Source organism: Pseudomonas sp. DWRC2-2, assembly GCF_049897885.1.
In the GTDB taxonomy this organism is placed as follows: Bacteria; Pseudomonadota; Gammaproteobacteria; order Pseudomonadales; family Pseudomonadaceae; genus Aquipseudomonas; species Aquipseudomonas azotoformans_A.
In genome coordinates this window covers 1-56250 of record NZ_JAFCXD010000005.1, presented here as the reverse complement: position 1 = coordinate 56250, position 56250 = coordinate 1, and the positions used below count along the sequence as shown (strand labels likewise).

Genomic DNA, 56250 nt, shown 5'->3' with positions numbered 1-56250 from the left:
CAAGGTCACCGACCTGCCGGCGCAGATCAATCACCACTGGACCAAGTCCCTGGCGGTGAGTGCCGACGGCAGCCAGCTTTACGTGGGTATCGGCTCCAACAGCAACGTTACCGAACGGGGCATGGAAGTGGAGATCGACCGCGCGATGGTCTGGCAGATCGACGCCGCCACCGGCGCGCACAAGCCGTATGCCACAGGCCTGCGTAACCCGACGGCGCTGACGATCCAGCCGGACACCGGCCAACTCTGGACCGTGGTCAACGAACGCGACGAACTGGGCCCCGACCTGGTGCCGGACTACCTGACCTCGGTGCGTGAAGGCGCTTTCTACGGCTGGCCCTACAGCTACTGGGGCCAGAATGTCGACCCGCGCGCCCAACCGCAGAACCCGGCCAAGGTCGCCGCCGCGATCAAGCCGGATTACAGCCTGGGCTCCCATGTGGCAGCGCTCGGCGTGGACTTCTCCATCCCGGAAATGGGCGAGCAATTCGCTGATGGCGTATTCGTCGGTGAGCACGGCAGTTGGAACCGCGACAACCCGGTGGGCTACAAGGTGATCTTCGTGCCGTTCAGCAATGGCAAGCCGTCCGGTGAGCCGATCGACTTTGCCACCGGCTTTCGGGGTGACGACGGCAAGACCCGTGGGCGCCCGGTCGGCGTGACGGTGGACCCCAAAGGTGCGCTGATCATTGCCGATGACTTGGCCAATACCCTTTGGCGGGTGACGCGTAACCGCTAAGCAAAATGTTTGACATGGTTGCCTGAAGCAACAATATAATTGCTTCAGGCAATCATTCGAGCATTCCCGCGTGTCCACTCCCCTGCTTGTCGAACGCGCCGGCATCGTGCGCGGCTTCAATCGCTTCTACACCCACCAGATCGGCGTGCTGCAGGAACACCTGCTGCAAAGCGACTATTCGCTCACCGAAATCCGCGTGATGTACGAATTGTCTACCCGTGGTGATCTCACCAGCGCCGACCTGTGCCAGATGCTCAGCCTCGACGCGGGCTACCTGAGCCGATTGACCAGTGGTTTCGAAAAGAAGGGCCTGATCCAGAAAGTCCGCTCCGCCACCGACGCCCGCGCGGTGCAACTGCACCTCACCGACCATGGCCGTGCAGTGCTGGCGCCCCTGGAACAGCAGACCCAAAGCGAAGTCATCGCCCTGCTCGACAGCCTGCCGGAACCCCAACAGCGGCAACTCACCGACGCCATGAAACGCATCCAGGCGTTGCTGCAAGGCACGGCGCCCAGCTATCTGCTGCGCGACCCACAGCCGGGCGACATGGGTGTGGTGGTGCAACAACAAACCGCGTTGTATGCCCGTGAGTATGGCTGGAACTGGGAGTTCGAAGCGCTGGTGGCGGAGACGGTCGCCAAGTACTTGAGAGCGTTTGATCCAACCTGCGAGCGTTGCTGGATCGCAGAAAAGGACGGCGACGTGGTGGGCTCGGTGTTCGTGATCCGCCACGGCGACACCACGGCCCAGCTGCGCATGCTCTACGTGGACGCCAGTGCGCGCGGCATGGGCATCGGCCAACGGCTGGTGGATGAGTGCGTACGTTTTGCCCGGCAGGTCGGCTACCAACGCATGCAGCTGTGGACAGTGGACATCCTCAGCGATGCGCGCAGGCTTTATCAGAAAGCCGGGTTCGAGTTGATCGAGGAAGAAACGATAGACAGCTTCGGCAAATCCCTGGTCAGCCAGACCTGGGCGCTCACGCTGTGAAGCGGTCCCGCGCCGTTGCGGCGCGGGACGTTGGACCTTACAGGTCAGTGATTTCCTTGTGACGCGGCACCAGCGTCTTCATCACGCTCCAGGCCACCAGGTAGGCCAGCGCGCAGATGGCGAACATGATCATGTAGCCGGTGTGGATGTCGCCGACGGACTTGTAGTAGTCGAACACCCAACCGCCGATCTTGGTCATGACCACGCCCCCCAGGCCGCCGGCCATGCCGCCGATACCGACCACCGAGGCCACGGTTTTCTGAGGGAACATGTCAGACACGGTGGTGAAGATGTTGCATGACCACGCCTGGTGCGCCGAGGCACCCACGCCGATCAGCAATACCGGCACCCAGAAGCTGATATAGCCCAATGGCTGCGCCAGCAACACCACCAGCGGGAACAGCGCGATCACCAGCATGGCTTTCATGCGGCCATCGTAGGGCGCATCGCCGCGTGCCATGAAGTAGCTGGGGAACCAGCCACCGCCGATACTGCCGACCATGGTCATGCTGTACAGCACGGCCAGCGGCATGACGATATCGGCGCCTTTCATGCCGTATTGCGCCGACAGGTAGGTGGGCAGCCAGAACAGGAAGAACCACCACACGCCATCGGTCATGAACTTGCCAAAGGCAAACGCCCAGGTCTGGCGATAAGTGAGCAGCTTGAACCACGAAACTTTCTTCTCCACGGCGCCGGCCGGTGCAGGGGTGAAAGGCTGCACGGTCTGGTCGCTGCGGATATACGCCAATTCTTCAGGCGACAGGCGTTTTTGCTCCTCCGGTTTCTTGTAGAGCGCGATCCACACCGCTACCCACACGAAACCCAACCCGCCAATCACGATAAAGGCCGCTTCCCACCCCCACAAACCGGCAATCAACGGCACGCAGATCGGCGCCAGGATCGCACCCACGTTGGCGCCGGAGTTGAAAATACCGGTGGCCAGCGAGCGCTCTTTCTTCGGGAAGTATTCGGCGGTCGCCTTGATCGCAATCGGGAAGTTGCCCGCCTCACCAATCGCCAGTACCGCACGGGACAGCATGAAGCCGGCAATCGACACCGGGATCACCGCCAGGCCAATCGCCCCGCTGATGGCCGCGATGCCCTCGCCCATCGGCACCGAGAACGCATGCATGATAGCGCCTGTGGACCAGATGCCAATCGCCACTATATAGGCCGCCTTGGTGCCGATCTTGTCGACAAAGCGCCCGGCAAACAGCATGGAGATCGCGTAGACAAACTGGAACACCGCCGCAATGTTCGCGTAGTCGGTGTTGCTCCAGCCAAATTGCGTAGACAGCTGCGGCGCCAGCAAGCTGAGCACCTGGCGATCAAGGTAGTTGACGGTGGTCGCGAAAAACAGCATCGCGCAGATGGTCCAGCGATAGTTGCCTACCGCTTGGCCAACGCGGTGTGCGTTGATGGGCTCGTTCAAGTTCATGGCATCACTTTTTATTTTTGTTAGGTAGGACATATGTAACGTCATATGTCGTCGTACAACTGTCACTTTTATATCGGGACGCCAGAACGCTGTCAATCTGAAAGATTGCCGTTTATCGAGGTGTTGCGCGGGTATGTGAAATATCAGGCAAAAGCAGTTGTAGGACGACGAACGCGTAGTACCAAGCTAGGTGCCTTACCCGGCACATCGTCGAGCGTACCGAAAGGCTGCATGCCGATTTTTTCCAGCACGCGGATGGATGCCGCGTGATCCGGCCGTACCAACCCGAACACTTCGGGCAGGCCGAGTGTTTCGAAGGCCAGCGTTAATGCATCCCGGCCCAACTCGGTGGCGTAGCCCTGCCCCCAAGCTTCCACCGCAAACCGATATCCAAGATTTATGCGCCTGTCGGTCAGGTAGTCCATCGGCGCAATGCCACCAAAGCCGATGATGTGATTCGGCGCTTCGACGCGTGCGATCGCCCACCAGCCGTAGCCTTGGGATGCCCACTGTGCAAGCCAGTGATCGAGCAGGCGTTGCGCAACCTCCAGGCTGGCCATGGGGCCGGCGGGGTTGAACAGATTGGTCTGCGGATCGCCGTAGATCGCGAACAATCGCCGCACGTCACTCGCGTGTGGTCGGCGGTAGGTCAAACGTGAGGCGACGGCGGACATGCGAATTACTCCCCTGTGAATCTGTAAAGTTCAAGCCATCTGCAAAAAAACACAAATAGTGGTGAATTATTTCATGTCCGCTTGTATCTGAACTGACAGAGCGGTGCCATCGCAACGATGGCACCTCCCCTGTTCTGCTTTAGAGTGTCCCGCATGAAATTACGTAAGAAAAGCGTCAAGCCCATCGGATTGAAAGACATCACCATCGTCGACGACACCAAGGTGCGCAAGGCAATCACCGCCGCCGCCCTGGGTAATGCCATGGAGTGGTTCGACTTTGGCGTCTACGGTTTTGTCGCCTATGTGCTCGGCAAGGTGTTCTTCCCCGACGCCTCGCCCAGCGTACAAATGATCGCTGCACTCGGTACGTTCTCGGTGCCATTCCTGATCCGTCCCCTGGGTGGCCTGTTCTTCGGCGCACTGGGCGATAAATACGGGCGGCAAAAGGTCCTCGCCGCCACCATCGTGATCATGTCCTTGAGCACCTTTGCCATCGGCCTGATCCCCTCCTACGCCTCGATTGGCATATGGGCACCGATTTTGTTGTTGCTGTGCAAAATGGCCCAGGGTTTCTCGGTGGGTGGCGAATACACCGGTGCCTCGATCTTCGTCGCCGAATACGCCCCGGACCGCAAGCGCGGCTTCCTCGGCAGTTGGCTGGACTTCGGTTCCATCGCCGGCTTCGTGCTGGGCGCGGGCGTGGTGGTGCTGATCTCAAGCATTTTGGGCGAAGCCGACTTTGAGTCATGGGGCTGGCGCCTGCCGTTCTTCCTTGCCCTGCCCCTGGGCATTATCGGCCTGTACCTGCGTCATGCGTTGGAAGAGACCCCAGCCTTCCAGCAGCACATGGACAAAATGGAGCAAGGCGACCGCGAAGGCCTGACCCACGGCCCGAAAGTCTCGTTCAAGGAAGTGGCGACCAAGCACTGGCGCAGCCTGCTGACCTGCATCGGCATCGTGGCGGCGACCAACGTGACCTACTACATGCTGCTCACCTACATGCCGAGCTACCTGTCGCACAACCTGCACTACAAAGAAAACAGCGGCGTGCTGATCATCATCGCGATCATGGTCGGCATGCTGTTCGTGCAGCCGTTCATTGGTTTTATCAGCGATAAGATCGGCCGCAAGCCCTTCATCATCGCCGGCAGTATCGGCCTGCTGTTCCTGTCCATCCCGGCGTTCATGTTGATCACCAGCGGCAAGATCGGCCTGATCTTCGCGGGCTTGCTGATCCTTGCTGTGATCCTCAACTTCTTCATCGGCGTGATGGCTTCGACGTTGCCCGCCATGTTCCCGACGCACCTGCGCTACAGCGCGTTGGCCAGTGCGTTCAACGTGTCGGTGCTGATCGCCGGCGTAACCCCGACCGCCGTGGCCTGGCTGGTAGAAAGCACCAACGACCTGTACATGCCCGCCTACTACCTGATGGTGTTTGCCGTGGTCGGCCTGATCACCGGCCTGACCATGAAGGAAACCGCCAACAAGCCCCTGCGCGGCGCAGCGCCGGCCGCGTCGGACATGGAAGAAGCCAAGGAACTGCTGCAGGAACACCACGACAATATCGAGCAGAAGATCGAAGACATCGATGCCGAGATTGCCGAACTGGAAGCCAAGCGCAAGAACCTGGTCGAGCAGCATCCCCGTATCAACTAAACCCTGACCCTGCGTGGCGGCCAAGGCCGCCACGCCATAGGAGTGTTCACGCATGGTTCCAAGCTTCACCGCCGCCTCGTTACTCAGCGCAGACGAACGCGCCGCCATCGCCGAAATCGAAGCCACCACCAGCATCCTGCAATTGGTCACGCGCCTGACCGGCATGCGCTTCGCCGGTATCGCCAAGTTCACCGACCTGGATTGGGTGGTGTGTTCGGTCTATGACCCACTGCAAATGGGCATCAACGTCCACGATGTACTCGACCTGGAAACCACGCTGTGCAGCGAGTTCTGCATCAATCCCCAGGCGCTCTTCATCCCCGAGATCAGCAAGAACGGCCGTTTTGCCACGCGCCCGGTGGTCAAGCAATACGAGATCGAAAGCTACGCCGGTGCGCCAATCTTCCTGCCCGACGGCCGTTTGTACGGTGCGTTGTGCGCGCTGGACTCGCGCGCCATGCTGTTTGACGACCCCAACCTGCCGGAAACCCTCAGCCTGTTTGCACGGCTGATCGGCTGTATTTTCTATGCAAACTTGACGACGACCGGTGATACATAAGCACTCATTTTCTGACCCGCGCGGCCGATAACACGAGATACCCCTGACTTGCAGTGACGCCCTGCGGGAAACAATGCCGAATACTCTCGCTCCCATCGTCCGCTCGCTCTCCGATCGCACCAGCCTCTCCCTGGCGCGCACCTCGCTTCTGCGCTTCATGGCCTTGCTGGCCGTAGTGTTTGCCGCCGCGGCCTATTCTCTGGTCTACCTGGCCCATGAACTGGACCGCTCCGAGCAGGTTGAAAGTGCGTTCTATACCCGTAAAGCCGTGCAGTCGCTGGAAAAATCCTTGCGCGTGACGGTCAAGGACTACGCCTTCTGGAGCGACGCCTACAAACATTTGCATATGACGGTCGACACCGATTGGGCCTTTGCCCGTGGCAATATCGGCGCCACCTTGTTCGATGACTTTGGCTTTCAAGGCCTGTTCGTGGTCGACGATGCCAACCGCACGGTTTATGCCGTGGTGGACGGCCGGTTGCAGAGCGTCGAACTCACCCAGTGGCTCGGCGGGCCCATCACCGAGATTCTCGAGCAGGCTCGCGCGGGCGCCGAGGATGAAACGCCCACCACGGCCTTTATCAACGTACGTGGCAGCCCTGCACTGGTGGCCGCCGCCGCCATCACCCCCGGTACCGACCCCACGGTGTTGCCCGACGGCCGACCGGCGTCGGTGCTGATCTTCGTCGACATCCTCGACAGCGCCAAACTGGCGGTGATCGGCGATGAGTTCGGCGTGGACAAACTGCACATCGCCACCCCCGATGAAATCGGCAAGACCTTGCTCTTCCCCCTCGGCGACAATGGCGCAGCGGGCAGCCTGCACTGGGAACCGGCCCGCCCAGGCTTGCGTTTGATGGGGGTCGGTCTGCCCCTGCTGGGCCTGGCGGCATTGCTGGTGTGCTTGATGACCTGGGTCATATCGCGCCGCGCTACCGCCGCGGCGTTGGCCCTGGATGCCAGCCATACGTCGCTGCAGAACAGCCAGACCGCCCTGGCCACCAGCGAAGCCCGCTTTCGCGATGTGGTCGAGGCCAGTTCCGATTGGGTCTGGGAAATCGACGCCGGCTGGCGCTTCACCTACCTGTCGGAACGCTTTGAAGGCGTCACCGGGCTGGTACGCAACGCCTGGATCGGCGCCGCGATAAACGACTTGCTGGAGACCGAAAGCGGCCAGCTGTCCCAGTGGCTGAGCACACCCGGACGTCGCCCGGACATCAGCGTGCAGTGTCGTTACGTCGATGCGCTGGGGTTGGAGCGCAGCACGCGGCTGTCCGCGCGGCAGATGCCCTGTGGCGGGTTTCGCGGCACCGCCACCGATGTGACGGAAGAGGTCGAAGCCCGTCGACGCATCGAGTTCTTGTCCCAACACGACGCCCTGACCGGGCTGCCCAACCGCACGCGCCTGCAAGCGTTCCTGGAAGGCAAGTTCAAGGCCATGCCTACCTCGGAGCAGCCGCTGGTGATGCTCAGCCTGGACCTCGATCGCTTCAAGCCGGTCAATGACCTGCTCGGGCACGCTGCCGGTGATCGGGTGCTCAACGAAGTGTCGTCCCGCCTGGCCGACTGCGTACGCCACGGCGACCTGGTCGCGCGTATCGGCGGTGATGAATTTGTGTTGATCCTGACCGATGCCGGCACGCAGGATGAAGTCGAAGCTTTGTGCAAGCGACTGATCGAATCCATCGAGCGCACCATCAGAATCGACGAACAAGAGGTGTTTGTCAGCGCCAGCATCGGTATCGCCATCGCCCCCAACGATGCCCGCGAGGCCACGGAGCTGCTGCGCTACGCTGACATTGCCCTGTACGAGGCCAAGGCTGCGGGCCGTAATACCTGGCGCTTCTACTCCGGCGACATGAACGCACGGATCATCGAACGTCGACGCCTGGAGAGCGACCTGCGCTATGGGATCAAGCACGGCGAACTGCGCTTGCATTTCCAGCCGCGCTATCGCATCGCCGACGGGCAGATGGTTGGCGCCGAAGCCCTGGTGCGCTGGCAGCATCCGGTGCGTGGGTTGATCGCGCCAGACACCTTTATCCCGATTGCCGAAGAGTCCGGGCTGATCCTGGCGTTGAGCGACTGGGTACTCGAAACCGCCTGCACGCGTGCCGCCCAATGGCCGGAGCACCTGTTTGTATCGGTGAACCTGTCACCCTCCGAGTTCAAACGCGGCAACCTGGTGGAGCGCACACGCCAGGCGTTGGCGAGCTCCGGTATCGACCCGGCCCGGGTGGAACTGGAAATCACCGAAAGCGTCATGCTCGATGATGCCAGCGGGGCACTTGAGGTCATGCACACGCTCAAGCACTTGGGCCTGCGCATCGCCATGGATGACTTCGGCACCGGCTACTCCTCGCTGAGCTACCTGCGGGCGTTCCCCTTCGATGGCTTGAAGATCGACCGCAGCTTCCTGACCCGCCTGGAAGAAAGCGATGACGACAAGGCGATCATCCAGGCGATTGTCGGCCTGGGCCGGGCATTGGCCCTGACGGTGACCGCCGAAGGCATCGAAACCGCCGAGCACCTTGCATTGCTCAAGAGCGTGGCGTGTGAAGAGGGCCAGGGCTATTTCCTCAGCCGACCGCTGGACGTCGATGGCTTCAACGACCTGCTGGGCCTGCACGCCCCTGCCACGCAGGGCGCTATCTGAAAAAATGACTCGGCGTCTTGCCGAACTGTTTCTTGAACATACTGGTAAAGGCGCTCGGGCTTTCATAGCCCAGCTCCAGGGCAATATCGATCACCTTCTCCCCCACCGCAATCCTCTCCAAGGCCAGCAGCAGCCGCGCCTGCTGGCGCCACTGGCCGAAGGTCATGCCGGTTTCCTTGCGGAACAGGCGCTGGATGGTTTTCTGGTCCAGGTTCAAGCGCTCGCTCCAGTGGGCGACCGTGGAGGCGTCGCCGGGCTCTTCCTGCAACGCGAGGCAGATGCGCTGCAAGCGCGGGTCGGAAGGTTGCGGCAAGGACAATGGCAGGGCCGGTAGGATGGCCAGTTCGTCGAGGATCAGGTGCATGATCCGCGCATCCCGCGAATCCTCGGCATAGGGTGGTTTCAGGCTGACTGAGGCCTTGATCAGTTCGCTCAACAGCGGCGAAATGCTCACGGTCTTCGGCTCGCCCGGCATGTTCGGGAAGCGATCCGGGCGCACAAACACGCTGCGCATCTTCAACGTACCCACGCACCGCAGGGAATGCACCTGCCCGGCAGGCATCCAGATCCCGCGATTGGGCGGCACCGTCCATTGGTTGAGCGCCGAGTACACCACCATCACGCCTTCGATGGCGTAGAGCAGTTGGTGCTTTTCGTGGCTGTGGTCGGGGATCACCCAGTTTTCCGGGTAATCCGTGGCGGAACTGATGACCGCCCAGGCGCCTTCGTTGATTTCCTGGAGGAATTCGTTCAGTGATTTGATCATTTCGCCCTTTTTGCAATAGTTGCCGCCCGAATTACGCGAGACAGGCATTCCCGACGAATCTAGCATGAACGCCGAATCATTTTGTAATGGATGGCGACCTTAAGAAGTTGCCGCCTCTGATTAGCTGCCTTGTATGGAATGCCTGCATGTCGACCCTCACCGCGTCACCCGCCGCTGCAACCACCACACCCCAAGCCAGCCCGTTGGTCATGCGCGTCCTCGGCGCCTGCGCCCTGGCGCATTTGATCAATGACCTGATCCAGGCCGTGCTGCCGTCGATCTACCCGATGCTCAAGGCCAACTACGGCCTGTCGTTTACCCAGGTTGGCCTGATTACCCTGACGTTCCAGCTGACCGCATCCCTGCTGCAGCCATGGATCGGCTATCACACCGATCGCCACCCCAAGCCATGGCTGCTGCCAGCGGGCATGGTGTGTACCTTGATCGGCATTCTGATGCTGGCGTTTGTCGGCACCTTCCCGGCGATTCTGCTGGCGGCAGGCCTGGTAGGCGTCGGCTCGTCGACCTTCCACCCGGAAACCTCCCGCGTCGCGCGCCTGGCTTCGGGCGGCCGCTACGGCCTGGCGCAATCGACCTTCCAGGTCGGCGGCAACACCGGCAGCGCTTTCGGCCCCTTGCTGGCGGCCGCGATCATCATTCCCTACGGTCAGAGCCATATCGCCTGGTTTGGTCTGTTTGCCGTGTTTGCCATCCTGGTGCTCTACGGTCTGAGCCGCTGGTATCGCCACCACCTCAACCTGTTCAAGCTCAAGCAAGGCGGCAAAGCCACCCACGGTTTGTCCAAAGGCCGCGTGACCTTTGCCTTGGTGGTGCTGGCCGTGCTGGTGTTCTCCAAATACTGGTACATGACCAGCCTGACCAGCTACTTCACCTTCTACCTGATCGAAAAATTCCAGCTGTCGGTTGCAAGCTCGCAGATGTACCTGTTCCTGTTCCTCGGCGCCGTGGCCGTCGGCACCTTCGCGGGTGGCCCGATCGGCGACAAGATCGGGCGCAAGAAAGTCATCTGGTTCTCCATCCTCGGTGCCGCGCCGTTCACCCTGGCCCTGCCCTACGTCGACCTGTTCTGGACGGCAGTGTTGAGCGTGGTGATCGGGTTCATCATCGCGTCGGCCTTCTCGGCCATCGTGGTGTATGCCCAGGAATTGGTGCCGGGTAACGTGGGCATGATCGCCGGGATCTTCTTCGGCCTGATGTTCGGGTTCAGCGGGATTGGCGCAGCGTTGCTCGGTTTGCTCGCGGATACCCACGGTATCGAGTACGTCTACAAGCTGTGTTCGTTCCTGCCGCTGGTGGGCATCCTGACGATCTTGCTGCCCTCGACCAAGGGCGCCTGACCTGCCGATCATCGCCTGGCCGTGTGCCATCACACGGAATGCTCTGAAAAACCTGCGTGTGCGCTTACAATCCCGGTTCTAAACGCACACCAGGCAGACCCGGCAAGAAATGACGCTCGACCCTCCTACGATTTTGGCACTTACCGTTGCCCTGGCAGCTGCTGCCGCCCTGTACCTGGCCGTTGAATGGCGCAGCGTGCGCGAACCCTCGCTGCTGTGCTGGAGCGCCGGTTTCGCCACCATCACCGTCGGTTCCACCCTGGCCCTGCTGCGCCTTAATGGTTACCTGACGATCGGCATCTGGTTCGCCAACGGCTTGCTGGTCACCGCGCACTTCCTGTTTTTGCTGGGCGTGGCGCGGTTCACCCAAACGCGGCTGTCGCTGCTGTGGTTGCTGATGCTGGTGGTCTGGCTGGGCATGCTGATGCTGCCGGCCGACCCTTCCTGGTCCAAAGCCATGCTGGCGGTGCAGTCGCTGCTGGTGGCGTTGCCAACCCTGCGCGCCAGCTTTTTGCTGCGGCCCCATGGCAAATCCCTGAGCATCGGCGCGGTGCAGTTGCGTTACGTGCTGCTGATCCATGGCGCGTTCTATGTGGCCAAGGCGCTGTCGGTGCTGATTCCCGGCACCTTGATCGACCTCGCCGCGTTCAAGGGCGAGATCATCCAGATTTCCCTGGTGGAAGGTGCCATGGCGATCATGCTGATCGCGCTGTCGATGACCGGCTCCGAACGCTACCGCCGCGAACAACAGATCGCCCGCCTCGCCGCCCGCGACCCACTGACCGCACTCTACAACCGCCGCGCCCTCGACCTGCGTGCACCGCGCCTGCTAGGCCAGGTCTCGCCGGCGCAACCCGGCGCTTTACTGCTGATCGACATCGACAACTTCAAGTCAGTCAACGACCTCTACGGCCACACCGCCGGCGACCGTCTGCTGATCGCCTTGAGCGAGATGATTCGTAGTGTGGTGCCCCAAGGCGCGCTGGCCGCACGCCTGGGCGGGGATGAATTCGTGATCCTGCTGAACCCGGCGTCCACCGAACAGATCGTCGAACTGGGCAGCAGCCTGCGCGACCAGTTCCATCAACTGGCCTCGCAGACCTTTACCACGCCGGCGCCGGTGACCCTGAGTATCGGCGCCACCCTGTTCGACCAGCCGCCACCCAGCCTCACAGCGTTGATCGAGCAAGGCGATACCACGCTGTATGAAACCAAGCGTGGCGGGCGCGACAGTATTCGCCTGGTCGACCGCACTGGCGCCAGTTCCTACGGCTAAAGGTCGTAACTGACCGCCACGCTGCGCCCGGTCTTTACCGACTCCAACGCACAGTCCGCCAAATGCAACGCATACAGCCCATCGCGCACGCTGGTGGGCAGTGCCTTGCCGCTGTTCAGTGCATCGATGAACTGCGTCAGCTCATTGCGATACGCATCCGCATAGCGTTCCAGGAAAAAGTGCTGCAACGGCTCCAGCGCCTCGGTGTGTTCGGCGCTCCAATGGCGCAAGGTGCTCGGGCGGTGGTTGTCGGTGAGCAATACGCCGTGGGCGCCAGACACCTCCACGCGCTGGTCGTAGCCATACACCGCCTGGCGGCAGCAGTTGATGTGGCATTGCTTGCCGGAGGCGGTGCGCAGCAGCACCATCACGCTGTCGTAGTCGTCGATCTCGGCCAGGCTCGGGTCCACCAGGCGGCTGGCGATGGCGCTGACTTCCACCGGTTCTTCGCCGAGCAGATGGCGGGCGGTGTCGAAGTCGTGGATGGTCATGTCGCGCAGGATGCCGCCGGAGTGGGCCAGGTAGTCACGCGGCGCCAGGCCGGGGTCGCGGCTGGTGATGATGACCTGGCGCACCGCACCGATCTGCCCGGCGTCGAGGGCTTGGCGCAGGCGCAGCATGTCGGGGTCGAAGCGGCGGTTGAAGCCGAGCATCACCTTGCCGCCTTGGCGCTCCACGGTTTGGGCGGCGTTGCGGGCCTTGGCGATATCCAGGTCGATGGGTTTTTCGCAGAGCACGGCCTTGCCTGCGGCCACCGCCGCCAGGAGCAAGTCGATATGCGTGTCGGTAGGCGTGCCGATCACCACCGCGTCGATGTCTTTGCGGGTCAGCACGGCGGCGCAATCGTAGGCGGCTTCGCAACCCAATTGTGTGCTCAGCGCATCGACGCCTTCGCGCCAGGGGTCAGCCACCAGCACCAGCGTGGCATGGGGGTGGGCGGCGACGTTGGCGGCGTGGATCTTGGCGATGCGCCCCGCACCCAGAACGGCGATTCTCAGCATGGTCGAACTCCTGATGTTGTTATTGAGGGAGTACTTAATCCGGCAGGTTGAACGGTGTGACGATCTGCACCTGGGAGGGCGCAATCGGCCCGGCCTTCCATAGCCGGTGGTACTGCAAGATGTGCAGGAACAGGTGGCGCGCATCAATCTGCAGGTTGTGATCGATGATCGCCGCGACTTTTTCTTCGCGCAGCAGTTGGCGGTTTTCTTCGTCGAGGTCGTGGCCGATAAAGACCTCCAGCGGCCGATCCTGGGCGGCAAAGGCATCGACAATCGCGCGGTTGCCGCCGCCGACGCTGTACACCGCCTTCAATTCGGGATGCTGTTGCAGCGCCTGGGTCACCCGCTCGAAGGTGCGGTCGTACACCCCGTAGCCGCCGCTGACATCCAGCACCCGCAAATGCACAGCACGCCCACGCAGCCAGGCGCGAAAGCCCATCTCGCGTTCTTCTTCGCCACGGAACAATTCGCTGCCGATCACCACCGCCACGTCCTGGGGCAGCGCCGGCAGCCAGCGCGCCATCAGGTAAGCGGCGGTCTGGCCGGCGGTGCGGTTGTCCATGCCGACGTAACCGATGCGCTCGCTTTGCGGCAGGTCCGTGACCAGGGTCACCACCGGAATGCCCGCCGCAATCAGCTGCTTGACCGCCAGGTTTACCGCCGGCTCATCTGCCGCCTTGAGCACCACGCCCTGGCTGCCGGTGTCCAGGCAGCGCAGCAACTGGTCGTGCATGGCCTGGGGCTCGATCTCTTCGAACAGGTGAAAACGCGGGGCGATCCGGAACGGCGCCAGGCTGCCCAGTTGCGCGGTAATCGCCGCCTGCACCGCCGCGCTGAAACGCTTGGGCGTGTGCATGATCACGTCAACGTGAAAAGTCCGCCCCACCGCCAGGCCGTTTTTCTCCTGGGACTCCAACTCATCCAGCGCCTGTTCAATACGCCGCCGGGTCTGGGCATGCACGCTGCCGCGCAAATGCAGCACACGGTCGACCGTGGCTTTGCTCACCCCCGCCTGGGTGGCGAGCTGCTTGATGGAGAAGTGTTTGGCGCGTTCGAGCATGAGTTTCGCCTGAGGTGTTTTTGAGGTGTTTTTTGGGCGTTACTGAGGTTTCGCAATGCTAGTCTCAGTTTTGCCCGGCGTCGAGCCAGGCGATGAACAACAACAAAAAATCCTGGAGAACTGCATGCCTAACACCGATCTCGCCACGTCGTTCAGCGGCCAATATTTTGTCGTCACCGGCAGCACCCAGGGCCTTGGCGCAGCGGTGGCGCGCACCCTGGCCGAGCGCGGCGCCGCCGGGTTGATCATCTGCGGACGCCGTCGCGCCCAAGGCGAAGAACAGGTACGGCTGCTGGCACAGCTGGATTGCCAGGCGTTTTTTGTCGAGGCGGACCTTGAGAAGGTCGAGGATTGCCGCGCGATCATCGACGCGGCACGCACCCACTTCGGCACCTTGCATGGGCTGGTGAACTGCGCTGGCATGTCGGACCGCGGCACCATTCTTGACACCTCGCCGGAGCTGTTTGATCGACTGATGGCGGTGAATGTGCGGGCACCGTTCTTCCTGATGCAGGAAGCGTTGAAGCTGATGATCAGTAACGGTGTGGAAGGCGCGGTGGTGAATATCCAGAGCGTCACCGGGCATGGCGGGCAATCCTTTCTCAGCGCGTATGCGGCGTCCAAGGGCGCGCTGGCGATCCTCACCAAGAACGTGGCGTTCAGCGCGCTGCGCAACCGTATCCGCGTGAATGGCCTGAATATCGGCTGGATGGACACGCCCCATGAAGATGACATCCAGCGCCAGTACCACGGCGCCCAGGATGGCTGGCTGGAGAAGGCCGAACGCGCACAACCGTTTGGGCGCCTGCTCAAGCCTGACGAAGTGGCGCGTAGCGTGGCATTCCTGCTGTCCCGCGAGTCGGGGATGATGACCGGCTCGGTGATCGACCTGGAGCAAGGCGTGGTCGGTTGCACCGACGGCGGCAGCCCGCAACCCAACCAGGCGCTGGGAGGTGTGTGATGTCGGTGTTCGTGACTGAACAGGCCGTGCGCCTGGCGGATTTCAGCGAGCTTTGCGCGCAACAGGTCAATCCCGAGGATTACCCGCTGTGCGCGCAAGTGCTGAACAATGTGCCGATCTATCAGGCCCAGACCCTGCGCAACGCTGAGCGTTTGACGGTGATGAACGAACTGCACCGCCTGTTCCGCGACGGGCCAGGGGTGATGGTGGTGCGCAGCGCTTATGAAGATCTGGAAGTGGTGGACCGCCACAGCCAGGTGTTCGAAGCGATTTTCGCCAACGAGGCCGTGCAAGGGGCGGCCGCCGACCACTTCGCCAAAGCCGGCAGCAATGGGCGCATCTGGAATTCGTTGCAGAAAGCCGCGCTGGAGTCGCCCGCCTCTTTTGTCGAGTACTACGCCAACCCGTTGCTGGGCTTGATCGCCGAGGCATGGCTGGGCCCGAGCTATCAGGTGACCGCCCAGGTCAACGTGGTGCACCCCGGCGGCCAGGCGCAGCAGCCCCACCGCGATTACCACTTGGGGTTCCAGACCAATGACGTGGTGGAGCGCTTTCCCCTGCCCCTGCACCTGTTGTCCCAATACCTGACGCTACAGGGCGCGGTGGCGCATTCGGATATGCCGCTGGAAACCGGCCCGACCCAACTGCTGCCGTTTTCCCAGCAATACGCCCTGGGCTATCTGGCGTGGCGGCGCCCGGAGTTTATCGACTACTTCCAGCAGCATGCCGTTCAGTTACCGCTGAACAAGGGCGACCTGTTGTTCTTCAACCCGGCGCTGTTCCATGCTGCCGGCACCAACCGCACGCCAGACCGCCAGCGCACGGCTAACCTGCTGCAGATCTCCTCGGCATTCGGCAAGCCCATGGAAGCCCTCGACCGCGATCGCATGATGCTCGCGGTGTACCCGGCCTTGCTCGATAACACCGCACTGGATGCCCAGGCCGTACACGCCGTGATTGCCTGCACCGCCGACGGCTATTCCTTCCCCACTAACCTGGACACCGACCCACCCTTGAAGGGCCTGGCCCCGCAAACCGGGCAGCAGCTGATGCAGCAAGCCCTCGACGAACGCTGGCCGCTTTCGGACTTTGCCGCTGCCGTGGCGCAGATGCGGGCCAAACGCCAAGCGTGAACCCTCTGTTTTAACAACAACAAGAAGAACGGAGCACCACCATGAAGAAGCAAGTTCTTGCGGCACTCTTTACCCTGGCAATCAGCCCCTGGGCGCTGGCCGATATCCGTATCGGCGTGAGCATCGCCCAGGTCGACGATGTCTTCCTCGCGCAAATGCGTGACTACATGGCCGCCCACGCCAAGGCACTCCCCGGCGTGACCCTGCAATTTGAAGACGCCCAGGGCGATGTGGTCCGCCAGTTGAACCAAGTGCAGAACTTCACGGCCCAGGGCATGGACGCGATTATCGTCAACCCGGTGGACACGGCGGCCACACAAAAAATGACCGCCAATGCCCAGCAGGCCAAGACCCCGCTGGTCTACGTCAACCGCCGTCCGGATGCCCAGCAGTTGCCACCGGGTGTGGGCTACGTGGGCTCGGATGAGGTCAAGGCCGGTGAAATCCAGATGCGCTACCTGGCCGAGAAAATGGGCGGCAAGGGCAACCTGGCGATCATGCTCGGGCTGCTGTCCAACAACGCCACGCACAACCGCACGCTGGGGGTGAAGACCGTGCTCAAGGAGTATCCCGACATCAAGATCGTCGAGGAGCAGACCGCCGAGTGGCAACGCAACAAGGCGATCGACTTGATGAACAACTGGATCGTCTCCGGGCGCAAAATCGATGCGGTGGCGGCGAATGCCGATGAAATGGCGATCGGCGCGGCCATGGCAATCAGCCAGGCGGGCATGCAGCCGGGCAAGGACATCCTGGTGGCCGGCAGCGATGGCGGCCCAGCGGGGTTGGACGCGGTCAAGAAGGGCCAGTTACTGGTGACGGTGTACCAGGACAATAAAGGCCAGGCGGTGGGCTCGATTGACCTGGCGGTGAAGATGGTGAAGAAGGAACCGTACACGGCTGAGCTGACGATTCCTTATCAGCAGATCACAAAGGAGAATTACCAGGCGTTTCTCAACCCTTGAGACCTCACTCAATTTCTCCTGCGACTCGACCTAATGTGGCGAGGGAGCTTGCTCCCTCGCCACAGGTACTGTGTTCGCCCTTGTTTGAATGGCATGTAAGTCAAGACGGTCGCGATCTATTCACCACCAGATAAAGCAACGGCCCCACCGACACAAACACCGCCGTCAGCACAAAGTACGGCAGCAACGAAACCACCGAGCGCCCGCGCCGCTGCGCATCCCGGTACATCCACACACACGCCAGCAGCGCCATCAGGTACAGGTCGATCACCACCTGCGCGGTGTCCGGCCGCGACATCAATTCGCGACCAAAGGCCAACAGCGACTGTTCGGCCGTCAGCATCGTCGCCAGGGTGTACAGCGAGAATCCCAGCAAACCGGCCAGGGCGATAAAGCGACTGTTCATGGGTTCTTCCTTGACGTGATAGAGGCCCCACGTTAGTGATAAGGTTCGGCCCCTCGCAATGACCTCGGAGGTCATGATTCCGCCATGGACAACCCTGCTACTGCCGGCGAACACCTGCGCCAATTGCGCCGGCACGCCAAGCTGAGCCAGCTCGACCTGGCCCTGATCACCGGCATTTCCCAGCGCCACCTCAGTTGCATCGAGACCGGTCGCGCCAAGCCGAGTCCCGCCACGTTACACAACCTGTTGACCACGCTGGAGGCACCGCTGGAGCAGTGCAACCGCGTTTTCCTCGCCGCCGGCTATGCGCCGCGTTATGCCGCCACCCCGCTCGCCTCGCCCGCCATGGCGGCAATCCGCGAAGCCGTCAGCCATGTGCTGCACACCAACAATCCGGCCCCTGCCATCCTGCTGGGCAGCCAGTGGGAAGTGCTGGCGGCGAATGCCAGTACCGGCCTGCTGTTTGAATTAGCGGGCATCCGCCCGGATGCCGCTGAGGGCGTGAACTTGCTGACGACGCTGCTGCAGCCAGGCGGCCTGGGCGATCACCTGAGCAATGCCGAGGAGATCCGTACCCTGGCCTGGCAGCGCGCCACCCGTGAGGCGTTGGGCAATCCCGAACTGGCCGCGCTGCTGGCAAGCCTGCCAACTCCGGCCAACACCGAACTGCCCGCACACATGCCGCCGCTGGTACTGACCCGTGTGCGCTCATGCCAGGGTGAACTGAGCTTTTTGTCCACCTTCACCACGTTTGGCATGCCCCAGGACATCACCCTTACTTCCCTGCGGATCGAACATCTGATTCCTGCGGACGAGGCGACCTGGCAGGTGATGCGCGGCGCTTATGCGGAGTATGCCGCGCTGGTTTTGTGAAATATCTGTCCGTAGACTGCCGCCATACCCCCACTTGAAGGCGGCGAAAAAAACGTGATGCAAGTTACCGAAGTCTCCATTGCCCAATTGCGCGCTGCGCTTGAATCCGGTCAGACCACGGCCGTTGAACTGGTCAACGCCTACCTGGCGCGGATCGACGCCTATGACGGCCCGCAGACCGCCACCGCCTTGAACGCCGTGGTAGTGCGCAACCCCGAGGCCCTCAAAGAAGCCGAGGCGTCCGATGCACGCCGGGCCAAAGGCGAAACCTTGGGGCCATTGGATGGCATTCCTTACACCGCCAAAGACAGTTACCTGGTCAAGGGCCTGACCGCAGCCTCCGGCAGCCCGGCGTTTGCCCACCTGGTCGCCCAGCGTGACGCGTTCACCATCGAGCGTCTGCGCGGCGGCGGCGCCATCTGCCTGGGCAAGACCAACATGCCGCCGATGGCCAATGGCGGTATGCAGCGTGGCGTGTATGGCCGCGCGGAGAGCCCGTACAACGCCGACTACCTGACGGCGCCGTTTGCCTCCGGCTCGTCCAACGGCGCTGGCACTGCGACCGCGGCCAGTTTCGCCGCATTTGGCGTGGCCGAAGAAACCTGGTCCAGCGGACGCGGTCCAGCGTCCAACAATGGCCTGTGTGCCTACACGCCGTCCCGTGGCGTGATATCGGTGCGCGGCAACTGGCCGCTCACACCGACCATGGACGTGGTGGTGCCTTACGCCCGCACCATGGCCGACCTGCTGGAAGTGCTCGATGTGGTGGTAGCCGAAGACCCGGACACCCGTGGCGACCTCTGGCGTTTGCAGCCGTGGGTGCCGATCCCGAGCGTCGCCTCGGTGCGCCCGGCGTCCTACGCTGAACTGGCCGTGACTGCCGAATCCCTCGTCGGCAAACGCTTTGGCGTGCCACGCATGTATATCAATGCTGACCCCGACGCCGGCACCAGTGAAAAGCCCGGCATCGGCGGCCCCACCGGGCAGAAGATCAACACCCGCGCCAGCGTGATCGACCTGTGGAACGACGCACGCCAGGCGCTGGTTGCGGCCGGTGCCGAAGTGATCGATGTGGACTTCCCACTGGTGTCCAACTGCGAAGGCGACCGCCCTGGCGCACCCACCGTGTTCACCCGTGGCCTGGTCTCCAAAGAGTTCCTCCACGATGAACTGTGGGAGCTGTCGGCCTGGGCCTTCGATGACTTCCTGCGCGCCAACAACGACCCTGCCCTCAACCGCCTGGCGGATGTGGACGGGCCGAAGATCTTCCCCCACGACCCCGGCACCCTGCCCAACCGTGAGGACGATCTGGCCGCCGGCATGGACGAATACGTGCGCATGGCCGAACGCGGTATCACGCCGTGGAACGAGATCAGCACGGTCCCCGACGGCCTGCGCGGCCTGGAGCAAACCCGCCGCATCGACCTGGAAGACTGGATGGACACGCTCGGTCTCGACGCAGTGTTGTTCCCGACCGTGGCTGATGTAGGCCCAGCGGATGCCGATGTGAACGAAGCCTCTGCCGATATCGCCTGGAGCAACGGCGTGTGGGTGGCCAACGGGAACCTCGCGATCCGCCATCTCGGCGTGCCGACTGTCACCGTGCCAATGGGCGTGATGGCGGATATCGGCATGCCGGTGGGCCTGACCTTTGCCGGGCGGGCGTATGACGATTCGGCGTTGCTGCGGTTTGCGTCGGCGTATGAGGCAACCGGCAGCAAGCGCCTGGTTCCGCCACGTACACCGCCGCTGGCAGCAGGCTAAACGCAGTCAAACACGTGGGAGCAGGCTTGCTCGCGAATACGGTCCTTCAGCCACAAATAGGCTGACTGATCCACCGCTTTCGCGAGCAAGCCCGCTCCCACACTTTCGCCTGTATTTCAAATCAGGCGATGTGGAGCACGGCAATCAACAGGATTACCGCATCGATGGCTCAGCCGTGCGCCACTGCAATCATGTCGATCTCCACCGCCGCCGATTTCGGCAACTGCATCACGCCAATCGACGTGCGCGTGTGCACCCCGGCAGCACCCAGAATCTCGTGCAACAAATCCGACGCGCCGTTGGCCACTTCACTCTGCTGATCAAAATCCTCGGCACTGCGCACGTAAACGGTGATGCGCGGGATTGCCTTGACCCGATCCAGCGAACCCAAGGCCTGCTTGAGCAAACCCAGGCAGCGCAAGGCGCTGATGCCGGCGGCGATTTGCGCCTGGGCCAAGGTCAAGGTGTCTCCGACCTTGCCCGGCAGCACGATGGCATCGCCGACCCGGGGAATCTGGCCGCTGATGTACAGGTGGTTGGCGTCCCGGACCAGTGGTGTGTAGTTGCCACCGACTTTGAATTCATCCAGCTGATAGCCGAGGCGTAGCTGGGCGGCCTGGTATTTTTCGTCGGGTGTCATGGGCGTGAATCCTCGTTTCGGCGTTGCCACTCCTCCACCACGTCGCCCAGGGTCTTGGGCACCTCGTTGCGGATCCAGGCCATGAACGGCCGGTCGAACCTGAACCCTGGGCCGCAGTGCTCACGCATGAAGCGGCGTACGTTTTGAGTGTTTTTGTAGTGCGGGGTTACCGGAGTGGCGCGGGTAAGGGTGTCGCTGTGCCAGTCAAAATCCATTTTGTCTCTCGGGCAGTATCAGGTTTCGGCAGTAGCATAGCGATGTGCTACTGGCACAGGAAGCGAGGCATGATTCAATCAATGTGTTGGGACATCGTATAAGTCGACCTGTGGTTTATAACGCCTTCAAGTCTAATCTTTTCAAGATATTTCGAAATTTCACTTTCCTTCCTCACCCGAAATATTGCATGGTTGTACGACGACTTAAGCTGTCGTGCCAGCCCCCCACAACAATAAGGAAACACCCATGCAAAACGTCAAAGTGCTGATCGGTTTTCTGTGCCTGTTCACCGGTTACGTCGCAGCCGCGCCTGCCCCTGCCGAAAAGGATGTGGCCCAAGCGGTCGACCAACTGACCCAAGCCATGCTGCACCTGGACCTCAAACAGCTTCACGCGCTGACGGCCGACAAGCTCACCTACGGCCACTCCAGCGGCAAGGTGCAGAACAAAGACCAATTCATCGCTGACCTGGAAACCCATACCAGCGCCTTCAAGACCCTGGAAATGCAAAACCAGACCATCATCCTGCAAGGCGACACCGCGCTGGTACGCAACCACTTCCACGCCCTGGCCGTGAACAGCGGTGTTGAAGTGCCTACCGACATCGACAACTTCCAGGTCTGGCAGAAGCAAAAAGGCAAATGGCTGCTGATCGGACGTCAGGCCTACAAGTACTGATACCTTGCGGTGAGCCGCTGAAACCGGCTCACCACGCCACCACCTTGCGCACCTTGAGCAACGCTTCGCGCAGTGCCGAGATCGGCACCGAACCCAAGGCCAACCGCAACGCATGCGGGACATGCGCCGAGACGGCAAACGGCTCGGCGGTCGACACGGCAATGTTGTCACGCTGCAAGGCCATGGCGATCTGATCGGCCCGGGCGTCTTCCGCCAGGGGTAGCCACAAGAAGTAGGACGAGGGATGGCTGATCGTGGTCAGCCCTTTGAACACCTGAGCGGCCAAGGCCTGTCGCGCCTGGGCATCCTCGCGCTTTTGCGCCTCAAGCTGCGCCACCGTGCCATCCTCCAGCCAGGCCACCGCTATGGCGCTCATCACACCGGGCACATTCCAGGTAGTGGCCATGATGGTGCGCTCCAGCGTCTTTACCCATTCCATCGGCGCCGCGATAAACCCCACGCGCAGGCCGGTCGCGACACTTTTCGACAGCCCGCCCACGTACACCGTGCGTTCTGGCGCTAGCGTCGCCACCGGTGGCGGTGCGTCTTCAGCGAGGAACGCGTAGGCCGCGTCTTCAATGATCATCAGATTGTGCTGACGGGCGATGGACACCAGCCGTTCGCGCTGGGACAGAGCCATTACCCAACCGAGGGGATTGTGCAGAGTCGGCATGCTGTACACGGCGCGCACCGGCCGTTTGCGACACAGGTTGTGCAAGGCCTCCAGATCAGGGCCGGTCGGCGTCACAGGGATCGCGACAATTTCCAGGTGCAGGGTCTCGGCCAGCACCTTGAACCCCGAATAGGTCAACGCATCCACCGCAATCACATCGCCGGGTTTGAGCAGCGCCATCATCGTCACCGCCAGGCCATGCTGGGCGCCGCTGACCAGCAGCACCTGCTCGGCGTCGACACTGAGCCCGCGACTGAGCAAATGCCGCGCAAAGGCTGCGCGCTCATGCAGGCGCCCGGCGTGGGGCTGGTAACGCAACAGTGCTTCGAGGTCGCCAGACAGCGCCAGTTGGCGCAACGCCGTGCGCAACAGCTCCGCCTGGCCCGGCAACGAGGGGTAATTGAAATTGAGGTCGAGCATGCCCGCCGTCACCGTCATCTGCCCACTGCCCTGCCCTGGCGGCAACGCGATCTCGCGCACGAAGGTGCCACGCCCGGTTTCGCCGCTGACCAGGCCCATGGCTTCAAGCTCGGTGTATACGCGGCTGGCGGTGACCAGCGCCAGGCCGTGCTCGGCGGCCAGTTGCCGGTGCGTCGGCAGACGCGTGCCGGGCAGCATGTTGCCGCTGCGGATGGCTTCGGCAAAGGAATCGACCAGGGACTTGTAGCGGGCGCGTGGCATTGGGATGTATCCATGACAATTTTTTGATTGTCCTAATGCTCGCCCCTAGGATGGCCAGAACGCAACCCCTCCGGCTACGGGCACTCCCTCATGGAACGTACATCCCCCCTCAACACCCTGGATACCAGCACTTTGGGCTGGGTCAACGGCTTTATTGGCGTGGTGATTTTCAGCGGCTCATTGCCCGCCACACGATTGGCCGTGATGGAATTCGACCCGGTGTTTCTCACCATGGTTCGTGCCGCGATCGCCGCCTTCCTTGGCGTGATCCTGCTGTGGCTGTTCAAGGAAAAACGCCCCGCGCGCAATCAGTGGGTGCCGCTGGCGATTGTCGCCCTCGGCGTGGTGATCGGGTTTCCCTTGCTCACCGCCCTGGCGCTGCAATACGTGACCTCGGCCCACTCCATCGTATTCATCGGCCTGCTGCCTCTGGCCACCGCAGTGTTTGGCGTGTTGCGCGGCGGCGAGCGGCCGCGTCCGGTGTTCTGGTTGTTCTCGATTGTGGGCAGTGGGTTGGTGATGGGTTATGCCGTGGCCCAAGGCTTGAGCGCCGCACCGGCCGGCGATCTGCTGATGCTGCTGGCGGTACTGGTGTGCGGCCTGGGTTATGCCGAAGGCGCCAAGCTCTCGCGCAGCCTGGGCGGTTGGCAGGTGATCTGCTGGGCGCTGGTGGTGTCGATACCGGTGGTGGCGCCGCTGAGCCTGATGCTCGCGCCGTCGACCTTCAGCGCCATCAGCCTGCCCGCCTGGTTGAGCCTGGGCTACGTGTCACTGTTCAGCATGTTGATCGGCTTTGTGTTCTGGTATCGCGGGCTGGCCCAGGGTGGCATTGCCGCCGTCGGCCAGTTGCAGTTGCTGCAACCGTTTTTCGGCCTGGCGCTGGCGGCGGGCCTGCTGCATGAGCAGGTCAGCCTGGGCATGGTGCTGGTGACGGTTGCGGTGATCGGCTGCGTGGCCGGCGCGAAGCGGTTCGCCCGTTAACGCTGCGGTGCGACCATCTTGAACTTGATGTTGATGTCGTTGGACACCACGCTGTTGCCGGCCCACTCACCCTCGCCGATCTTGAAGTCACCACGCTTGAGGACGAACTCACCGTCGAACACGCCAATGCCGCTCTGCTCCTTGAGCACCACGTCCACATCCACCGGACGCGTGGTGCCCTTGATGGTCAGGTTGCCGCTGATCGTGTAGCGGTTGTCGCCCAAGGCTTTGACGCCGGTGGACTCGTACACACCCACCGGAAACGTCGCGGTATCAAACCAGGACGCGCGTTGCAGCTCGTCATTCGCGTCCGGGCTACCCGCGTCGATGCTGGCCAGCTGGATCTTGAGCAAGGCATGCCCGGTCTCCGGCTTTTGCGTGTCGAAGGTTAAGGTGCCTTCAAACTCGCTGAACGTACCGTACACCCGCTGCCCCAATTGCTTGTAGGTGAAGCTGATCTGGCTGGCGGTGCGGTTGACGTCCTTGTACTCCACCGCCTGGGCGCTGGAACCATACGCAAGGATCAAGGCCAGTACGACGACCGGGGACATAAGACGTTTCATGCAACGCTCCACAAAGGAAAGGACACAGGTACTGAACTAACACGCCATACCAGGGATTTATTCCATTCGGGCGTTTGTCCTGCTAAACAGAGTAGTCGCCCCACCCATAATAAGGACGCTGCATGCACGCCCCCTCACTCCAGGACATCACCGCGCCGGAAGGCATCTGCTACGGCTGCGGCGGCAGCAACCCCCACGGCCTGCACATCAAGAGCCGCTGGGACGCGGACGGTATCCATCTGGTCGCCGAACACCTGCCCGAGGCCCACTACAGCGGCTGGCCCGACCTGGTCTACGGCGGCCTGATCGCCATGCTGGTGGACTGCCACTCCAACTGGACCGCCATGGCCTACCACTACCGCGCCGAAGGCCGCGAGCCCGGCAGCCTGCCGCGCATCGACTGCGTCACCGGCAACCTGGGCATCAAATTCATCAAGCCGACGCCCATGGGTATCACCCTCACCCTGCGCGCGCGGGTTGACGGTGACGTGGGACGCAAGACCCGCGTGATTTGCGAGGTGTACGCCGGTGACGTGCTGACCGCCATCGGCGATTCGATCTTCGTGCGTGTCGACACCGGCCAATTGGCCGCCGCCGCCCATGGTCGCGAGGGCTGATCCTGGGCTACATTGACCGCCACCGCTAATCGAGGATGCACCGATGACTCGTCTCACCGCGAAAGACTTTGCCCCCGAACTGCTGGAACTCTATGACGGCTACGCCCACGGCAAGATCAACCGCCGCGAATTTCTCGACCGCGCTGCGCTGTTCACCTTTGGCGGCCTCACCGCTTCGGCCCTGCTCGCGGCCCTGAGCCCCAACTACGCGCTGGCCGAGCAGGTGAAATTCACCGACCCGGACATCGTCGCCGACTACATCACCTACCCATCGCCCAAAGGCAACGGCACGGTGCGCGGCTACCTGGTGCGCCCGGCCAAGGCCACGGGCAAGCTGCCGGCGGTGGTGGTGGTCCACGAAAACCGCGGCCTCAACCCCTACATCGAAGACGTCGCCCGACGCCTGGCCAAGGCCGGCTTCATCGCCCTGGCCCCGGATGGCCTGACCTCGGTGGGCGGCTACCCCGGCAATGACGAAAAAGGCGTGGCGCTGCAACAGACCGTCGACCCAACCAAGTTGATGAATGACTTCTTCGCCGCCATCGAATGGCTGATGCACCACGACAGCAGCACCGGCAAGGTCGGGATTACCGGCTTCTGTTATGGCGGCGGCGTGACCAACGCGGCGGCGGTGGCCTACCCGGAACTGGGCGCGGCCGTGTCGTTTTATGGACGCCAGCCGGAGGCCAAGGACGTGCCCCGGATCAAGGCGCCGATCATGTTGCACTTCGGTGAACTGGACACGCGGATCAACGAGGGTTGGCCGGCGTATGAGCAGGCGCTCAAGGCCGCCGGCACTACGTATGAAGCGTATATCTACAAGGGCGCCAACCACGGCTTCCATAATGATTCGACGCCACGCTATGACGAGGCGGCGGCGAATCTGGCGTGGGAAAGGACGCTCGGTTGGTTCAATAAATACTTGGTTTAAGCGCTTACGCGTTCACACATCCACCCTTTGAACGCCAGCATCGCTGGCGTTTCAGCCCGCGACTGCAAACGCGTCAACCAATAGCTACCCGTGCTGATGCCGACGTCGAACGGCTGGCGGATCACGTCGCTCTCCAATTGCCGCGAAAACATCATGGCCGGCGCCAGTGCCACGCCGATGCCTTGCAAGGCGGCTTCCATCATCGCCAACGAAGAATCGAACACGATACTGCGCGGCACCAGGGTATCGGCGGGCAAACCGGCAGCCTGGAACCACAGGCTCCATTCATCGGTACGGTAGGAGCGCAGCAAGGTGTGTTTAAGCAAATCTTGCGGCGCGTGCAGTTGCTCGGCCAACTGCGGCACGCAGAGTACGGTGAGAGGCGCTTGCAGCAACTCGCAGGCGTCGGTGCCGTGCCAGGCACCCGCGCCGAAGCGGATCGCGTAATCCAGGCCTTCCGCCGCCACGTCGACACGGTTGTTGTGGGTGGACAGGCGCAGGTCGATAAACGGGTAACGACGTTGAAAATCCGCCAGACGCGGCAGCAACCAACCTACCGCGAACGTGCCGACGGCCCCTACGGTGAGGACCTCGCGATAGTGACCGCCTTCAAACTGGCCGAGGGTATGGGCGATACGATCAAAGGATTCGCGCAACACCGGCAACAGGGTTTCACCTTCGCGCGTCAGCATCAGGCCCCGTGGCAGGCGCTTGAATAATGTGACATTAAGTTGCGCCTCCAGGCTTTTGACTTGATGGCTCACCGCCGCCTGGGTCACGCACAATTCGATGGCCGCCCGGGTGAAGCTCAGGTGACGGGCCGAAGCCTCGAACGCGCGCAGGGCGTTGAGGGGCAAATGGGAGCGCAGCATGCTAGACCCTAGATTTTCTAATGGTAGATGCAAGATATCATCGTTTGCCGCGAGGGTGGAACCTGACTAGATTTGCGTCGCCTGCGCAGGCGCCGATCAACAGTGCATCATTTACATGGAAGCGAACCACCATGAACTCCAGCGTACGAAATTTCCTTTTTTCAGCCTTGTTTATCGGGTCCGGCACCTGCATGGCTGCCACCGACCTGCGCCAGGTCGTGGACGGCAGCATTGAACCCCTGATGCAGCAGCAAGGCATCGCCGGTCTGTCGGTGGCCGTGGTGAACAAAGGCAAGGTGCAATACTTTAACTACGGCGTTGCCAACAAGGACAACCAGCAGTCGGTGACTCAGGACACGCTGTTCGAGATCGGCTCAGTGAGCAAAACCTTCACCGCGACGCTGGGAGGTTATGCCGAGGCCAGCGGCAAGCTGAAGCTTTCGGACATGGCCAGCCAGCACCTGGCGGCACTCAAGGGCAGCGCGTTCGACCGCATCAGCCTGTTGCAACTGGCCACCTACACCGCCGGCGGTCTGCCGCTGCAGTTCCCGGACGCCGCCGACAACGCCGACACCATGCTCGGCTATTTCCAACACTGGAAACCCACGTACGCGCCCGGTGCACAGCGTCTTTATTCCAACCCGAGCATCGGTCTGTTCGGCTACCTCAGCGCAAAAAGCCTGGGCCAGCCATTCAATGTAGTCATGGAAAACACCCTGCTGCCCAAGCTGGGCCTGAAGAACACCCATGTCAGCGTGCCTGCCGACAAAGCTGACACCTATGCCCAAGGCTACGACAAGGATCAGAAACCCGTACGCGTCGGCCCCGGTGCGCTGGACAGCGAAGCCTATGGCATCAAGACCAGCACCCAGGACCTGGCGCACTACGTGATGGTGAACATGCACCCGCAGACGCTGGAGAAGCCCCTGCAACAAGCCATCGCCATCGCGCAAACCGGTTACTACACCGTAAACGGCACCACACAGGGCCTGGGCTGGGAGTACTACCCCTACCCGATCGAGCAGCAAGCATTGATTGATGGCAACTCCACACCGATGGCGATGGAACCGCACACGGTGAAGTGGCTGGCCCCAGCCCAGGTACAGCCCGCGAACGTGTTGTACAACAAGACCGGTTCAACCCGAGGTTTTGGTGCCTATGTGGCGTATGTACCGAGCAAGGATATAGGCGTGGTGATTCTGGCGAACAAGAACTACCCAAATGCCGAACGGGTGAAAGTGGCCCATGCGATCTTGAGCGCGCTGGACCACTGATCCCCAGAACCCGGTAGCCGGTTACATACCGAGCCAGTGCGGCAGTGCAAGGGAGATGAACGGCAAGTAGGTGACCATGATCAGGAACACCAACAAGATCATCAACCACGGCAACGCCGCACGAATGGTCTGTCCCAGGCTCAACCCGGTCACCGCCGAGGTCACGAACAGGTTCAACCCCACCGGCGGATGCACCAGGCCGATCTCCATGTTCACCACCATCACGATGCCCAGGTGAATCGGGTCGATGCCCAGCTTCATGGCAATCGGGAAAAAGATCGGCGCCAGGATCAGCACGATGGCCGAAGGCTCCATGAAGCTGCCCGCCACCAGCAGCACCACGTTGACCATGATCAGGAAACCAATCGGCGTCAGCCCTTCGGAGATCACCCACGCGGTGATTTCCTGGGGAATCTGTTCGGTGGTCAGCACATGGGCAAACAGCATGGCGTTAGCGATGATGAACATCAGCATGATCGCCAGACGCCCGGACTCCAGCAGCACCTTGGGGCAATCGCGCAGCTTCATATCTTTGTAGACGAACAGCGCAACAAACGCCGAGTACACCGCCGCCACCGCCGCCGCTTCGGTCGGGGTGAACATGCCGCTGTAGATGCCGCCGAGGATGATCACCAACAGCAACAGGCCCCAGAACGCACGGCGCGCGCAGGTCAGCCACTCGCGGAAGGTCGCCCGTGGCTGGGCTGGCAGCTTCTTGATGCGCGCGACGATGTAGATCGCGATCATCAGCATCAGGCCCAGCAGCAATCCCGGAATCACCCCGGCCATGAACAGCTTGCCGACCGAGGTTTCGGTGGCCGCCGAGTACACCACCATCACGATCGACGGCGGAATCAGGATGCCCAAGGTGCCCGCGTTACAGATGATCCCGGCGCCGAACTCCTTCGGGTAACCGGAACGCACCATGCCCGCCACGGCAATCGAGCCCACCGCCGCCACCGTTGCCGGTGACGAACCGGACAGCGCCGCAAACAGCATGCACGCCAGCACCGCCGCAATCGCCAGGCCGCCACGGATATGGCCGACACAGGCGTTGGCAAAGTCGATCAGCCGTTGCGCCACACCGCCGGTGGTCATGAACGCGCCGGAGAGCAGGAAGAACGGAATCGCCAGGAAAGTATAGGCGTCAGAGGTCTCGAACAGCTTGATCGCCAGGGAACTCACCGAGTCCTGGCTGAACATCAGGATCGACACGGCGCCGGACAGGCCCAGGGAAATCGCAATGGGCACGCCGAGGAACATGAACACAAACAACAACAGGAATAGACAGAGCACGGCCATCAGTGACGCTCCTCATGGCTGCCGGCCAATTTGCTGGCCTCACCAGCCTCGTCGGCCAGCCCCAACCCGACCTGACGGTGGGTAAAGATGCGGTAGAAAATTTCCAGGTAACGGATGAAGACCATGGCAAATCCGATAGGCACGATCACCACGATGTCGCCGACATCCACACCGTACTGGTCGAGGTCTTCTGCGCCGATGTGCGCGCCCATCACGGCGCTCACCCACTTGTAGCTGGCGACCATGAACAGCCCGGCATACGCCAGGCAGCACAGGCAGGCGAGCATGCCGAGCACGCGTTGCACCGGGCGCTTGGTCAGCTTCACCAGTGCATCCACGCCAAGGTGGCCGGCGGTTCGCACACCATAGGAAATACCGAAGAAGATCAGCCAGCCGAACATGGCCTTGGTCAGCGCCACGCTCCAGGTCATGTCCTGGGCCCAGGTCATGGTGTGATCGCCCAGGGCATTGAAGAAGTTGCTGCTCAACGCCCACTTGTCAGCCAGGGCAAAGAACAGCGTGTAGATGTTGTTAAGCATGACGTAGACGAATGTCACCAGGGTCATGGCGGCCAGCAGGAAGGCAATAAAACCTTCCTCCAGGTGCTCCCAGACGCGCCTTAGCGTTTGCATGGCAAAACCTCGCGAAAATGAGATGGGTTATGCAAGGCTCAGGATGGAACCGGCTCTAAATGTGGGAGCGGGCTTGCTCGCGAATGCAGTCTGTCAGTTGATAACCCTGGTGACTGACCCACCGCTTTCGCGAGCAAGCCCGCTCCCACATTGGCGCTCGGTACCACCCGCGCTTACTGGTTGGACGCGTCCGCCGCCTTGATCAGGTCAGCCCCAATCTCACCCTCGAACTTCTGCCACACCGGGCGCATGGCTTCGCGCCACAGCTGGCGTTGCTCCGGGGTCAGTTCGATGATTTCACTGGTCTTGGAATCGACGATCTTCTGCTTGGCCGACTGGTTCAGCGCTTCGGCCTGCTTGTTCACCTCGACGGTGACCTCGACCATGATCTGCTCCAGCGTGCTGCGGATATCCGGTGGCAGGCCATTCCAGAACTTGGCGTTGGTGATCACCATGTAGTCGATCAGGCCATGGTTGGACTCGGTGAAGTACTTCTGCACCTCGTTGACCTTCTGGCTTTCGTAGTTCGACCAGGTGTTCTCGGTGCCATTTACGGTGCCGGTCTGCAAGCCTTGATACACCTCGGCAAAACTCATCTTGCGCGGGTTGGCGCGGATCGCCTTGAACTGCTCTTCCAGCACGCTTGACGCCTGCACGCGGAATTTCAGGCCACGGGCGTCCTTGGGCTCATGCAGCGCCTTGTTCGACGAGAGTTGCTTGAGGCCGTTGTGCCAATAGGCCAGGCCGAGGATGTTCTTGTCCTGCATGGAGGTCAGCAATTCCTTGCCCTGGGCGGCCTGGAAACGGTCGACCGCAGCGAGGTCGTTGAACAGGAACGGCAGGTCATAGATCTGCACTTGCTTGGTGTACTGCTCGAACTTGGCCAGGGACGGCGCGAGCATCTGCACGTCGCCCAGCAGCAGTGCTTCCATTTCCTTGCCATCGCCGAACAGCGACGAGTTCGGGTACACCTCGACCTTGACCTTACCGGGCAGGCGTTCTTCCGCGAGTTTCTTGAACAGCAACGCGCCCTGGCCTTTGGGGGTGTTTTCGGCAACCACGTGGGCGAACTTGATGACAATCGGGTCCGCCGCCTGGGCCAGGCCCGCGGCAAACAAGGTGGCGGCGCACAGCAGCGCCCGGGAAAGCTTGAGCATGGGAAATCACCTTCTTATTGTTGTGTTGTAGGGCAAGGTGCCTGATGTCACGCGTGTAGTGAATTTCGATTTTTTGATACCTGCGTTCGGTCTGGGCGAACGCTAGATCTGAGCCGCCAGCAGCCGTTGCGCGCGCAGCAACACCGGCGCATCCACCATCTGCCCATCGATCTGATAGGCCCCTGCCCCATGGGCGCCGGCCTCCACCACCCGCTGGGCCCAGGCCAGGTCTTCGGCGCTGGGCGCCAACGCCTGGTGAATCACCGCCACCTGCTTGGGGTGGATACACAACGCGCCGGCAAACCCCATCTCATAGGCATGCCGAATCGAGCGGCGCAGGCCTTCGGGGTCGTCAATGGCCGGGTGCACGCCGTCCAGCGGTGCAACCAGGCCAGCTGCGCGGGAGTGCACGATCAACGCCAGGCGCGCCTGGTCCAGGGCGAACTGCGCGGCCGGGGAATGGCTGCTCAGGTTCAGGTCCAGCGCCAGGTCCAACCCGCCGAACGACAGGCGTTCTACCTGCGCTGCATGGGCGATCTCGGCCACCGCCAGCAAACCCCGCGCACTCTCGATGATCGGCCAGATGACTTTGCCGGTGGCCGCCACCACGGCGACCTGGGCTGCGCTTTCGACCTTCGGCAACAGCACGCCCGCCACATTCGGATGGGCCTTGCAGAACGCCACATCCTCAAAGTGCTCGGCATGTTCCGGCGCGTTGATCCGCACCCACACCTGGGCGGCGGGGTTGGCGGTCAAAAACGCCCCAAGGTTATCCCGCGCCTGGCGCTTGAGCGGCTCTTCCACCGCATCCTCAAAATCCACGATCACCGCGTCGGCACCGCTGGCCAAGGCTTTGGAAAATCGCTCCGGTCGGCTACCGGGTACAAACAACGCCGAACGTACCAATGGCTTGGGCATCTGTTGAATTCCTTATGGTTAAATCACACCGCGCGTGCGCAGGCCGTCGATGGCGTCTGCGGCGTAACCGAGCCCTTCGAGAATGCCTTGGCTGTGCTGCCCCAAACCTGGAACAGCGTCCATGCGCGGGGTGAACGCAGCATTGCGCGCCGGTGGCAACAGTGACGGCAACGCACCGGCCGGGCTGTCGACTTCGCGCCAACTGTCACGGGCCTTGAGCTGCGGGTGGTCCCACACGCCTTGCATATCGTTGACCCGGGCGCTGGCGATCTGCGCGTCTTCCAGGCGCTGGATCACCGCCTCGGCATCCAACTGCGCAAAGCTGTCCACGATGATCTGGCGCAGCACGTCGCGGTTGGCCGAGCGCTTGAAGTTGGCGGAGAAACGCTCGTCAGTCGCCAATGCCGGGGTGAGCAGCACCTTGTCGCAGAACGCCGCCCATTCGCGTTCATTCTGCAGGCCGAGCATTACCGTGCCGCCGTCGCCGGTGGGAAACGGTCCGTAGGGATAGATCGTCGAGTGCGCGGCCCCGGCACGCGGTGGCTGCGGTGCGCCGTCGAACGCGTAGTACATCGGGTAGCCCATCCATTCCACCAGGCTTTCCAGCATGCTCACATCGATGCGGCTGCCCTTCCCCGTCTGGCCGCGCAACAGCAGCGCCGAGAGGATGCCGCTGTAGGCGTACATGCCCGCCGAGATGTCCGCGATGGAACAACCGGCCTTGGCCATCTGGTCGTCGCCAGGCCCGCCAGTGACGGAGAGAAAGCCGCCTTCGCTCTGGATCAGCAGGTCATAGGCCTTTTTCTTTTCGTACGGCCCGCCTTCGCCATAGCCGGAAATATCGCAGACGATCAGGCGTGGGAAGCGCGCATGCAGCGCCTCGAACGACAAGCCCATGCGCGCGGCGGCGCCGGGTGCGAGGTTCTGTACCAGTACGTCGGCGTCAGCCAACAAGGTCTCGAGAATAGTGCCCGCCTCGTCCTGCTTGAGGTCCAGGGTCAGGCTTTCTTTGGAGCGGTTGGTCCACACGAAATGCGAGGCCAGGCCACGCACGCGTTCGTCGTAGCCACGGGCAAAGTCACCGGCGCCAGGGCGTTCGATCTTGATCACGCGGGCGCCCAGGTCGGCCAGTTGACGGGTACAGAATGGCGCGGCAATCGCGTGTTCCAGGCTGACAACGGTGATGCCGTCCAGCGGTCTTGGGTTAGTCATGACAGTTCCTCAAAGCCAGTCGGCCATGGATGCGACGTTGCGCAGGTCCCAGACCTTGTCGATCAGGGCATTGGCCTGGGCCGGTGTGCGGGCGTTGCTGAACTGGCTGAGACGCTGGAATTTATCAGCCAACTCCTCACGGCTCAGGGTGTTGCCCGGATCGCCTTTGGGCTCGTCGATGGCGCCGTGCAGCGTGCGGCCATCCAGCGTGGTGACGGTGACGCGACCGAGCCAGCGTTGCGGGTAAGCACCGTCGACGTAGGGGTCGAGGGTCATGCTGACCTTGTCGCGAAACGCCGAGACCGCTGGATCGGTCAACGCCAGCTCATGGAACTCGGTGAGCCCGGCCTTGCCATGCACGGCAATCAGGCCCAGCACGGTGCCCATGGAGAACTTGGCCTGGTGCACGCTGGTCGGTACTTTCACCCGGCCCAGTACATCGATGGCGCCTTGGTGCACGTGTGTTTCCACGTGGGCGATCTGTTCGGCGTGCAGGCCTTCGCGTTGCATCAAATCCAACAGCGCATCGGCGGCCGGATGGGTGTGGCGGCATGAGGCGTGGAACTTGAACGAGGTTTCCAGCAACGCCCAGCGGCTGCCCAGGTCGGCGGACAACTTGGCAGGCTCGGCATCACGGGACATACCGGCCGCCAGACCTTGATCGCCCTCCAGAATATTGCGCGCGCCGGTCAGGCCATCCGCCGTCAGGTAAGCGGCGAGCAAGCCGTCCGCCGCGGCTTTCGCCGTGTGCAGTTGCTTGGAATCGGCGGCATCGCGCAGGAACTCCCACAAGCCGGCCGCCTGGGTGCCCGCGCTGCCGAGCAGGTTGATGAATTGTTCTTCGTTGAATTCAAGCAATTTGCCCACGGCCACCGCCGCCGCCAACGTGCCGACGGTGGCCGTGGTGTGAAAGATACGGTAGTGGGAACGGCCCATGAATTCGCCGATGCGAATACCCGCTTCATAACCGGCTACCGACGCCAGCAGCAAATCGCGGCCGGATTTGCCGAGGTCCTGGGCGGCCGCCAGCGCTGCTGGAAATACCACGGTCGCCGGGTGCAGCACGGAGCTGTTGTGCAGGTCGTCCTGCTCGACCAGATGGGATGAAGCCGCGTTGACCAGCGCGGCGAAATACGCGCTGGTGCTGCCGCCATTGACGATCACCTGCGCCGGACCGCTGCTGGGGCCCATTTTCTGCGCATAAAGCTCGAACAACGGAATCGGGTGCGCGCCCTGGCTTGCCAGCGCCGAGGCCAGCCAATCCAGATACAAATCTTCGGTGCGCGCCAGCACGTCTTCCGGCAGTTGCGCGTAGTTCAGCTCGGCGAGGAACCGACACAAGGCTTGGGTATGGCTCATGGTCAGGCCCTCAGAAGCTGCGTGGCAGTTCGAGCAGATGCTCGGCCACGTAGGACAGGATCAGGTTGGTGGAGATGGGCGCCACTTGGTACAGGCGCGTCTCGCGGAATTTGCGCTCCACGTCGTATTCGCAGGCAAAGCCGAAACCGCCGTGGGTTTGCAGGCAGGCGTTGGCCGCCTCCCAGGATGCCTTGGCCGCCAGGTACTTGGCCATGTTGGCGCTGGCCCCGGCATTGGCGCCGCTGTCGTATTCCTCGCAGGCACGCCAACGCATCAGGTCGGCCGCTTCGATCTCGATATGCGCTTCGGCAATCGGGAACTGCACGCCCTGGTTCTGCCCAATAGGCCGGCCAAACACCACGCGGTCGCGGGCATAAGCACTGGCCTTTTCGATAAACCAGCGACCATCACCGATGCATTCGGCGGCGATCAGCGTGCGCTCGGCGTTGAGGCCGTCGAGGATGTATTTAAAGCCCTTGCCCTCTTCGCCGATCAGGCTGTCCAGCGGCAACTCCAGGTTGTCGAAGAACAGCTCGTTGGTTTCGTGGTTGACCATATTGGCGATGGGCTGCACGGTCAGGCCGTTGCCAATGGCTTCGCGCAGGTCCACCAGGAAGATCGACATGCCTTCGGATTTTTTCTTCACTTCGGCCAATGGCGTGGTGCGCGCCAGCAGGATCATCAGGTCGGAATGCTGGATCCGCGAGATCCACACTTTCTGGCCGTTGATCACGTACTTGTCGCCACGTTTTATCGCGGTGGTCTTGATCTTGGTGGTATCGGTGCCGGTGGTGGGCTCGGTCACGCCCATGGATTGCAGGCGCAATTCGCCGCTCGCAAGCTTGGGCAGGTAGAAGCGTTTCTGTGCCTCGCTGCCGTGCCGCAACAGGGTGAACATGTTGTACATCTGGCCATGTACGGTGCCGGAGTTGCCGCCGCAGCGGTTCACTTCTTCAAGGATCACCGAGGCTTCCGCCAGGCCCAGGCCGGAGCCGCCGTACTCTTCGGGGATCATCGCCGACAGCCAGCCGGCGTCGGTCAGTGCCTTGACGAAGGCTTCGGGGAAGCCTTTTTCCTCATCAATCCTGCGCCAGTACGCGGCATCGAATTCGGCGCACAAAGCGCGCACGCCTTCGCGGATGGCATTGAGTTCTTCATTGTCATTGGGGTTCATTAACGGCTCTCCGCCTGTTGTTCTTGGATTATTCGAAATGCACGCTGGCTTGCTGCGCCAGGCCCTGGGCATTGCCGGCCCACAGCTGCGCAACACCGGTTTCGGTCACACGGCCGCCCACTTCAAATGGCTGTGGCGCAATCAACGGGCGCACGCCGCGATAGGCAAAACGGCGCAGGGTGGCGCCAGGGTTGGCGCGGCAGAATGCGCGCAGGCTCAGGGTGGCGATCAGCGGCCCATGCACCACCAGGCCTGAATAGCCTTCGGTGCCGGTGACATAGGGGTAGTCGTAGTGAATGCGATGCCCGTTGAAGGTCACGGCGCTGTAGCGAAACAGCAGGGTGGGCGTGGGATCGACGGCTTCAGACCATTCGCCCTGCTCCAGCGCATCACCGCTGCCGGATTTGGGCGGTGTGGGTTCGCGGTAGACGATGTCCTGTTCCTCACGGATTGCCAGGCGACCGTCCTGGGAATAGTCGTGGCGCACGGTGACAAACAGCAGCGAACCGGTGCGACCGGTTTTCTCTTCGACTTGGGTAATGGTCGACACACGGGTCGCCGCCTCACCGGCCCGCAGTGCCTGCAGAAACTCGATGCGCCCACCGGCCCACATGCGGTTGCGGTTGTCAGCCGGCGGCAGGAAACCGCCACGGGCCGGGTGACCGTCGCTGCCTAGCGCGGTTTCCGGCAGCGGGTCTTGGAAGAAACACCACTGCCACAACGGCGGGATGTCCGAGCCGTCTTCGGGCACTTTTTCACCGAAGGTGGCGGCAATGCGCTTGAGCAGGTTATGGCTGAGGTGGTCGTGGGCGGTTTCGCTTCGGCCGATCCAATCGGTGGCGCTCATCGGGTGCAGGTCCTCGGGCAGTGAGTGTCTGCCCCGGATCATGCAAGCCTATCGCCGTTCTGAGAATTTGCATTTCAATAAACCGGCGTTCGGTTATGCTGAACGCCGCCATCCTGTACCGGGAGCCTTGCATGCACTTCGATCTGGCCGACCTGCGCCTGTTTATCCATATCGCCGAATCTCCCAGCCTGACCCAGGGCGCCAAGCGCGCGTTCCTCTCGCCGGCTGCAGCCAGCGCAAGGATCAAGGCGCTCGAAGGGCAACTCGACACCCGCCTGCTGTACCGCGACAGCCGTGGCGTGGAGATCACCCCGGCCGGTGAGCGTTTGCTGCACCATGCGCGGTTGATCATGCGCCAGGTGGATTACCTCAAGAGCGAATTCACCCAATACGGTGTGGATTCGGCCGGGCATATCCGCATCTTTGCCAACACCACGGCCGTCACCGAGTTCTTGCCGGAGGTGCTGGCGGGCTTCTTGTCACAACGTCCCGGCGTGACCGTCGACCTGCAGGAACGACTCTCCCGCGATATCGTGCGCGGCGTGCTGGATGGCACCAGCGACATGGGCATCATCGCCGGGCCCGTGGAAGCCTCGGGCTTGCAGGTGTTGCATTTCAGCACCGATGAGCTGGTGTTGATGGTGCCGGTCGGCCACCCCTTGGCGGAACAACCCTCGGTCACGCTGGAACAGACCCTCGCCTACCAGCATATCGGCCTGCACGAAGGCAGCACCTTGCTGAGTTTCCTGCGCGAACACGTCGAGCGGCTCGGCAAACATTTGTCTCTGCGTATCCAGGTGTCGAGCTTCGAGGCGATCTGCCGGATGGTCGAGGCCGGTGTGGGGATTGGCATCATTCCGGAGTCGGCCGCCGTGCGTCACAGCCGCACTATGCAATTGGTGGCGGTAAAGCTGGATGAGCCCTGGGCGATTCGCGAGCGCAGTATCCTGGTGCGGGAGCTGGAGGCGCTGCCCGGCACCATTCGTGCGTTGATTGCCACGTTGATGCCGGACTCGGTCAGTGCAGGCTGAGGTTACGCAGGCGCGCACCTTCGACGGTGATATGGCTCAAACGCCCCTGGTCATCGAATAACAGCCAGCCCTCCCCGCTGCGACGGATGTTCACTTCGTAGCGGGGCCAATGCAGCACCGCACACAGGTGGTCACTGGCGCGATGGATAAAGTGCCAGCGCGTGTCGCGTTCGCCGGCGATATAGCCGAACACCAGCCAGTCAGCGTCGAGGACGATGCGCACCGGGTCGCCGTCGAAGAAGCCTTCGTCACAGCCCGGCAGGCGATAACCCTTGCGGTTGCCCGCGACATCCAGGATCAGCGTCGGCTCTTCGTCATCGCGGCACCTGATCACGTACTCGATGGTTTGATCAAGCGCACAGTACAGCGCGTGGTTCTCCTCCGACTGCGTTGACGCCGGCTCACGTCCGGCCAGCCGACGCTCAGGCAAGCGGTAGTGCCAGCGTTCGACGCCATCACGCGGGTTGTAGAGCCAGAGGAACTCATTGCGCTCATCACCTTTGAGCGCGCGCAGCGTGCCCGGCAAGTCGCTGACGTGCCACAGGGTTTCAAAGTTGCGGTCCACGTCCACCACGCGCAGTTGCCGGCCCTGGCCGAGGGTCCAGGTGCTGCCGTCAAACTGCTCGGCGAACACGTCCAGCACCTGCACGCCCAGGTCGGTGGCGGTACGGTTGACCAGGTCGAGCTTGCTGATGCGCCACACCCTGTCACGACGGGTCAGCACCAGCGCCATCTGCCGACTGTGGGCCAGGACAATCCGCTGGGCCGGAACGGCGAAGTGATACAGGGTCTGGCCGCTGGCATCCGTCACCACCGCACCGGCCTCGCCCAGTGCCACCAGATAACGCTCGTCATCCAACGACACTGCGTCGTAGACCGGTCGGCTGCCCTGGGTCGGAGCGGTCCACTCCAGCGCATCGTCCACACGGACCAACGAGCGCCGGGCAGGACGCTTGAGGGCCTGGCCAGGCAAGTCCGCCTGCAAGCATTTATCGCGGCTCATCTTGACCAGCGATTGCAGCTGATTGAAGTTCAACCCCCCGTGACCACTGAGCTGGTCGGCCAGCACCGCGTGCACCGTCGCGCCGGCCAGCCAACGCAGGGCAGCGGTGTCGGACTTGTGCGCCAACAACGCGTGCGCCAGGGCATCGCGCTCGGCGTAACGGTCGGGATCGTCACGCAATTGTTCGATCCAGGGCCCGTAAGCCTCCAGGGTCTGCGGCAGCAGAATCGCGCGTTTGACCAAGGCGCCCATCGCCAGCCGTCCACCGGCCGCTTCAGCATCCAGCAGCCATTGAGCCGCACGCGGGCGCTCATCCGGCAGGCTCCACACCACCTCGACGGCTTGCAGCCACAGGCCTTTGGCGATCAGCGATTCAGCCCATTCCAGGCGCAAGCGCTCGGCAATTTGCGGCTGCTTGGCCTGGAGCAACACCACGGCATCGGCAAATGCATCGTCACGCCGCGCCACCAGCAAGGCACGCTGCCAGTTCTCGGCCAGGCACAGCAGACGCACGATCACCGCCGACGGCATGTCCCAGGCCAGGGCCAAGTCGGCAGCCTGTTGGTAGCGCGCGTGCTTTTCCAGGTAGTCGAGGGCTTCCTGGCGCTCCTTGAGCAGTTCCGCGAGGACGAAGACCGCTTCTTCAATACGGTTCTCGCGCGCCAGGCGCTCGTAGGAGCGGCGATAGACCTCGCGCAGATGCTCGGTCAGGCTTTGTTCGAAATGGTACGCACGGCCGGACCCGCTCTGCTGGCTGAGGGTCAGGTCCTGGCGCCGCTGCGGCGTGCCGAAATTCTGTTCAGCATTCGATTCCTGGCCGCCCAAAGGGATGGCATGGCGCAAGGCCTCGGCAAAATCACCGTCCTCGAACATCTCCAGCATGCGCTGCATGTAGGCGGCTTGGCGTTTGCCGTACAGCCTGGACAGTTTTGAATGCTCGGTCAGGCGGGTCAGCCAACGGCGCCAGGCGGACGGTTTATGCCGGGCCGGTTTGGCCCGTTCTGCGATGCCAGGATCAGCCGGTGCTTGAGGCACGGCGCTGACGGCCTGTACACCTCGGCGCAGGAATTTGTTGATGCCCATCAACAAGGCGGTGAACACAATGGCGCTCAGTAGCATGCCGAGGATCACAGCGCTGATGTCTTCAGTGGTCGCGGCCGGAACCGGCGTCAAGGGTTTGGATTGGCCTTGGGTGGCCATCCAGATCAACCCGGCCACCAATGCCAGGGTGGCGCCCAGTTTCAACGCCGGGTATTGCGCGGGTTCCTCGCTGGTCCACTGGCGTGCGGCCTTGGAAGGCGCGGCTTTCGGCGCGGGCGGTTGACGCTCCAGCAACGCGCGGATCACACCTTCCTGCTCGGGGCTGACCGGCGCCAGGCCACCGAGGATCTCACGCACATCGATGATATCCGGCGCGGGCAGCACAGGCACAATCGGCGCATGACAATCGAAGGTATCCAGCAAGGTGTACGCGCTGATCTCCAGCCACAAGCCAGGCTCGAGGACCTCGGCGTCGCGCAACTGCAAGGCGTGAACCTGGCTGCCGCGCACTAGCCACAGGTCGGCGGCGGGTAACGCACGCAGCTCTTCAGCGGTCAGCTGTGCCGAACACAACCCACGCCCCTGGCGGACCAGTGGCCAACCGGCAAGGCTTTGGCAATTCTGTGCGACGGGCGTACTGAACTGCACCACATCGCCGTCGGCAAAACGGTAGGCGACGGCGCCCGTGCGCCAGTGTTGCAGGATAAGGCGGGCCCGGTCCTGCAAAGTGAAGCGCTCGGCAGGCAGCCACACCGCGTCGATGGACTGGTGCCCAGTCAGCAGTGGGCGGCGGATCAGCAGGGGTTCTTGCTCACGCATGGGCAGGCTCTTGTTTCAGGTCGCACATGACTTGCAAGCGCATGGCGCGCTCGGTGACGTTGAACACCAGTAACTCCCGCGCCGTGGTCAGCACCGCCACCAGCCCGCTCATGGGACAGAAACTCGCACGGGCAATCGGTGCCGAGGTGGTGAACAGTGTCTGTTGTTGGCCTTCTGAGTACAGGCCAATGGTGTGCTGGTTGGGGCCCAGCAGGACCAGTGAATAGCACTCCTGCGCAGCCACCTGATGATGCAGGCCGATAGCACTCCAGCCAGGCGCCAGGTCGATCTGCGCCCTTTTTGCGGGGAAGCTGTCGTGGGTCACCAGGCGCCAGCTCTGGCGGCCGTCATGGTGAGTGAGTAATGCGCAACCGCCAAAGGCGTGCTTCCAATGGGCGGTACTGGCGAACAGTATCTGGCTGACTCCGGCAGCCCCACCGACTGCGTAGCCGGAACTGCGGACACCGGAGGCCGTTGCGGGGTACGCCACCAGTTGCCCGGCCTCGCTGCGGGCGTAGACCAACAACAACGCATTCAGCTGCGCCAGCCCCATGACATTGTTCGTCACCGAAAAATTCGCGGCTCTCGGTTCATGACCGGGGCGCTGCCAGTGGGCGAGCTGACCGTTTGTATCGAGTAAATACACGCGTTCCGACTGTTGACCACGCAGCCACACTGCGGGCAGAAAGGTCGCGGTGCCCGGTGGCAGGTGCAGCTCTTCGCGCGCGGGCTTGTTGGCAGAAACCAGGCCGGGGATATTCCAGAAGGTCAGGAGGTTGCCATCACCGAGCACCGCCCCAAGGCTGCGATAGTTGAAGGCGGCTGCAAACACATGCTGGTGTTTGCCCCACAGGCGACGTCGCACTTCGAGGGTTTTTTTCTGGTTCTTGTTGGGCAGCTTGATCACCGCCATGCCGTGTTCGTCGAGCAGGCGCAGGGCGACATAGTTGCCGGAGCCGGAGATGACGGGCGGCAATGTCAACGCAACTCGCGCCACCCGCCCGGCAGCGGTCGGCGCCGGGGTGTGCACAGCGTTATCGAACTGCCCCTTGAGCAGGCGCACCGCCTGTTGCTCGTCGGGCATCGGCAGCGACACGCGCCGCGACTGCAAGGCGAAAGACAGGCTGCGGCCGTCCAGGTTGCGCGTAATCTGCACGCGGTGGGTGCAAGTGGTGGATTCGGTCGGCGGCAAGCGCTGGCCGACCACCCAACACTCTCCAACCGTCTGTTCGGCCAAGGTGTCACGCCAAGCCAGCCAATGGTTGTCGCTGACGACCTCGTAGGTACGGGCTTCGAGCAAGCGCGTAAGCTGCGCCGCCGAGTCCAGCTCCTGCAACACCGGCGTGCCCTGCAGAATGCCCCAGCGCAATTGCGCCCCCGCCTCCTGCGCACGGCGCGCCAGCAACATCAGCAGCGCCAGGTGTACCAGGCGTGCAGCGCCCAGTTGCAAGGGGCCAGCGTCGAACAGCACCACGATCAGGCGGTTCGCCTCATGGGCACGGTATTGCGGGGCGAGGAACATATGCTCGCCGCCCACTGCCCGGCGCAGGAACTCATCCGGCACTTCATCGGCCAGCAGCCATTCGCTGGACAGCAACCGCTCATAGGGGCCGCGCCGGTGCAGGTCGCCCAGGCCATCGGGCTCCGGCACACCACCCTGATGCAGGCCACGCAGTGGACCGAGCAGCGGGTTGAGACGACCCAGCAGGTCGGCGAACACTGGCAAATGTTCCGGGGCAAACCATTCCAGCCATTGCCGCCAGGGTTGCAGCGCCTCAGGCAGTTGCATGGGTGACTCCCCAATAATCAGCGATACGTTGCAGGTGGTTGGGCGACACGACCAGCAAGCGGTCCAGCGGGATCACCGCCGCAGGTTCACGCCACACCAGCAAGGGCGAACGCTTGAAGCGCGCTGAAAAGGCCTGGCCCAGCAAGTCCTGGGGCACATCCGGCTCCCAACTGGTCGGCAACCAGAGGTGTGGCGCGCTGGCGCTGGGGGCGGCGTACGCCACGCCGTCGACCCACGGCAAATCAGCCGTCGCGCCCGTCACCACCAGCACCTCACCATTGGCCGTGGCGTGCAGACGCGCGGCGTGTTCAGCCTCAAGCAACGCCAGGCGCCTAAGCAGCCGGCGTGCCGCATCGCCCCAGGCCACGGCGGCTTGTGCCTCGGCAGGTGCCTGGCGTGAGCGCCAGCGCCAAGGGTGGCTCAACGCACTCATTCGGCGGGGGTCAGCAAACGCGTGAGTTGCCCCCGCGCCTGCTGCAACGGCTCGGGCATGGTCTGGCTGTTGAAGTTGGCATCGATCTCGCGCAACAGGCCTTCAAGCACAGTACTGGTCGGTGGTTCGCTACGGGCGAGGTAGTCTTCGGCGGTTTCCAGCAGGCGATTCAAACGTGACATCGGCTGCAACGTGGCCTCTTCCACCGCGCTGAACAGATAGCTGTTGCTGGACGCGGCAAACAGGTCACGCAACACCTCACGACCCTGTTGCTGGGTGGCCTGGGTCGGCAGTACATAGAGCAACGGCCACAAGTCGGCGTCGCTGGCTTCCAGGCGACCGCCGAGCAATGCGGCAGCGGCGATCAGGCGTTGGGATTTGACGATGCGTCGGTCGGACAGCTGGATACCGGCCTCGCGCAAACGGCGAATGGCCTGGGCCAGGGCGGGACGCACAGCGGTCAGGTCGACGTTTTTCAACGCATGGCCAAGCGTGTCCAGTTGCGAGAGGCCCAGCAACTGTTGCACCGGGCGCTGCTCAGACTGCCAGCCACCGGCCAACATGGCTTCCAATTGGTTGTCCGGCACCGACTCGACAAACAGGTGCAGCAAGAAGCGGTCACCAAAGGCCGCCAGCGCTTCATCATCCGGGAGGCCGTTGGAGGCCCCGACGCACACGCGCAGCGGGCATTGCACCTGGGTATGACCCCGGCGGAAACGGCGCTCGTTGAGTACACCCAATAACGTGTTGAGGATCGCAGTGGAGCCCAGGAAGACCTCGTCAAGAAACACGATATCGGCTTCCGGCAACATGCCGCTGACATCGGTTTCCACCGTGCCTTCGCGAAGTTTTTTCAGGTCGACCGCGCCAAACAATTCGGACGGCTCGGTGAAGCGCCCAAGCAGGTACTCGAAGTAACGCCCGCCCATGGACTGCGCGACGCGGCGCACCACCGCACTCTTGGCGGTGCCGGGCGGCCCGATCACCAGGATGTGCTCCTGGGCCACGGCGGCCAGCACAATCAATTCGGCCAGTTGCTCACGCCCGACCAACCCTTCAGTGGCGGCACGCACGGCGTGGCGGATTTGCGCGGCAGCGCTTTGCAACTGAGCAATCATGGGCGTCTTCCCTGAAACCAAAGCGGAGGATCTTGCCTGAGGCTAAGGTATTAGAAAAGTGTTGTTACACACTCTCATCAGGAGTCAGCTCATGCAGCTTGAAGGATCCTGCCATTGCGGCGCCGTCACGTTCAGCCTGGCCAGCGCCCACCCCTACCCTTACCAGCGTTGCTACTGCTCGATCTGCCGCAAGACCCAGGGCGGTGGCGGTTATGCGATCAACCTGGCCGGTGACACCGCCAGCCTGAAGGTACGTGGGCGAAAATTCATTTCGATCTACCACGCCAAGCTCAAGCCCGAAGGCGCCAGCCGTGCCCATGCGAGTACGGCCGAGCGGCACTTCTGCTCGCAATGCGGCAGCGCGCTGTGGGTGTTCAGCCCGGAATGGCCCGAGCTGATCCATCCATTTGCCTCGGCTATCGACACGCCATTGCCGGTGCCACCGGAGCATACGCACTTGATGCTGGGGTCCAAGGCGCCCTGGGTAGAGGTCACGCTGCGCCAAGGCGACCGGCAGTTCGATGAATACCCCGAAGAGTCGATCGCTCAATGGCATGAACGTCACGGCGTGACCCGTTAACAGTCTTTGACAGTTTATCGACAAAGCTGTCAAAGACCCTCGGGCGCCACAGCCCTAGCATTCGAGCCTCCAAACCACCTGTTGGGTGCTCGTCATGCTTCGCACATTGCGCGGTCTTCCGTTGCTCGGTTGCCTGTTGGGCAGTATCGGCTGCCACGGGCAGTCACCTGCCCCGCCGTCGATTCCGAAGGGCGACTACAGCGCGATCATCCGCTACCTGCAAACCCGGATTCCCCGCGACATGGCCCAGGCCAATGTGCCCGGCTTGTCGATTGCACTGGTCAACGGTCAGGAGTTGGTCTGGGCCCGCGGGTTCGGCATGGCCGACAAAGCCAAGGGCTTGCCGGTGACGCCAAACACCGCCTTCCGCGCCGGCGCGATCTCCAAGCTGCTCACCGCCAGCGCGGCCCTGCAACTGGTTGAACAACAGCGACTAGCACTGGACGCACCGATCCAGCAAACCCTGCGCGAGTTCTATGTGCGCTCGCGCTTCCACGTCGACCAACAGGCCGCAGACCGCGACATCACCTTGCGTCGCCTGCTCAGCCATCAGTCCGGCTTGCCCAGTGAACACCTGCGTGACCTGCGCAACAGCTACGCCATGGGGCAGATGCCAATGCGCCTGTCAGGCGTCTGGCTGAGCACCCCACCCGGCACGCAAGTGGCCTACTCCAACCTGGGTTATGCACTGGTGGGTGCGGCCATCGAGCGCAGCAGCGGCAAGGAATTTGAAGCCCAGTTGCAACATAGCCTGCTCAAACCGCTGGAGATGGACCGTGCGAGCTTTGTCGGGACCGCCGCGCAAATCGGCTATCGCGCCCAGGGCTACCAGGAAGGCGTCGCCAGTACCGATGCGCAACTGCGTGACATCGCCGCCGGCGGCTTGTGGGCCAGCCCCAGGGACCTCAGCCATTACGTGCAGATGCTGTTTGCCGAAGGCCTCTACAAGGGCAATCGGGTGATGGCCAGCCGCTCCATCGATGAAATGTTCACCCAGCAAAACACCGGCAATGCCCTGGACTTCGATTGCCAGATCGGCCTGGCGTGGTTCCTGGCACCTTGCGGTGACGAGCCGATCGGCCCAGGGGTGCGCACCTACCAGCACAGTGGGGGTGGCGATGATTTCGCCGCACAGTTGACCCTGCTGCCGGACCATCAATTGGCCGTAATCATCATGGCCAACGACAGCAATGCCGAAGACCTGGTCGCCACATTGGCCACGGACGCCTTGCGCCTGATGCTTCAGGCGCAAACCGGCGAACAGGTATGCAGCGATGACTGCCAGGCGCCCCGCCATGGGCTCAAGCTGCGCCAAGTGCCGGCCGCCATCGACCGCCAGCGCCTGGCCGGGTTCTACGCCACCGCCTGGGGCGTGTTCCGCATCAAAGATGAGAACCAGAGGCTGCGCGGGGAACTGGCCGGCTTCAACTTCGAACTGTTGCGTGACGATCAAGGTTGGCTGCGCGCCCAGAAGAAACTCTTCGGTTTCTGGCTCAAGGACCTCGGCGAACTGGGCCAGGTCCAACTCGACGTGATCACCGTGCAAGGCCGGCAGATGCTCACGGCGCGCAGCCATGGCCAGCGCATCCCTATCGGCGAACGCATCGACCCGCCGCCACTGCCCTTGGCCTGGGCCGACACCGTCGGCACCTACCAAGTACTCAACACCCATGAACCCGATGCGCCATTGAGCGGCATCAGCGTGCGCCTCGAAGAAGGCTTCCTGGTGATTCGCGGCCAACTGCACGACGAACCGCTGACCGACTACATCCTGCTGCCGGTGGACAACGCCCATGCCGTACTCGCCGGCAACGGCTATGGCCTGGGTGACACGGTGAGCCGCCAGATCAATGGCCTGAGCGCCTCGGGCTACTCCTTCAAACGTACCCATCCACCCTTGAGTTTCTAACCGACATGAAAACCCTGATGAACCCAAAAAATCTGTGCCTGCCCCTGACCTCACTGTGTTTGCTCGCGAGCGCCAACAGCGTACTGGCTGAGGACTGGACCTACAGCCTCAAGGCCGGCGTGGCCAACCTGCCCCGCTACAGCGGCAGCGACGAACGCATGACCGCCCCGGTATTCGGCGGCGCCATCGTCAGCCCCTGGGGGATTTTCCTCGACACCGACAAGGGCCTGGGCTGGGGCTACGAAGGCAATGCCTTGAGCTTCAGTGCGTATGTCGGCGCCAGTGGATCACGCAAAGACAAAAACGAATCCATGCACCTGGGCTCCAAACGCCTGAAAGGCATGGGCGAAATCAAGTCACGCCCGCAGTTGGGTGTGAGTGCCAGCTACAACCTGGGCGGCATGATTGTCGGCGCCACGCTGGAACATGCCCTCAAGGAAGATGACCACAAGGACAGCGGCAAAGCATTCACCCACCTGGAACTGAGCCTGGGCACCAACCTGTATGAAGGTCGTTTCGGCTCCGTCGACGCCAGCCTCAGCAGCCATTTTGGTGACCGTGACTACTTGCAGACCTGGTACGGCGTGACCACCGACCAAGCGGCCCGCAGCCGTTTCAAAGCCTACAAGGCGGGTGCGGGCAATATCAGCAATGGTATGAACCTGGTATGGAGCCTGCCAATCAGCGAGCACACGCAATTCTCGACCTTGCTGGATGTGCAGTACCTGGCGGATGAAGCGGGCAAGAGCCCGATTGTTGAGCGGCGGCTGCAGACGTCGGTGATGGGTGTATTGGAATACACCTTCTAACCGGCCTTACTCGGCATACGCCCAGGTCATTCGGAATGAGGCCCCACCCCACTCCGAGTCCAGCACCTGCACCTGGCCGCCATGCCACTGCGATACCCGTTGCACCAGCGCCAGGCCAAGGCCGAAGCCGCCGGTGCGGCGGTCCCGACTGGCGTCCAGGCGCATGAAAGGTTGGAAGATTTTGGAGCGACCTTCTTCCGGTACGCCAGGGCCGTCGTCACACACACGCACTTCGTAGCCACTGCCAAACTTGACCAGGGACACTTCCACACGGCGCTCCGCGTAACGGATGGCGTTGCGCAACAGGTTGATCACCGCACGCGCCATAAAACGCGGCTCGATCTGGATAAAGTCCACCTCGCACGTACGCAACGACAGTTGGATGCCCGCCGCTTCGGCCTCCAGGGCCACGCTGCCGATCACACTGTCGAGCCAGCTGTGGGCCTCGATGCTTTCGCGGGTGACCTGAGTGGCGCCACGCTCCAGGCTGGCGTAGGTCAGCAGCTCGGAGACCATTTCCTCCAGCTCGCCCAGGTCGGCATACATGTCCGCGATCAATTCGCCACGCTGGCGTGGATCGGCCTGTTGCTTGAGCTGATCAAGTTCGAACGACAGGCGCGCAATCGGCGTGCGCAGTTCGTGGGACACGGCGTTGGTGAGTTCGCGCTGGTTGGCGATCAGGCTTTCGATACGCTCGGCCATCTGGTTGAAGTGCCCGGCCAGCGAACGCACGGTGGAACGGCGTGGCAGCAGGATGCGCGAACTGAGGTCGTTGTCACCGAAACGTTGGGCGGCCAGGCGGATGTGCTCCAGGTCGCGCCAATGCGGGCGCACCCAGAAATACAGCACGATCGCCAGGCTCAAGCCCAGCAGGCTGTAGGCCCACAAGTACAGCCATTTCGGCTCGTCGGGCAGCTTGATATTGAGCAACTCAGGGCCGCCGTCGATATTGGCGATGAACTCCATGAAGTCGCCCCGCACCACCAACTGGCCGGCCGCCAGCAACTGTTGCTCACGCTGGTCCAGCGCCAACTCATCGCGCTGCACCAGTTTGAGGTGCAGGCCGTAATGCGGTTGCAGCTCGCTCAGGCGCGCCTGACGGGCGTCACCGAGCAAGGGCCGCAACTGCTCGACCAAACCATACGCCGGGCCGCGCAGGGCTTCGCGGTTATAGGTTTCATTGGCTTCGGGCAGCAGCTCATCAAAGGTGTAGTTGACCAGCCAGATCGCCCCCGCCAGCCCCAGCGCCAGGATGATGTACAGGCGAATATAGAGCCGCAGCATCTAGGCCTCCCACGCGAACGGATTGAACAGATAGCCCTTGCCCCAGATGGTCTTGATGCACACCGGTTCGCGCGGGTTATCGTTGAGCTTGCCGCGCAGTTTGCTGATGTACACATCGACACTGCGGTTGAGGCCGTCGAACGCAATGCCACGCATGCGGTTGAGGATGTCATCGCGGGACAGGATCGTCCCCGAGTGACTGGCCAACAACCACAACAGTTCGAACTCCATCGTGGTGAGGTCGATCTTGTCGTCCCCCAGGCTGACCACCCGGCAACTGCGATCGATGGCCAGCCGCCCGAAAGCCAGCGACCCGCGCACAGTCGGCTCCGGCGCCTGGCGTCGTTGCAACGCACGCAAGCGTGCCAGCAACACAGGGGGCTTGATCGGCTTGATCACGTAATCGTCGGCACCGGACTCCAGGCCAAGGATGTGGTCCAGGTCATCTTCCTTGGCCGTGAGGATCACGATCGGCGTGTCGGACACCGTGCGAATCCCGCGACACACATGCAGCCCGCTCTGGCCGGGCAGCATCAGGTCGAGTACGACGATCTTCGGCTTGAACGCCAGGAACGCGGCCAGGGCCTCGTCGCCCCGGTGCTCCACGCGCACCTCAAAGCCATGCTGCGCGAGAAAGTGCGCAATCAGCCCTGCCAGTTTTTCGTCGTCCTCAACGAGCAAGACCTTGCCCAGCCCCAAGTTTTCCATAAGTTCTCAGTTTGCAGACACGGATTGAAGAGCGGGCATTATAGGTGGCAAGCTGGGCAACTAAAGCAGCTGGCCAGCATTGGCCGACGAAGCTTCATGCTTTTAAGAGTTTTTAACAAATACCCTGCAATCTTTAACGCCATCCACAGGGAGTTGTATGCGCAAGGATTACCTGGCGTTCTTTGTTTCGCTGTTCCTGTCGCGGCTGGCGGACCAGATTCTACTGTTTATCGTGCCCTTGATCGTGTTCCAGACCACCCAGAGCGTGGCCTGGGCCGGGCTGGCGTTCTTTATCGAGTCGCTGCCGCGTTATCTCGCGTTCCCGGTGTGTGGCGCAGTGTGCGACAAGTTCGCGCCGGTGCGCATCCTGCATATCAGTCAGGTTTACCGGGCATTGGCCTGCGTGACGGCCGTGGTTTTGTACGGGGTATTCGACGGCATCGTCTGGATCGTACTGCTCTCGGCGCTCTGCGGCGTGCTGACTACCCAGGGCATCATGGCGCGGGAAGTGCTGATGCCCCATGTCTTCCCCCACTACAGCTACGCCAAGACGCTGTCCTATTCGCAGATTGCCGACCAGAGCGGGCTGGTGCTCGGGCCGCTGGTGGCGGCGCTGATGCTGGAAGTGTGGGCCTGGCACTGGGTCGTCCTCGGGGTGGCCGGGCTGTTCGTGTTGGCCGACCTGGCGATGCGGCTGTGGCAACGCTCCAGCACCGTCAACCTGGAAACCTTCGAGCAGCACCAGGATATCTGGCTGCGGCCGTTGAAGATTGCCTTCGGGCATATCCGCCGCCTGCCGGAACTGAAGCGGATCATCACCCTGGCCGTGGGTGTGAACCTGATTATTGGCGTCACGCTGGCCACGTCTGCGGCGATGGTGACGGGCCAATTTGCACAGGATAAGGACACCTATGCCCTGCTGCAGGCAGCCGGCGCCTTGGTGACCATCGGGATTCTGTTTTACCTGGCGCGGGCCGGGCTGCCGCTGAAGGTGCTGGGCGGCTTGTCGTATTCGATGATTGCGCTCGGTGCGGTGATCATGGCGGTCAGCCCCGGCGTGTGGCTGTACGCCGTGGGTTTCCTGCTGGTCACCGGTTTCGACAAGATGTTCAACGTCTACCTGCGCAGCACCCGTCAGCGAGTGATTCCCGTGCAGGACTTCGGCAAGACCGTAGGTGTGATCACCTTACTCAATAACCTGCCGCAACCCTTGGCGGGCCTGGCAATTGCAGTGTTGGCGACGCCGCTGGGGACGCAGGCGGTGATCCTGTTGCTGGCCGGAATCACCGCGCTGATCGGCGTGGCCGTGGCCTCAGGCTGGCACGCCACTGTGAAAGCGGAACTCGATGTCGGGTGACTCGATCAGTTCCTGCTCGGCCGCCCTCACCCGCTCGATCACCTGGGCGACGTCTTTGGCGTCGCCGTACTGGTAGGCCAGCTTGAGGTAACCCTGGAAGTGCCGCGCTTCGCTTTTCAGTAAACCGAAGTAGAACTTCCCGAGTTCTTCGTCCAAATGCGGCACCAATGCTTCGAAACGCTCGCAACTGCGTGCTTCGATAAACGCGCCCACCACCAGCGTGTCCACCAGCTTGACCGGTTCATGAGTGCGCACTACTTTGCGCAAACCCGAGGCGTAGCGACCAGCATTCAGTTGGCGCAACTCGACCTTGCGTTTTTTCATCAAGCGCATGACTTGTTCGTGGTGCACCAGCTCTTCACGGGCCAGGCGCGACATCATGTTGATCAGGTCCACATGGCTGTAGTACTTGGCAATCAGGCTCAGGGCGGTGCTGGCGGCTTTGAATTCGCAGTTCTTGTGGTCGATCAGCAGGGTGTCCTGATCGGCCAGCGCGGCCTGGACCCAGGCGTCAGGGGTGCGGCAACCGAGGAATTCGTGGATTTCGGGCAGGTTCATCGGGCTCACGGGCAAAAGGATCACAAAAGGTCGGCGATTATACCGACCCCGCCGCAGACCACCAGCCACCGGCCTTGATGTGCATCAACATGACGTGCGCTCGCCAGCAACTATAGTTGTTCCAGGCCCCCGCCCTTTTTTATGGAGATCCCGATCATGCAAGCCATCCGCAGCATCCTGGTGATCATCGAACCCGAGCATTCGGAAAGCCTGGCCCTCAAGCGTGCCAAGCTGATTGCCGGGGTCACCGGCGCGCACTTGCATTTGCTGGTCTGCGACAAAAAGCATGAGCACTCGGCGCTGCTGGCTCTGCTCAAGGCCGGTTTGCAAGAGGACGGCTACAGCGTCAGCACCGAGCAGGCGTGGAATGCCAGCCTGCATGAAACCATTATCGACGTGCAGCAGGCCGAAGGCTGTGGGCTGGTGATCAAGCAGCATTTCCCGGACAGCCCATTGAAAAAGGCGCTGTTGACGCCTGCGGACTGGAAGTTGCTGCGTTATTGCCCGACGGCGGTGTTGCTGGTCAAGACCGCCACACCGTGGGCTGGCGGGGTGATCCTGGCGGCGATCGATGTGGGCAATACCGACGGTGAGCACCGCTCACTGCACAATTCGATCATTGACCATGGCTTTGATATCGCCCACCTGGCCAAGGCGCAGTTGCATGTGATCAGTGCCCATCCGTCGCCGATGCTGTCGGCGGCGGACCCGACGTTTCAGCTCAAGGAAACCATCGAGGCGCGTTATCGCGAGCAATGCAGGGCGTTTCAGGCGGAGTTCGACGTGGACGACAAACACCTGCATATCGAGGAAGGACCGGCGGACGTGCTGATACCGCATCTCGCCCACAAGCTGCAGGCGGCGGTCACGATCATCGGCACCGTGGGTCGCACGGGTATTTCCGGGGCACTGATCGGCAACACCGCAGAGGTCGTGCTGGATACGCTGGAAAGCGATGTGCTGGTGCTCAAGCCAGAAGAAGTGATGGACCGTCTGGTGGAACAGGCCACCAAAGCCTGACAGCTAGGCGCCAAACGCATCCTTGAGAAACCCCGGCGCGATATAGCGCTGGTAGTGGGCTTCGGAGAGGATAAAGAACTCCCGATCAATGGCGTCGCGCAGGTCCGGCAAGGGCCAGTCGCGAAACTCGGGCAACAGCACCATGCCGTAGGCTTCCAGGTTATTGATCACCCGTGCCCCGCGGGCGATCAACTGGTAGGCCCAGCAGTATTCGGACTGGTGCGGCACGAAGCGGATCTTGCGCTGTTCCAGTTGGCCGCGCAGGGTCTTGGGGTCAAAAACCTCCAGTTTGCCGGCCATCACCTGCACCAGCAGCTGCTCCAAGCGCAGCCAGACCGCACGTTTTTCCTCTTCGCCGTAGCCGTTCCACTGGATCACTTCGTGGTGGAAGCGCTTGCAGCCACGGCACACGAGATCGCCGTAGACCGTGGAGCACAGGCCGACGCAGGGGGTCTTGATGGTTTGGTTGGACATGGGCAACGACACGCAAATCAGCGAAACAATGCGCCATGTTAGCCCTTTGTCTAAGCTTGATCACCCAGCAAACTTGGTTAGGCAACTTACCTTTAGATTTTTTTTGCCGTAGAATCATCCGGCCTTGTAAGGCGCCAATAATCCGCTGGAAGCTGTTTTCAAAGCGTCACGAGCACAGTCGTTCCTTCAGAACGGTGTTGGCGATGGTTAATGACTCGGTAGGTCAGAGCCCTCGCCAACCCTCATCAGCTCCGTTCTGCAGGCGTAAAACTTTGAAAGCAGCTTCTGTGAGGAATGCCGGCAGCGCTGGCTTTGCGGCCCAAAAAGCCCCCGAGCGCATGCGTGCCGTTCATTTCTGGATGAGCGTCCCGTGGGACCACTGATGAGGGTAATAACTGTGCTTGAAGCCTACCGCAAACATATCGAAGAGCGTGCAGCCCTGGGTATCGTTCCCCAGCCGCTTAACGCCGAACAAACCGCAGGCCTGGTCGAGCTGCTGAAAAATCCTCCGGCTGGCGAAGAAGAATTCCTCGTTGACCTGATCACCAACCGCATTCCACCAGGCGTTGACGAAGCTGCCTACGTCAAGGCCGGTTTCCTGTCTGCCCTGGCCAAGGGCGAAGCCACTTCCCCCCTGATCAGCAAGCAACGCGCCGTTGAACTGCTTGGCACCATGCAAGGCGGCTACAACATCGTGACCCTGGTTGAGCTGCTGGACGACGCCACTCTGGCTCCGGTCGCCGCCGCCCAACTCAAGCACACCCTGCTGATGTTCGACGCGTTCCACGACGTGGCTGAAAAAGCCAAGAACGGCAACGAACACGCCAAAGCCGTGATCCAGTCCTGGGCCGACGGCGAGTGGTTCAGCAACCGCCCTACCCTGGCCGACAAGATCAGCCTGCGTGTGTTCAAGGTCACCGGCGAAACCAACACTGACGACCTGTCCCCTGCTCCCGATGCCTGGTCCCGTCCTGACATCCCGCTGCACGCCCTGGCCATGCTGAAAATGGCCCGTGAAGGCATCGTGCCGGACGAGCAAGGCAAGACCGGCCCGATGAAGCAGATCGAAGAAATGCGCGGCCAAGGCTTCCCGATCGCCTACGTGGGCGACGTGGTCGGTACCGGTTCGTCGCGTAAATCGGCCACCAACTCCGTACTGTGGTTCTTCGGCGACGACGTTCCGTACGTGCCGAACAAGCGCGCCGGTGGCTTCTGCTTCGGCAGCAAGATCGCTCCAATCTTCTACAACACCATGGAAGATGCGGGCGCACTGCCAATCGAGTTTGACGTTACCAACATGAACATGGGCGACGTGATCGACCTGTACCCGCATGCTGGCAAAGTCTGCAAACACGGCACCGACGAAGTCATCACCACCTTCGAAATGAAGACCCCGGTACTGTTGGACGAAGTCCGCGCCGGCGGCCGTATCCCGCTGATCATCGGTCGCGGCCTGACCGACAAGGCCCGTGCCGAACTGGGCCTGGGCCCAACCGATCTGTTCAAGCTGCCAGAAGCGCCTGTCGACACCGGCAAAGGCTTCACCCTGGCACAGAAAATGGTCGGCAAGGCCTGCGGCCTGCCAGAAGGCAAAGGCGTTCGTCCTGGCACCTACTGCGAACCGAAAATGACCACCGTGGGTTCCCAGGACACCACCGGTCCTATGACCCGTGATGAACTGAAAGACCTGGCATGCCTGGGCTTCTCGACCGATCTGGTCATGCAGTCGTTCTGCCACACTGCGGCCTATCCAAAGCCGATCGACGTGACCACCCACCACACCCTGCCTGACTTCATCATGACCCGTGGCGGTGTTTCGCTGCGTCCAGGCGACGGCATCATCCATAGCTGGCTGAACCGCATGCTGCTGCCGGACACCGTCGGTACCGGTGGTGACTCCCACACCCGTTTCCCGATGGGCATCTCGTTCCCGGCCGGTTCTGGCCTGGTCGCGTTCGCCGCAGCCACTGGCGTTATGCCACTGGACATGCCGGAATCGATCCTGGTGCGCTTCAAAGGCAAGATGAAACCTGGCATCACCCTGCGTGACCTGGTTCATGCCATTCCTTACTACGCGATCCAGTCGGGTCTGCTGACCGTAGAGAAGAAAGGCAAGAAGAACGCCTTCTCCGGCCGCATCCTGGAAATCGAAGGCCTGAACGACCTGACGCTGGAACAAGCTTTCGAGCTGTCCGACGCCTCGGCTGAACGTTCGGCTGCCGGTTGCACCATCAAGCTGTCGAAAGAGTCGATCACCGAGTACCTGAACTCCAACATCACCCTGCTGCGCTGGATGATCGGTGAAGGCTACGGCGACCCACGCACCCTGGAACGTCGCGCCCAAGCGATGGAAGCCTGGGTCAAGAACCCTGAGCTGATGGAAGCCGATGCCGACGCGGAATACGCCGAAATCATCGAGATCGACCTGGCCGAGATCAACGAGCCGATCCTCTGCGCACCGAACGACCCGGACGATGCCCGTCTGCTGTCGAGCGTTGCCGGCGAGAAGATCGACGAAGTGTTCATCGGTTCGTGCATGACCAACATCGGTCACTTCCGCGCGGCCGGTAAGCTGCTGGAGCAGGTCAAGGGCCAACTGCCAACTCGTCTGTGGCTGTCGCCGCCGACCAAGATGGACGCTCACCAACTGACCGAAGAAGGCTACTACGGCATCTACGGCAAGGCTGGCGCACGCATGGAAATGCCGGGCTGCTCGCTGTGCATGGGCAACCAGGCACGTGTAGAGCCGAACTCGACCGTCGTGTCGACGTCGACCCGTAACTTCCCGAACCGTCTGGGTGACGGCGCTAACGTCTACCTGGCTTCGGCCGAACTGGCGGCAGTGGCCTCTACCCTGGGTCGCCTGCCGACCGTCGAAGAGTACATGGGCTACGCGGCGAAACTGGACACCATGGCCAGTGACGTTTACCGCTACCTGAACTTCGACCAGATCGCTGAGTTCCGCAAGATCGCAGCTAGCGCCAACATTCCGGTGATTCAGGCCTAAAGTGTTGATGTGAAGAGGCGCCGCGTATCGTGAGGTACGCGGCGTTTTTTTATGTCTGGGATTTGGTATCGGCCGGGGTGTTGGGTGTTGGGTAAGATCGAGTACATATCCGTTATTTGGGTAACGGCTGGTATTGGTTCCGCTCTTACAGCGGGTCACTTTTGGAAGAGTCCGAATGCGGCCCAGCCAAAAGTAACCAAAAACGCTTCGCCCCAACACTCGGTACCTCGCCTAGGCTCGGTATGCCCGTAATCCGACAGTGATTTGGGGGGCCGCCGCCACGCGCCATCCATGGCGCGGGGCG

The 56250-nt window shown here is 62.2% G+C and carries 51 protein-coding genes (1 of these 51 only partly in view); 24 read left to right on the top strand and 27 right to left on the bottom strand.

The genetic code is table 11. The features are described from left to right. Both ACP7EW_RS21975 and ACP7EW_RS21970 read left to right on the top strand, forming a co-directional pair. A protein-coding gene (locus ACP7EW_RS21975) for a PQQ-dependent sugar dehydrogenase (protein ID WP_426219672.1) crosses the window boundary here: on the top strand, nt 1–739 show its 3' portion. 554 nt of this gene lie to the left of the window's left edge; the window shows 739 of its 1293 coding nt (coding positions 555–1293); its start codon lies off the left edge, out of view; its stop codon occupies nt 737–739. 70 nt (nt 740–809) lie between these two features. After that, nucleotides 810–1730, top strand: coding sequence for a bifunctional helix-turn-helix transcriptional regulator/GNAT family N-acetyltransferase (locus tag ACP7EW_RS21970; RefSeq protein ID WP_033896590.1), 921 nt, complete (start codon nt 810–812; stop codon nt 1728–1730). Between the two features lie 37 nt (nt 1731–1767). On the opposite strand, the gene ACP7EW_RS21965 is transcribed toward ACP7EW_RS21970, so the two are convergent. Next, nucleotides 1768–3171, bottom strand: coding sequence for an MFS transporter (locus ACP7EW_RS21965; RefSeq protein ID WP_095016455.1), 1404 nt, complete (start codon nt 3169–3171; stop codon nt 1768–1770). A 143-nt stretch (nt 3172–3314) separates the two neighbouring features. Continuing rightward, a complete protein-coding gene (locus ACP7EW_RS21960) occupies nt 3315–3845 on the bottom strand; it encodes a GNAT family N-acetyltransferase (protein WP_426219670.1) in 531 nt (176 codons plus the stop codon). A 153-nt stretch (nt 3846–3998) separates the two neighbouring features. Between ACP7EW_RS21960 and proP the strand changes: the two genes are divergently transcribed. The 3 genes from proP to ACP7EW_RS21945 all read left to right on the top strand — a co-directional run bounded on the left by proP (nt 3999) and on the right by ACP7EW_RS21945 (nt 8716). Beyond that, entirely contained in the window at nt 3999–5501 is a 1503-nt protein-coding gene (gene proP / locus ACP7EW_RS21955; protein ID WP_033896594.1) for a glycine betaine/L-proline transporter ProP, read from the top strand. 52 nt (nt 5502–5553) lie between these two features. Then, nucleotides 5554–6060 (top strand): GAF domain-containing protein, encoded by a 507-nt coding sequence (locus tag ACP7EW_RS21950; RefSeq protein ID WP_426219668.1) that lies wholly within the window; start codon nt 5554–5556, stop codon nt 6058–6060. A gap of 73 nt (nt 6061–6133) precedes the next feature. After that, nucleotides 6134–8716, top strand: a complete 2583-nt coding sequence (locus tag ACP7EW_RS21945) for a bifunctional diguanylate cyclase/phosphodiesterase (protein ID WP_426219666.1) — start codon at nt 6134–6136, stop codon at nt 8714–8716. Here ACP7EW_RS21945 and ACP7EW_RS21940 read toward each other — a convergent pair. Next, nucleotides 8709–9530, bottom strand: a complete 822-nt coding sequence (locus tag ACP7EW_RS21940; protein WP_426219664.1) for an AraC family transcriptional regulator — start codon at nt 9528–9530, stop codon at nt 8709–8711. The genes ACP7EW_RS21945 and ACP7EW_RS21940 overlap by 8 nt on opposite strands. Nucleotides 9531–9628: 98 nt before the next feature. On the opposite strand from ACP7EW_RS21940, the gene ACP7EW_RS21935 reads away from it, so the two are divergent. Beyond that, on the top strand, nt 9629–10840 hold the full coding sequence (locus ACP7EW_RS21935) for an MFS transporter (RefSeq protein WP_016979981.1): 1212 nt from the start codon (nt 9629–9631) through the stop codon (nt 10838–10840). 109 nt (nt 10841–10949) lie between these two features. Then, a complete protein-coding gene (locus tag ACP7EW_RS21930; RefSeq protein ID WP_033896600.1) occupies nt 10950–12116 on the top strand; it encodes a GGDEF domain-containing protein in 1167 nt (388 codons plus the stop codon). Here the strand turns inward: ACP7EW_RS21930 and iolG are convergent. Both iolG and ACP7EW_RS21920 read right to left on the bottom strand, forming a co-directional pair. After that, nucleotides 12113–13117: an inositol 2-dehydrogenase gene (gene iolG / locus ACP7EW_RS21925; RefSeq protein ID WP_426219661.1), complete on the bottom strand. Its 1005-nt coding sequence runs from the start codon at nt 13115–13117 to the stop codon at nt 12113–12115. The genes ACP7EW_RS21930 and iolG overlap by 4 nt on opposite strands. 34 nt (nt 13118–13151) lie before the next feature. Beyond that, nucleotides 13152–14177, bottom strand: coding sequence for a LacI family DNA-binding transcriptional regulator (locus ACP7EW_RS21920; RefSeq protein ID WP_426219659.1), 1026 nt, complete (start codon nt 14175–14177; stop codon nt 13152–13154). 124 nt (nt 14178–14301) lie between these two features. Here ACP7EW_RS21920 and ACP7EW_RS21915 point away from each other — a divergent pair, with 124 nt between their 5' ends. Genes ACP7EW_RS21915 through ACP7EW_RS21905 form a run of 3 tightly spaced genes read left to right on the top strand, consistent with a single transcriptional unit; the run spans nt 14302 to nt 17236 of the window. Further along, nucleotides 14302–15138 carry an SDR family oxidoreductase gene (locus ACP7EW_RS21915; RefSeq protein ID WP_426219657.1) on the top strand — a complete coding sequence of 279 codons (837 nt, stop codon included), beginning with the start codon at nt 14302–14304 and terminating at the stop codon, nt 15136–15138. Continuing rightward, nucleotides 15138–16271 carry a phytanoyl-CoA dioxygenase family protein gene (locus ACP7EW_RS21910; protein ID WP_426219655.1) on the top strand — a complete coding sequence of 378 codons (1134 nt, stop codon included), beginning with the start codon at nt 15138–15140 and terminating at the stop codon, nt 16269–16271. Before ACP7EW_RS21915 ends, ACP7EW_RS21910 begins: the two co-directional genes overlap by 1 nt. Before the next feature lie 41 nt (nt 16272–16312). Then, nucleotides 16313–17236 carry a sugar ABC transporter substrate-binding protein gene (locus tag ACP7EW_RS21905; RefSeq protein ID WP_426219653.1) on the top strand — a complete coding sequence of 308 codons (924 nt, stop codon included), beginning with the start codon at nt 16313–16315 and terminating at the stop codon, nt 17234–17236. Between the two features lie 100 nt (nt 17237–17336). On the opposite strand, the gene ACP7EW_RS21900 is transcribed toward ACP7EW_RS21905, so the two are convergent. After that, nucleotides 17337–17642 (bottom strand): DUF2834 domain-containing protein, encoded by a 306-nt coding sequence (locus tag ACP7EW_RS21900; RefSeq protein WP_426219651.1) that lies wholly within the window; start codon nt 17640–17642, stop codon nt 17337–17339. A gap of 84 nt (nt 17643–17726) precedes the next feature. Between ACP7EW_RS21900 and ACP7EW_RS21895 the strand changes: the two genes are divergently transcribed. Continuing rightward, nucleotides 17727–18515, top strand: a complete 789-nt coding sequence (locus ACP7EW_RS21895) for a helix-turn-helix domain-containing protein (protein WP_426219649.1) — start codon at nt 17727–17729, stop codon at nt 18513–18515. Between the two features lie 54 nt (nt 18516–18569). Continuing rightward, nucleotides 18570–20279 carry an amidase gene (locus ACP7EW_RS21890; protein ID WP_426219647.1) on the top strand — a complete coding sequence of 570 codons (1710 nt, stop codon included), beginning with the start codon at nt 18570–18572 and terminating at the stop codon, nt 20277–20279. A gap of 169 nt (nt 20280–20448) precedes the next feature. Here the strand turns inward: ACP7EW_RS21890 and ACP7EW_RS21885 are convergent, their stop codons facing one another. Both ACP7EW_RS21885 and ACP7EW_RS21880 read right to left on the bottom strand, forming a co-directional pair. Continuing rightward, nucleotides 20449–20919: a RidA family protein gene (locus ACP7EW_RS21885; protein ID WP_061437212.1), complete on the bottom strand. Its 471-nt coding sequence runs from the start codon at nt 20917–20919 to the stop codon at nt 20449–20451. Next, on the bottom strand, nt 20916–21134 hold the full coding sequence (locus ACP7EW_RS21880) for a DUF6434 domain-containing protein (protein ID WP_426219645.1): 219 nt from the start codon (nt 21132–21134) through the stop codon (nt 20916–20918). The genes ACP7EW_RS21885 and ACP7EW_RS21880 overlap by 4 nt, the downstream gene beginning before the upstream one ends. 247 nt (nt 21135–21381) lie before the next feature. Between ACP7EW_RS21880 and ACP7EW_RS21875 the strand changes: the two genes are divergently transcribed. Beyond that, the gene (locus ACP7EW_RS21875) at nt 21382–21813 is read left to right on the top strand and encodes a nuclear transport factor 2 family protein (protein ID WP_426219643.1); all 432 of its coding nucleotides are present in this window, start codon (nt 21382–21384) and stop codon (nt 21811–21813) included. A 28-nt stretch (nt 21814–21841) separates the two neighbouring features. On the opposite strand, the gene ACP7EW_RS21870 is transcribed toward ACP7EW_RS21875, so the two are convergent. After that, nucleotides 21842–23167 carry a PLP-dependent aminotransferase family protein gene (locus ACP7EW_RS21870; RefSeq protein ID WP_426219641.1) on the bottom strand — a complete coding sequence of 442 codons (1326 nt, stop codon included), beginning with the start codon at nt 23165–23167 and terminating at the stop codon, nt 21842–21844. A 90-nt stretch (nt 23168–23257) separates the two neighbouring features. Between ACP7EW_RS21870 and ACP7EW_RS21865 the strand changes: the two genes are divergently transcribed. Next, nucleotides 23258–24148 carry a DMT family transporter gene (locus tag ACP7EW_RS21865; protein ID WP_426219639.1) on the top strand — a complete coding sequence of 297 codons (891 nt, stop codon included), beginning with the start codon at nt 23258–23260 and terminating at the stop codon, nt 24146–24148. Here the strand turns inward: ACP7EW_RS21865 and ACP7EW_RS21860 are convergent. Continuing rightward, nucleotides 24145–24699: a YceI family protein gene (locus tag ACP7EW_RS21860; RefSeq protein WP_426220291.1), complete on the bottom strand. Its 555-nt coding sequence runs from the start codon at nt 24697–24699 to the stop codon at nt 24145–24147. The two genes, ACP7EW_RS21865 and ACP7EW_RS21860, sit on opposite strands and share 4 nt — an antisense overlap. 134 nt (nt 24700–24833) lie before the next feature. Here ACP7EW_RS21860 and ACP7EW_RS21855 point away from each other — a divergent pair, with 134 nt between their 5' ends. Further along, nucleotides 24834–25328 carry a PaaI family thioesterase gene (locus ACP7EW_RS21855; RefSeq protein WP_426219637.1) on the top strand — a complete coding sequence of 165 codons (495 nt, stop codon included), beginning with the start codon at nt 24834–24836 and terminating at the stop codon, nt 25326–25328. Nucleotides 25329–25371: 43 nt separating this feature from the next. Beyond that, entirely contained in the window at nt 25372–26259 is an 888-nt protein-coding gene (gene yghX / locus ACP7EW_RS21850) for a YghX family hydrolase (RefSeq protein WP_178952293.1), read from the top strand. Here yghX and ACP7EW_RS21845 read toward each other — a convergent pair. Beyond that, complete coding sequence (locus ACP7EW_RS21845; RefSeq protein ID WP_426219634.1) at nt 26256–27131, bottom strand: LysR family transcriptional regulator; 876 nt, start codon at nt 27129–27131, stop codon at nt 26256–26258. The two genes, yghX and ACP7EW_RS21845, sit on opposite strands and share 4 nt — an antisense overlap. 131 nt (nt 27132–27262) lie before the next feature. Between ACP7EW_RS21845 and ampC the strand changes: the two genes are divergently transcribed. After that, nucleotides 27263–28405 carry a class C beta-lactamase gene (gene ampC / locus ACP7EW_RS21840; protein ID WP_426219632.1) on the top strand — a complete coding sequence of 381 codons (1143 nt, stop codon included), beginning with the start codon at nt 27263–27265 and terminating at the stop codon, nt 28403–28405. A 21-nt stretch (nt 28406–28426) separates the two neighbouring features. Here ampC and dctM read toward each other — a convergent pair whose 3' ends face one another. The 8 genes from dctM to ACP7EW_RS21800 form a co-directional block, all read right to left on the bottom strand. Beyond that, nucleotides 28427–29707 (bottom strand): C4-dicarboxylate TRAP transporter large permease protein DctM, encoded by a 1281-nt coding sequence (gene dctM / locus ACP7EW_RS21835; protein WP_033896621.1) that lies wholly within the window; start codon nt 29705–29707, stop codon nt 28427–28429. Further along, on the bottom strand, nt 29707–30339 hold the full coding sequence (locus ACP7EW_RS21830; protein WP_033896622.1) for a TRAP transporter small permease: 633 nt from the start codon (nt 30337–30339) through the stop codon (nt 29707–29709). The genes dctM and ACP7EW_RS21830 overlap by 1 nt, the downstream gene beginning before the upstream one ends. Before the next feature lie 173 nt (nt 30340–30512). Then, nucleotides 30513–31496, bottom strand: coding sequence for a TRAP transporter substrate-binding protein (locus ACP7EW_RS21825; protein ID WP_028616372.1), 984 nt, complete (start codon nt 31494–31496; stop codon nt 30513–30515). 102 nt (nt 31497–31598) lie between these two features. Further along, entirely contained in the window at nt 31599–32414 is an 816-nt protein-coding gene (locus tag ACP7EW_RS21820; RefSeq protein ID WP_269130804.1) for an HpcH/HpaI aldolase/citrate lyase family protein, read from the bottom strand. An 18-nt stretch (nt 32415–32432) separates the two neighbouring features. Continuing rightward, nucleotides 32433–33626 (bottom strand): CaiB/BaiF CoA transferase family protein, encoded by a 1194-nt coding sequence (locus ACP7EW_RS21815; RefSeq protein WP_426219629.1) that lies wholly within the window; start codon nt 33624–33626, stop codon nt 32433–32435. 9 nt (nt 33627–33635) lie between these two features. Further along, a complete protein-coding gene (locus ACP7EW_RS21810; RefSeq protein WP_426219627.1) occupies nt 33636–34985 on the bottom strand; it encodes an MmgE/PrpD family protein in 1350 nt (449 codons plus the stop codon). 10 nt (nt 34986–34995) lie between these two features. Beyond that, nucleotides 34996–36159, bottom strand: a complete 1164-nt coding sequence (locus tag ACP7EW_RS21805) for an acyl-CoA dehydrogenase family protein (protein ID WP_269130807.1) — start codon at nt 36157–36159, stop codon at nt 34996–34998. 28 nt (nt 36160–36187) lie between these two features. Beyond that, nucleotides 36188–37006: an FAS1-like dehydratase domain-containing protein gene (locus ACP7EW_RS21800; RefSeq protein WP_426219625.1), complete on the bottom strand. Its 819-nt coding sequence runs from the start codon at nt 37004–37006 to the stop codon at nt 36188–36190. Between the two features lie 131 nt (nt 37007–37137). Here ACP7EW_RS21800 and ACP7EW_RS21795 point away from each other — a divergent pair, with 131 nt between their 5' ends. Continuing rightward, nucleotides 37138–38037: a LysR family transcriptional regulator gene (locus ACP7EW_RS21795; RefSeq protein WP_033896643.1), complete on the top strand. Its 900-nt coding sequence runs from the start codon at nt 37138–37140 to the stop codon at nt 38035–38037. On the opposite strand, the gene ACP7EW_RS21790 is transcribed toward ACP7EW_RS21795, so the two are convergent. From ACP7EW_RS21790 to ACP7EW_RS21775, 4 genes are read right to left on the bottom strand one after another with little or no spacing between them, the layout of a single operon-like run. After that, nucleotides 38024–40900: a bpX6 domain-containing protein gene (locus ACP7EW_RS21790; protein ID WP_426219623.1), complete on the bottom strand. Its 2877-nt coding sequence runs from the start codon at nt 40898–40900 to the stop codon at nt 38024–38026. The genes ACP7EW_RS21795 and ACP7EW_RS21790 overlap by 14 nt on opposite strands. Beyond that, the gene (locus ACP7EW_RS21785) at nt 40893–42689 is read right to left on the bottom strand and encodes a hypothetical protein (RefSeq protein WP_426219621.1); all 1797 of its coding nucleotides are present in this window, start codon (nt 42687–42689) and stop codon (nt 40893–40895) included. Before ACP7EW_RS21785 ends, ACP7EW_RS21790 begins: the two co-directional genes overlap by 8 nt. Then, nucleotides 42676–43122, bottom strand: coding sequence for a hypothetical protein (locus tag ACP7EW_RS21780; protein ID WP_426219619.1), 447 nt, complete (start codon nt 43120–43122; stop codon nt 42676–42678). Before ACP7EW_RS21780 ends, ACP7EW_RS21785 begins: the two co-directional genes overlap by 14 nt. Continuing rightward, nucleotides 43119–44240, bottom strand: coding sequence for an AAA family ATPase (locus ACP7EW_RS21775; RefSeq protein ID WP_426219617.1), 1122 nt, complete (start codon nt 44238–44240; stop codon nt 43119–43121). Before ACP7EW_RS21775 ends, ACP7EW_RS21780 begins: the two co-directional genes overlap by 4 nt. Nucleotides 44241–44331: 91 nt before the next feature. Here ACP7EW_RS21775 and ACP7EW_RS21770 point away from each other — a divergent pair, with 91 nt between their 5' ends. The 3 genes from ACP7EW_RS21770 (at nt 44332) to ACP7EW_RS21760 (ending at nt 47538) form a co-directional block, all read left to right on the top strand. Further along, on the top strand, nt 44332–44820 hold the full coding sequence (locus tag ACP7EW_RS21770; RefSeq protein WP_426219615.1) for a GFA family protein: 489 nt from the start codon (nt 44332–44334) through the stop codon (nt 44818–44820). 94 nt (nt 44821–44914) lie between these two features. Next, nucleotides 44915–46729: a serine hydrolase domain-containing protein gene (locus ACP7EW_RS21765; RefSeq protein WP_426219613.1), complete on the top strand. Its 1815-nt coding sequence runs from the start codon at nt 44915–44917 to the stop codon at nt 46727–46729. A gap of 17 nt (nt 46730–46746) precedes the next feature. Beyond that, nucleotides 46747–47538, top strand: a complete 792-nt coding sequence (locus ACP7EW_RS21760) for a MipA/OmpV family protein (RefSeq protein ID WP_426219611.1) — start codon at nt 46747–46749, stop codon at nt 47536–47538. 6 nt (nt 47539–47544) lie between these two features. Here the strand turns inward: ACP7EW_RS21760 and ACP7EW_RS21755 are convergent, their stop codons facing one another. Together ACP7EW_RS21755 and ACP7EW_RS21750 are read right to left on the bottom strand one after the other, a co-directional pair. Continuing rightward, nucleotides 47545–48822: an ATP-binding protein gene (locus ACP7EW_RS21755; protein ID WP_426219609.1), complete on the bottom strand. Its 1278-nt coding sequence runs from the start codon at nt 48820–48822 to the stop codon at nt 47545–47547. Then, entirely contained in the window at nt 48823–49530 is a 708-nt protein-coding gene (locus ACP7EW_RS21750; RefSeq protein WP_038841887.1) for a winged helix-turn-helix domain-containing protein, read from the bottom strand. Between the two features lie 157 nt (nt 49531–49687). Between ACP7EW_RS21750 and ACP7EW_RS21745 the strand changes: the two genes are divergently transcribed. After that, complete coding sequence (locus ACP7EW_RS21745) at nt 49688–50887, top strand: MFS transporter (RefSeq protein WP_426219606.1); 1200 nt, start codon at nt 49688–49690, stop codon at nt 50885–50887. Here the strand turns inward: ACP7EW_RS21745 and ACP7EW_RS21740 are convergent. Continuing rightward, complete coding sequence (locus ACP7EW_RS21740) at nt 50843–51445, bottom strand: tRNA-(ms[2]io[6]A)-hydroxylase (RefSeq protein WP_016979482.1); 603 nt, start codon at nt 51443–51445, stop codon at nt 50843–50845. The genes ACP7EW_RS21745 and ACP7EW_RS21740 overlap by 45 nt on opposite strands. A gap of 156 nt (nt 51446–51601) precedes the next feature. Between ACP7EW_RS21740 and ACP7EW_RS21735 the strand changes: the two genes are divergently transcribed. After that, entirely contained in the window at nt 51602–52465 is an 864-nt protein-coding gene (locus ACP7EW_RS21735; RefSeq protein ID WP_033898480.1) for a universal stress protein, read from the top strand. A 3-nt stretch (nt 52466–52468) separates the two neighbouring features. On the opposite strand, the gene ACP7EW_RS21730 is transcribed toward ACP7EW_RS21735, so the two are convergent. Further along, nucleotides 52469–52939, bottom strand: coding sequence for a DUF1289 domain-containing protein (locus ACP7EW_RS21730; protein WP_016979484.1), 471 nt, complete (start codon nt 52937–52939; stop codon nt 52469–52471). Nucleotides 52940–53336: 397 nt separating this feature from the next. Between ACP7EW_RS21730 and acnB the strand changes: the two genes are divergently transcribed. Further along, on the top strand, nt 53337–55946 hold the full coding sequence (gene acnB, locus ACP7EW_RS21725; protein ID WP_033898481.1) for a bifunctional aconitate hydratase 2/2-methylisocitrate dehydratase: 2610 nt from the start codon (nt 53337–53339) through the stop codon (nt 55944–55946). The last annotated feature ends 304 nt before the right edge of the window (nt 55947–56250 follow it).

Excerpts from the sequence above, each read along its gene's own strand:
- ACP7EW_RS21965 (WP_095016455.1), bottom strand. The coding sequence starts at position 3,171 with ATGAACTTGAACGAGCCCATCAACGCACACCGCGTTGGCCAAGCGGTA.
- ACP7EW_RS21960 (WP_426219670.1), bottom strand. The coding sequence starts at position 3,845 with ATGTCCGCCGTCGCCTCACGTTTGACCTACCGCCGACCACACGCGAGT.
- proP (WP_033896594.1), top strand. The coding sequence starts at position 3,999 with ATGAAATTACGTAAGAAAAGCGTCAAGCCCATCGGATTGAAAGACATC.
- ACP7EW_RS21950 (WP_426219668.1), top strand. The coding sequence starts at position 5,554 with ATGGTTCCAAGCTTCACCGCCGCCTCGTTACTCAGCGCAGACGAACGC.
- ACP7EW_RS21945 (WP_426219666.1), top strand. The coding sequence starts at position 6,134 with ATGCCGAATACTCTCGCTCCCATCGTCCGCTCGCTCTCCGATCGCACC.
- ACP7EW_RS21940 (WP_426219664.1), bottom strand. The coding sequence starts at position 9,530 with ATGCCTGTCTCGCGTAATTCGGGCGGCAACTATTGCAAAAAGGGCGAA.
- ACP7EW_RS21935 (WP_016979981.1), top strand. The coding sequence starts at position 9,629 with ATGTCGACCCTCACCGCGTCACCCGCCGCTGCAACCACCACACCCCAA.
- ACP7EW_RS21930 (WP_033896600.1), top strand. The coding sequence starts at position 10,950 with ATGACGCTCGACCCTCCTACGATTTTGGCACTTACCGTTGCCCTGGCA.
- iolG (WP_426219661.1), bottom strand. The coding sequence starts at position 13,117 with ATGCTGAGAATCGCCGTTCTGGGTGCGGGGCGCATCGCCAAGATCCAC.
- ACP7EW_RS21920 (WP_426219659.1), bottom strand. The coding sequence starts at position 14,177 with ATGCTCGAACGCGCCAAACACTTCTCCATCAAGCAGCTCGCCACCCAG.
- ACP7EW_RS21915 (WP_426219657.1), top strand. The coding sequence starts at position 14,302 with ATGCCTAACACCGATCTCGCCACGTCGTTCAGCGGCCAATATTTTGTC.
- ACP7EW_RS21910 (WP_426219655.1), top strand. The coding sequence starts at position 15,138 with ATGTCGGTGTTCGTGACTGAACAGGCCGTGCGCCTGGCGGATTTCAGC.
- ACP7EW_RS21905 (WP_426219653.1), top strand. The coding sequence starts at position 16,313 with ATGAAGAAGCAAGTTCTTGCGGCACTCTTTACCCTGGCAATCAGCCCC.
- ACP7EW_RS21900 (WP_426219651.1), bottom strand. The coding sequence starts at position 17,642 with ATGAACAGTCGCTTTATCGCCCTGGCCGGTTTGCTGGGATTCTCGCTG.
- ACP7EW_RS21895 (WP_426219649.1), top strand. The coding sequence starts at position 17,727 with ATGGACAACCCTGCTACTGCCGGCGAACACCTGCGCCAATTGCGCCGG.
- ACP7EW_RS21885 (WP_061437212.1), bottom strand. The coding sequence starts at position 20,919 with ATGACACCCGACGAAAAATACCAGGCCGCCCAGCTACGCCTCGGCTAT.
- ACP7EW_RS21880 (WP_426219645.1), bottom strand. The coding sequence starts at position 21,134 with ATGGATTTTGACTGGCACAGCGACACCCTTACCCGCGCCACTCCGGTA.
- ACP7EW_RS21875 (WP_426219643.1), top strand. The coding sequence starts at position 21,382 with ATGCAAAACGTCAAAGTGCTGATCGGTTTTCTGTGCCTGTTCACCGGT.
- ACP7EW_RS21870 (WP_426219641.1), bottom strand. The coding sequence starts at position 23,167 with ATGCCACGCGCCCGCTACAAGTCCCTGGTCGATTCCTTTGCCGAAGCC.
- ACP7EW_RS21865 (WP_426219639.1), top strand. The coding sequence starts at position 23,258 with ATGGAACGTACATCCCCCCTCAACACCCTGGATACCAGCACTTTGGGC.
- ACP7EW_RS21860 (WP_426220291.1), bottom strand. The coding sequence starts at position 24,699 with ATGTCCCCGGTCGTCGTACTGGCCTTGATCCTTGCGTATGGTTCCAGC.
- ACP7EW_RS21855 (WP_426219637.1), top strand. The coding sequence starts at position 24,834 with ATGCACGCCCCCTCACTCCAGGACATCACCGCGCCGGAAGGCATCTGC.
- yghX (WP_178952293.1), top strand. The coding sequence starts at position 25,372 with ATGACTCGTCTCACCGCGAAAGACTTTGCCCCCGAACTGCTGGAACTC.
- ACP7EW_RS21845 (WP_426219634.1), bottom strand. The coding sequence starts at position 27,131 with ATGCTGCGCTCCCATTTGCCCCTCAACGCCCTGCGCGCGTTCGAGGCT.
- ampC (WP_426219632.1), top strand. The coding sequence starts at position 27,263 with ATGAACTCCAGCGTACGAAATTTCCTTTTTTCAGCCTTGTTTATCGGG.
- dctM (WP_033896621.1), bottom strand. The coding sequence starts at position 29,707 with ATGGCCGTGCTCTGTCTATTCCTGTTGTTGTTTGTGTTCATGTTCCTC.
- ACP7EW_RS21830 (WP_033896622.1), bottom strand. The coding sequence starts at position 30,339 with ATGCAAACGCTAAGGCGCGTCTGGGAGCACCTGGAGGAAGGTTTTATT.
- ACP7EW_RS21825 (WP_028616372.1), bottom strand. The coding sequence starts at position 31,496 with ATGCTCAAGCTTTCCCGGGCGCTGCTGTGCGCCGCCACCTTGTTTGCC.
- ACP7EW_RS21820 (WP_269130804.1), bottom strand. The coding sequence starts at position 32,414 with ATGCCCAAGCCATTGGTACGTTCGGCGTTGTTTGTACCCGGTAGCCGA.
- ACP7EW_RS21815 (WP_426219629.1), bottom strand. The coding sequence starts at position 33,626 with ATGACTAACCCAAGACCGCTGGACGGCATCACCGTTGTCAGCCTGGAA.
- ACP7EW_RS21810 (WP_426219627.1), bottom strand. The coding sequence starts at position 34,985 with ATGAGCCATACCCAAGCCTTGTGTCGGTTCCTCGCCGAGCTGAACTAC.
- ACP7EW_RS21805 (WP_269130807.1), bottom strand. The coding sequence starts at position 36,159 with ATGAACCCCAATGACAATGAAGAACTCAATGCCATCCGCGAAGGCGTG.
- ACP7EW_RS21800 (WP_426219625.1), bottom strand. The coding sequence starts at position 37,006 with ATGAGCGCCACCGATTGGATCGGCCGAAGCGAAACCGCCCACGACCAC.
- ACP7EW_RS21795 (WP_033896643.1), top strand. The coding sequence starts at position 37,138 with ATGCACTTCGATCTGGCCGACCTGCGCCTGTTTATCCATATCGCCGAA.
- ACP7EW_RS21790 (WP_426219623.1), bottom strand. The coding sequence starts at position 40,900 with ATGCGTGAGCAAGAACCCCTGCTGATCCGCCGCCCACTGCTGACTGGG.
- ACP7EW_RS21785 (WP_426219621.1), bottom strand. The coding sequence starts at position 42,689 with ATGCAACTGCCTGAGGCGCTGCAACCCTGGCGGCAATGGCTGGAATGG.
- ACP7EW_RS21780 (WP_426219619.1), bottom strand. The coding sequence starts at position 43,122 with ATGAGTGCGTTGAGCCACCCTTGGCGCTGGCGCTCACGCCAGGCACCT.
- ACP7EW_RS21775 (WP_426219617.1), bottom strand. The coding sequence starts at position 44,240 with ATGATTGCTCAGTTGCAAAGCGCTGCCGCGCAAATCCGCCACGCCGTG.
- ACP7EW_RS21770 (WP_426219615.1), top strand. The coding sequence starts at position 44,332 with ATGCAGCTTGAAGGATCCTGCCATTGCGGCGCCGTCACGTTCAGCCTG.
- ACP7EW_RS21765 (WP_426219613.1), top strand. The coding sequence starts at position 44,915 with ATGCTTCGCACATTGCGCGGTCTTCCGTTGCTCGGTTGCCTGTTGGGC.
- ACP7EW_RS21760 (WP_426219611.1), top strand. The coding sequence starts at position 46,747 with ATGAACCCAAAAAATCTGTGCCTGCCCCTGACCTCACTGTGTTTGCTC.
- ACP7EW_RS21755 (WP_426219609.1), bottom strand. The coding sequence starts at position 48,822 with ATGCTGCGGCTCTATATTCGCCTGTACATCATCCTGGCGCTGGGGCTG.
- ACP7EW_RS21750 (WP_038841887.1), bottom strand. The coding sequence starts at position 49,530 with ATGGAAAACTTGGGGCTGGGCAAGGTCTTGCTCGTTGAGGACGACGAA.
- ACP7EW_RS21745 (WP_426219606.1), top strand. The coding sequence starts at position 49,688 with ATGCGCAAGGATTACCTGGCGTTCTTTGTTTCGCTGTTCCTGTCGCGG.
- ACP7EW_RS21740 (WP_016979482.1), bottom strand. The coding sequence starts at position 51,445 with ATGAACCTGCCCGAAATCCACGAATTCCTCGGTTGCCGCACCCCTGAC.
- ACP7EW_RS21735 (WP_033898480.1), top strand. The coding sequence starts at position 51,602 with ATGCAAGCCATCCGCAGCATCCTGGTGATCATCGAACCCGAGCATTCG.
- ACP7EW_RS21730 (WP_016979484.1), bottom strand. The coding sequence starts at position 52,939 with ATGTCCAACCAAACCATCAAGACCCCCTGCGTCGGCCTGTGCTCCACG.